Annotated in this window: 44 protein-coding genes; 12 read left to right on the forward strand and 32 right to left on the reverse strand. The window is 38.3% G+C overall.

Annotated features, from left to right (window positions below):
* Positions 1-399: 399 nt before the first annotated feature.
* Positions 400-1,278 carry a nucleotidyltransferase-like protein gene (locus ACIQZG_RS19905; RefSeq protein WP_402757212.1) on the reverse strand — a complete coding sequence of 293 codons (879 nt, stop codon included), beginning with the start codon at positions 1,276-1,278 and terminating at the stop codon, positions 400-402.
* A gap of 154 nt (positions 1,279-1,432) precedes the next feature.
* Between ACIQZG_RS19905 and ACIQZG_RS19910 the strand changes: the two genes are divergently transcribed.
* Positions 1,433-1,783 (forward strand): YgzB family protein, encoded by a 351-nt coding sequence (locus ACIQZG_RS19910; RefSeq protein WP_402757213.1) that lies wholly within the window; start codon positions 1,433-1,435, stop codon positions 1,781-1,783.
* 35 nt (positions 1,784-1,818) lie between these two features.
* Here ACIQZG_RS19910 and perR read toward each other — a convergent pair whose 3' ends face one another.
* The 3 genes from perR to bcp form a co-directional block, all read right to left on the reverse strand.
* Positions 1,819-2,262 (reverse strand): peroxide-responsive transcriptional repressor PerR, encoded by a 444-nt coding sequence (gene perR / locus ACIQZG_RS19915; RefSeq protein WP_402757214.1) that lies wholly within the window; start codon positions 2,260-2,262, stop codon positions 1,819-1,821.
* 113 nt (positions 2,263-2,375) lie between these two features.
* The gene (locus tag ACIQZG_RS19920) at positions 2,376-3,320 is read right to left on the reverse strand and encodes a D-2-hydroxyacid dehydrogenase (protein WP_402757215.1); all 945 of its coding nucleotides are present in this window, start codon (positions 3,318-3,320) and stop codon (positions 2,376-2,378) included.
* Entirely contained in the window at positions 3,317-3,793 is a 477-nt protein-coding gene (gene bcp, locus ACIQZG_RS19925; RefSeq protein ID WP_402757216.1) for a thioredoxin-dependent thiol peroxidase, read from the reverse strand. The genes ACIQZG_RS19920 and bcp overlap by 4 nt, the downstream gene beginning before the upstream one ends.
* 133 nt (positions 3,794-3,926) lie before the next feature.
* Here bcp and ACIQZG_RS19930 point away from each other — a divergent pair, with 133 nt between their 5' ends.
* The 3 genes from ACIQZG_RS19930 to ACIQZG_RS19940 all read left to right on the forward strand — a co-directional run bounded on the left by ACIQZG_RS19930 (position 3,927) and on the right by ACIQZG_RS19940 (position 7,197).
* Positions 3,927-5,213, forward strand: coding sequence for a glutamate-1-semialdehyde 2,1-aminomutase (locus tag ACIQZG_RS19930; protein WP_402757217.1), 1,287 nt, complete (start codon positions 3,927-3,929; stop codon positions 5,211-5,213).
* Positions 5,214-5,354: 141 nt separating this feature from the next.
* A complete protein-coding gene (locus ACIQZG_RS19935) occupies positions 5,355-6,443 on the forward strand; it encodes an FUSC family protein (protein WP_402757218.1) in 1,089 nt (362 codons plus the stop codon).
* A gap of 121 nt (positions 6,444-6,564) precedes the next feature.
* The gene (locus ACIQZG_RS19940) at positions 6,565-7,197 is read left to right on the forward strand and encodes a TerD family protein (RefSeq protein WP_402757219.1); all 633 of its coding nucleotides are present in this window, start codon (positions 6,565-6,567) and stop codon (positions 7,195-7,197) included.
* Positions 7,198-7,231: 34 nt separating this feature from the next.
* Here the strand turns inward: ACIQZG_RS19940 and ACIQZG_RS19945 are convergent, their stop codons facing one another.
* The 24 genes from ACIQZG_RS19945 to mutY form a co-directional block, all read right to left on the reverse strand.
* The gene (locus ACIQZG_RS19945; RefSeq protein WP_402757220.1) at positions 7,232-8,272 is read right to left on the reverse strand and encodes a toxic anion resistance protein; all 1,041 of its coding nucleotides are present in this window, start codon (positions 8,270-8,272) and stop codon (positions 7,232-7,234) included.
* A 22-nt stretch (positions 8,273-8,294) separates the two neighbouring features.
* Entirely contained in the window at positions 8,295-9,926 is a 1,632-nt protein-coding gene (locus ACIQZG_RS19950; protein WP_402757221.1) for a YceG family protein, read from the reverse strand.
* A gap of 26 nt (positions 9,927-9,952) precedes the next feature.
* Entirely contained in the window at positions 9,953-10,765 is an 813-nt protein-coding gene (locus ACIQZG_RS19955; RefSeq protein WP_402757222.1) for an HAD family hydrolase, read from the reverse strand.
* Between the two features lie 13 nt (positions 10,766-10,778).
* A complete protein-coding gene (locus ACIQZG_RS19960; protein ID WP_402757223.1) occupies positions 10,779-11,879 on the reverse strand; it encodes a cysteine protease StiP family protein in 1,101 nt (366 codons plus the stop codon).
* Positions 11,879-13,246 carry a phosphoribosyltransferase family protein gene (locus ACIQZG_RS19965; RefSeq protein ID WP_402757224.1) on the reverse strand — a complete coding sequence of 456 codons (1,368 nt, stop codon included), beginning with the start codon at positions 13,244-13,246 and terminating at the stop codon, positions 11,879-11,881. The genes ACIQZG_RS19960 and ACIQZG_RS19965 overlap by 1 nt, the downstream gene beginning before the upstream one ends.
* Positions 13,197-14,414, reverse strand: a complete 1,218-nt coding sequence (locus ACIQZG_RS19970) for an HpcH/HpaI aldolase/citrate lyase family protein (RefSeq protein WP_402757225.1) — start codon at positions 14,412-14,414, stop codon at positions 13,197-13,199. Before ACIQZG_RS19970 ends, ACIQZG_RS19965 begins: the two co-directional genes overlap by 50 nt.
* A gap of 86 nt (positions 14,415-14,500) precedes the next feature.
* Positions 14,501-15,247: a TerC family protein gene (locus ACIQZG_RS19975; RefSeq protein WP_402757226.1), complete on the reverse strand. Its 747-nt coding sequence runs from the start codon at positions 15,245-15,247 to the stop codon at positions 14,501-14,503.
* A 35-nt stretch (positions 15,248-15,282) separates the two neighbouring features.
* Complete coding sequence (locus tag ACIQZG_RS19980; protein WP_402757227.1) at positions 15,283-15,858, reverse strand: TerD family protein; 576 nt, start codon at positions 15,856-15,858, stop codon at positions 15,283-15,285.
* Positions 15,859-15,893: 35 nt separating this feature from the next.
* Complete coding sequence (locus ACIQZG_RS19985; protein WP_402757228.1) at positions 15,894-16,475, reverse strand: TerD family protein; 582 nt, start codon at positions 16,473-16,475, stop codon at positions 15,894-15,896.
* Positions 16,476-16,513: 38 nt separating this feature from the next.
* Positions 16,514-17,128, reverse strand: a complete 615-nt coding sequence (locus ACIQZG_RS19990; RefSeq protein ID WP_402757229.1) for a TerD family protein — start codon at positions 17,126-17,128, stop codon at positions 16,514-16,516.
* Positions 17,129-17,424: 296 nt separating this feature from the next.
* The gene (locus ACIQZG_RS19995) at positions 17,425-18,312 is read right to left on the reverse strand and encodes an ABC transporter permease (protein ID WP_402757230.1); all 888 of its coding nucleotides are present in this window, start codon (positions 18,310-18,312) and stop codon (positions 17,425-17,427) included.
* 13 nt (positions 18,313-18,325) lie between these two features.
* Positions 18,326-19,330, reverse strand: a complete 1,005-nt coding sequence (locus ACIQZG_RS20000; protein ID WP_402757231.1) for an ABC transporter permease — start codon at positions 19,328-19,330, stop codon at positions 18,326-18,328.
* A 285-nt stretch (positions 19,331-19,615) separates the two neighbouring features.
* Complete coding sequence (locus ACIQZG_RS20005) at positions 19,616-21,232, reverse strand: ABC transporter substrate-binding protein (protein ID WP_402757232.1); 1,617 nt, start codon at positions 21,230-21,232, stop codon at positions 19,616-19,618.
* Positions 21,233-21,261: 29 nt separating this feature from the next.
* The gene (locus ACIQZG_RS20010) at positions 21,262-22,242 is read right to left on the reverse strand and encodes an ABC transporter ATP-binding protein (RefSeq protein WP_402757233.1); all 981 of its coding nucleotides are present in this window, start codon (positions 22,240-22,242) and stop codon (positions 21,262-21,264) included.
* Positions 22,217-23,230, reverse strand: a complete 1,014-nt coding sequence (locus tag ACIQZG_RS20015; protein WP_402757234.1) for an ABC transporter ATP-binding protein — start codon at positions 23,228-23,230, stop codon at positions 22,217-22,219. The genes ACIQZG_RS20010 and ACIQZG_RS20015 overlap by 26 nt, the downstream gene beginning before the upstream one ends.
* Before the next feature lie 272 nt (positions 23,231-23,502).
* Positions 23,503-24,393, reverse strand: a complete 891-nt coding sequence (nikC, locus tag ACIQZG_RS20020) for a nickel transporter permease (RefSeq protein ID WP_402757235.1) — start codon at positions 24,391-24,393, stop codon at positions 23,503-23,505.
* 15 nt (positions 24,394-24,408) lie between these two features.
* A complete protein-coding gene (locus ACIQZG_RS20025) occupies positions 24,409-25,413 on the reverse strand; it encodes an ABC transporter permease (RefSeq protein ID WP_402757254.1) in 1,005 nt (334 codons plus the stop codon).
* A gap of 259 nt (positions 25,414-25,672) precedes the next feature.
* On the reverse strand, positions 25,673-27,271 hold the full coding sequence (locus ACIQZG_RS20030; protein WP_402757236.1) for an ABC transporter substrate-binding protein: 1,599 nt from the start codon (positions 27,269-27,271) through the stop codon (positions 25,673-25,675).
* A 35-nt stretch (positions 27,272-27,306) separates the two neighbouring features.
* Positions 27,307-28,281 carry an ABC transporter ATP-binding protein gene (locus ACIQZG_RS20035; protein ID WP_402757237.1) on the reverse strand — a complete coding sequence of 325 codons (975 nt, stop codon included), beginning with the start codon at positions 28,279-28,281 and terminating at the stop codon, positions 27,307-27,309.
* Entirely contained in the window at positions 28,278-29,276 is a 999-nt protein-coding gene (locus ACIQZG_RS20040) for an ABC transporter ATP-binding protein (protein ID WP_402757238.1), read from the reverse strand. The genes ACIQZG_RS20035 and ACIQZG_RS20040 overlap by 4 nt, the downstream gene beginning before the upstream one ends.
* Positions 29,277-29,671: 395 nt before the next feature.
* A complete protein-coding gene (locus ACIQZG_RS20045) occupies positions 29,672-31,417 on the reverse strand; it encodes an ABC transporter ATP-binding protein (RefSeq protein ID WP_402757239.1) in 1,746 nt (581 codons plus the stop codon).
* 173 nt (positions 31,418-31,590) lie between these two features.
* Complete coding sequence (gene ntdP, locus ACIQZG_RS20050; protein WP_402757240.1) at positions 31,591-32,142, reverse strand: nucleoside tri-diphosphate phosphatase; 552 nt, start codon at positions 32,140-32,142, stop codon at positions 31,591-31,593.
* 296 nt (positions 32,143-32,438) lie between these two features.
* The gene (locus ACIQZG_RS20055) at positions 32,439-32,624 is read right to left on the reverse strand and encodes a gamma-type small acid-soluble spore protein (RefSeq protein ID WP_402757241.1); all 186 of its coding nucleotides are present in this window, start codon (positions 32,622-32,624) and stop codon (positions 32,439-32,441) included.
* Between the two features lie 65 nt (positions 32,625-32,689).
* Positions 32,690-33,733 (reverse strand): A/G-specific adenine glycosylase, encoded by a 1,044-nt coding sequence (mutY, locus tag ACIQZG_RS20060; RefSeq protein ID WP_402757242.1) that lies wholly within the window; start codon positions 33,731-33,733, stop codon positions 32,690-32,692.
* 144 nt (positions 33,734-33,877) lie between these two features.
* Here mutY and ACIQZG_RS20065 point away from each other — a divergent pair, with 144 nt between their 5' ends.
* A complete protein-coding gene (locus tag ACIQZG_RS20065) occupies positions 33,878-34,864 on the forward strand; it encodes a metal-dependent hydrolase (RefSeq protein WP_402757243.1) in 987 nt (328 codons plus the stop codon).
* 66 nt (positions 34,865-34,930) lie between these two features.
* On the opposite strand, the gene ACIQZG_RS20070 is transcribed toward ACIQZG_RS20065, so the two are convergent.
* From ACIQZG_RS20070 to recX, 3 genes are read right to left on the reverse strand one after another with little or no spacing between them, the layout of a single operon-like run.
* Positions 34,931-35,200 (reverse strand): YfhJ family protein, encoded by a 270-nt coding sequence (locus ACIQZG_RS20070; RefSeq protein WP_402757244.1) that lies wholly within the window; start codon positions 35,198-35,200, stop codon positions 34,931-34,933.
* Positions 35,201-35,530 carry a YfhH family protein gene (locus ACIQZG_RS20075; protein WP_402757245.1) on the reverse strand — a complete coding sequence of 110 codons (330 nt, stop codon included), beginning with the start codon at positions 35,528-35,530 and terminating at the stop codon, positions 35,201-35,203.
* The gene (recX, locus tag ACIQZG_RS20080) at positions 35,527-36,330 is read right to left on the reverse strand and encodes a recombination regulator RecX (protein WP_402757246.1); all 804 of its coding nucleotides are present in this window, start codon (positions 36,328-36,330) and stop codon (positions 35,527-35,529) included. The genes ACIQZG_RS20075 and recX overlap by 4 nt, the downstream gene beginning before the upstream one ends.
* A gap of 101 nt (positions 36,331-36,431) precedes the next feature.
* Here recX and ACIQZG_RS20085 point away from each other — a divergent pair, with 101 nt between their 5' ends.
* From ACIQZG_RS20085 to ACIQZG_RS20100, 4 genes are all read left to right on the forward strand, one after another.
* Positions 36,432-37,328, forward strand: a complete 897-nt coding sequence (locus ACIQZG_RS20085) for a TIGR01777 family oxidoreductase (protein WP_402757247.1) — start codon at positions 36,432-36,434, stop codon at positions 37,326-37,328.
* Between the two features lie 145 nt (positions 37,329-37,473).
* Positions 37,474-38,292 carry a polysaccharide deacetylase family protein gene (locus ACIQZG_RS20090; RefSeq protein WP_402757248.1) on the forward strand — a complete coding sequence of 273 codons (819 nt, stop codon included), beginning with the start codon at positions 37,474-37,476 and terminating at the stop codon, positions 38,290-38,292.
* A gap of 215 nt (positions 38,293-38,507) precedes the next feature.
* A complete protein-coding gene (gene rlmD, locus ACIQZG_RS20095) occupies positions 38,508-39,884 on the forward strand; it encodes a 23S rRNA (uracil(1939)-C(5))-methyltransferase RlmD (RefSeq protein WP_402757249.1) in 1,377 nt (458 codons plus the stop codon).
* Between the two features lie 933 nt (positions 39,885-40,817).
* Entirely contained in the window at positions 40,818-41,003 is a 186-nt protein-coding gene (locus ACIQZG_RS20100) for an SE1561 family protein (RefSeq protein WP_010857232.1), read from the forward strand.
* Positions 41,004-41,042: 39 nt separating this feature from the next.
* Here the strand turns inward: ACIQZG_RS20100 and ACIQZG_RS20105 are convergent, their stop codons facing one another.
* Positions 41,043-41,843: a YwqG family protein gene (locus tag ACIQZG_RS20105; protein ID WP_402757250.1), complete on the reverse strand. Its 801-nt coding sequence runs from the start codon at positions 41,841-41,843 to the stop codon at positions 41,043-41,045.
* A 228-nt stretch (positions 41,844-42,071) separates the two neighbouring features.
* On the opposite strand from ACIQZG_RS20105, the gene ACIQZG_RS20110 reads away from it, so the two are divergent.
* The 3 genes from ACIQZG_RS20110 (at position 42,072) to ACIQZG_RS20120 (ending at position 47,030) form a co-directional block, all read left to right on the forward strand.
* On the forward strand, positions 42,072-43,610 hold the full coding sequence (locus ACIQZG_RS20110; RefSeq protein WP_402757251.1) for a fumarate hydratase: 1,539 nt from the start codon (positions 42,072-42,074) through the stop codon (positions 43,608-43,610).
* A 316-nt stretch (positions 43,611-43,926) separates the two neighbouring features.
* Entirely contained in the window at positions 43,927-44,907 is a 981-nt protein-coding gene (locus tag ACIQZG_RS20115; protein WP_402757252.1) for a papain-like cysteine protease family protein, read from the forward strand.
* 218 nt (positions 44,908-45,125) lie between these two features.
* Positions 45,126-47,030 carry a heavy metal translocating P-type ATPase gene (locus ACIQZG_RS20120; protein ID WP_402757253.1) on the forward strand — a complete coding sequence of 635 codons (1,905 nt, stop codon included), beginning with the start codon at positions 45,126-45,128 and terminating at the stop codon, positions 47,028-47,030.
* Positions 47,031-47,148: the final 118 nt, after the last annotated feature.

Raw genomic sequence — 47,148 nt, forward strand, 5'->3', positions numbered from 1 at the left:
AGCCAGGATCAAACTCTCCATAAAAGTAGTTTGAAAGCTCATTAGCTTTGCTAGCGTATCAACTAAAAGTTGATATCTATTTATTACTTATGTTTTGTTCACTAACTTAGTTGTTAGATACTTAAAACGTTATTGATTACGTTTTGCTTGTTCAGTTTTCAAGGTTCATTTTGAAGTTGTCGTTTTCAGCGACTTCTTCATATTAACACTTCATCAATTCTCTGTCAACAACTTTTTTAAAAGTTTTTTCGTTGAGTTTTCAAAGTGTTTTTTGTGATGTCTTAGCGACAATTAATATATTACAACACTAATATATTAATCGTCAACACTTTTTTAAAATAAAATTCGAGGTATTTTTCATACCTCGATTACAAGCATACTATAGACTTGATTTTGTTTCTATAGAAGAACATCTGTATTGACTTTATAGTGTCGATGAAAAATCATTTCGCTTTTTGCTATTATAGGATCAATAAGTATATAACCCTTATCCACTAGATACTCTACAAAGACTTCTAGGTCGACAGAGTAATTTACAAGTTCACTGTGATCGTGAAGTTCCTGAATTGTCCATGTTTCTTTTTTCTTCATAACATCCAATATATGGCAAGCACCGTCTTGTGTGCGTGAATGAATTAAAAACTCACTTGCTAAAAACAGTAGCTCTAAACGCTTTTCAATTGGTTCAGAACTCATCACTAGTTCCTCATACAATTTATAGATAGCTGGTTCAATATTCTTTACTTGTCCCCATACCGTTACTTCTGGATATAAACCACTATCAATAATTGATAACCGTCCTAAATGATGAAGAGAATCCACAACATGATTATAAGCATCTAGATAGCTGCCTTTATCGAAGTACTCTTTCCCTTCTAAGTAACGACGAATTAGCTTCGAAAATTGAATACCCGTTTTGATTTTGCGACCGTTGAACGGGAACTCCTGTAATTCAATTTTTAATTTATGAAGAAATTCATTGCGATCGAATAATACTTTGCCGAAGAAAATCCAATCTACAACCTTTTTGTTAGAGCCAATTAACAACCATTTTCGTAATAATTTCTCTGTTATTGTATGTAAGGCAACCTTATTCCCTTCATATAGATAGTGTTTCGTAAATACCGGCTTTTCCGCCTCCTTAACGATTATAAGTAGGACTGTATCAAATGTATCTGTTACATTACTTTGCTCTTCTCGTTTTTGAATTAAAATAACACCTAGTGTATTTGGCTGGCTAGCACGTTCTTGATAAATCGGACGTAAAACTTGCTCCATAATTCAGCCCTCCCAATATAGTTTTCGTTGCAATTTATTATGTTTTAAATTTCGACATACTATCATAAGAATCCTTCTTTTCATTTTTTTCTAATCTAAAATACTTTATCCATATATGTTATAGTATTCTTTAGATTGGGAGGCAAGATGATATATGAAACCTTATAAAAGTAAAATCAATAAAATCCGTTCATTTGCATTAGCCTTAATCTTTATCGGCTTTATCATCATGTACGGTGCAATTTTCTTCAGAAGCAATCAATGGCTTGTACTTATTTTTATGTCTCTTGGATTACTTTGTATTATTGGTAGTACAGCAGTGTATGGTTGGATTGGATTATTGTCGACGCGCGCTGTGCAAGTCGAATGTCCAAATTGCCACAAGCATACTAAAGTTTTAGGCCGTGTAGATATGTGTATGTATTGCAATGAACCACTTACACTTGACCCTACATTAGAAGGAAAAGAATTCGATCAATCCTACAATCAAAAACAACATAACTAAAAAATTCCTAGCCCTCATCCGAGAGCTAGGAATTTTTATTGCACTTTTGTAGCTACATCTTTACATGCCGAACATGTACCGTAAATTTCAAGGCGATGTGAGTGCACGTCAAATCCAGTTACTTGCGATGCGAAATGCTCAATTTCATCGAGACCAGGATAATGGAAGTCTACGATTTTCCCACAGCCTTCACAAATTATGTGATAATGATCATTTGTGACAAAATCAAAGCGACTCGAAGCATCACCATAAGTTAGCTCCTTTACTAAACCAACCTCGCGGAATACACGAAGATTATTGTAGACAGTCGCCACACTCATATTTGGGAATTTCCCTTCAAGTGCTTTATAAATGTCATCGGCAGTAGGATGTGCCATCGATTGAATCAAATATTCCAAAATAGCATGACGCTGGGGAGTTATACGTACACCAGTTGTTTTTAACGTGTCAAGTGCATCTTGTAAATGCGTTACAGACATCGCCATGCACCCCTTTTCATAAGTATTATTAATTTATAATTGTTATAAATAGTGTATCGAATGAAACCAACATCTGTCAACATTTGCTCATTCATCTTATGAAAAATTATAGCTTAATACCCTCTTGACAAGTTCATTACATTTTCTAAATCCTTTTCACCATTCAGCCATTTCTCAAGATTTGGCCTGAAAATGTCTAAACTACGCTCAACGTAGCGGGAAGAATGACTCGATACATGCGGTGACACGATGACATTTGGCAGTGTCCATAATGGATGATCTGCTACAAGAGGCTCTTCTTCAAATACATCAAGCACTGCGTAGCCAATCTCTCCATTTTCAATTGCATGAATCAGAACATTCTCATCTACTAAGTTTCCGCGACCAAAATTCATGAAAATCGCATTACTTTTCATCGCTTTAAAATGAGCTTCTTTCAATAGATGCGTTGTTTCTACCGTTTTTGGTAAAACGGAAATGACAATATCGGCTCTTGGTAAAGTGTCTAAAAGTCCATCGAAACTCACGATTTCATCCATATACGCCGCTTCTTTACCTGATCGGTTGCAACCAATAGTAGTAACACCAAAAGCTTGTAGTAAGCGACCAACCTCACTGCCAATTGTACCCGGCCCTAAAATAAGAGCCGTGCTATCACGTAATTCCGTTTGCTTCGCTTTTTTTGACCACTCACTTTTTTTCTGTTGCTCGTACATCCAAGGTATTGCACGTTTAATGGCTAATATATGAGCAAGAATTGACTCTGCCATCGGTGTTTTATGAATACCACGCACATTTGAAACCACAATACTTCTATCAATGATTGCTTGCGCTGGCATTTTTTCTACGCCTGCAGAGGCAACAAATATCCATTTAACATTTTCGGCATATTGAATGTTATTATCATCTAAATCCTCACCATATGTAACTAGTACGTCAGCCCTTTGTAGTTCCTTATTAGATAACCCATTTTCAAACACAAAGTCTATCTCAGGAAACTCCGCAACTAACGGGTCCTTTAAATCCGGTCTTGGTTCAAATGTAAAATAGATTCTCATTTTATCCCCTCCTGCTCCGCTAAAAATGCATACACTTCTTCAATATGGTTTTTCACACGCACCTTACGCCACTGCTTTACAAGATTACCTTCTCCGTCTATTAAAAACGTTGAACGTTCAATGCCCATATATTCACGACCATACATTTTCTTCAATACCCACACGCCATATGCTTCTGCCACCTCATGATCTTCATCTACTAGCAGAGAAAAAGGCAAGCCATGCTTATCAATAAACTTCGTATGTTTTTTTGCATCATCCGGACTAACACCTAATACAACAGCATTTAAATGACTGAAGTCATCATACTTATCACGAAAATCACAAGCCTCAGTTGTGCATCCTGGTGTCATATCTTTTGGATAAAAATATAGAATTACGTTTTTCCCTTGGTAATCTTTTAATTGCACTGTTTCACCCTTTTCATTGACTAACGAAAACTCGGGTGCTTTTTTTCCTTCTATTAAATCCATTAATAATCTCCTCCTTTGTTACCTCTTATTCTACTCGAAGTCGCAAATCAAGTCATATCCCCGATTTTCTTTGGATTTCTCACTTCGATAGGTCTACAATAGGAAGGGTAAAAATGAATTGGAGGCAATATTTATGAATCACTCAAAATCCAAAGCGGTACACGCAGAAGCACTCCAGCACATCGTTGGTGGTGTGAATAGCCCTTCTCGTTCTTATAAAGCAGTTGGTGGTGGATCACCTGTAGCTATGGCCCGTGGGAAAGGTGCTTATTTTTGGGATGTCGATGGCAATCGTTATATCGATTACTTAGCCGCATACGGACCTATCGTGACAGGTCACGGTCATCCACATATTACGAAAGCTATTACGCATGCAGCGGAAAACGGCACATTATTCGGTACACCAACTGAATATGAAGTGACTTTTGCCAAAATGCTAAAAGAAGCCATCCCTTCAATGGATAAAGTTCGCTTCAATAACTCAGGAACAGAAGCAGTTATGACAACAATCCGTGTCGCACGTGCTTACACTGGTCGCACTAAAATTATGAAATTTGCTGGCTGCTATCACGGTCATTTCGACTTAGTATTAGTCGCTGCAGGTTCAGGTCCTGCAACACTTGGAACACCAGACTCTGCAGGTGTAACAACAGCTACTGCCGAAGAAGTAATCACGGTACCATTCAACAACCCAGAAGCATTTATGGAAGCAATGGATAAATGGGGCGATGAACTTGCAGCGATTTTAATTGAACCAATCGTCGGGAACTTTGGTATCGTGGAACCAAAACCTGGTTTCTTAGAATTAGTTCATGCTACTGCAAAACAAAAAGGTGCATTAACAATTCACGATGAGGTCATCACAGCATTCCGCTTCCATTATGGTGCTGCTCAGGACCTACTTGGTTTAACTCCAGATTTAACGGCACTTGGTAAAGTTATCGGCGGTGGTCTACCAATCGGTGCTTACGGTGGCCGTAAAGAAATTATGGATACAGTTGCACCACTTGGTCCAGCTTACCAGGCTGGAACAATGGCTGGTAACCCCGCTTCAATGCAAGCCGGTATTGCTTGTTTAGAAGTACTTGCAAAGCCTGGCATATACGATGAAATGGATCGCCTTGGCGCTATTTTAGAAGAAGGTATTTTAACAGCAGCAAGAAAACATGATGTAACAATCACAGTAAATCGCTTAAAAGGCGCACTAACAATTTACTTTACAGACGTTAAAGTTGAAAACTACGAGCAGGCTGAAAACTCTGATGGCGAAATTTTCGGTCGTTTCTTTAAGGTAATGATTGAACAAGGCATTAACCTTGCCCCATCTAAATATGAAGCATGGTTCTTAACAACTGAGCATACAGAAGCTGATATTCACGAAACAATCAAAGCTATAGATTATGCATTCTCCCAACTTTAATATTCATCTATTGAACGACTTTCCTTGGAAAGTCGTTTTTTTATATATAGAATGCTAAATTCATGTATTTAATGGACACTTCCTTCTATACTGTATAGAATATAACTTTAAAATAACTGACAGAAAGGACATCCACTTTCTATGAAATTAGGTGCCCGTGTTTTTAAGACTGCTGTAGCAATTGTCTTTGCGCTTTTTATAGCCGAATTATTGAAATTGCCTTCTCCAGTATTCGCTGGGATTGCAGCCATTTTTGCGATTCAACCTTCCATTTACAGGTCATACCAAACGATTGTTGAACAAATACAGGCAAATGTAATTGGTGCTACCATTGCCGTTATATTTGGATTGCTGTTTGGTCATCATTTAGTGGCGATCGGAATAGCTGTCGTGGTAACGATTGGGCTAATGTTAAAATTCAAGCTGGAAAAATCCTTATCCATCGCACTTGTAACGGTCGTAGCGATTATGGAGATTCAAGGAGACGACTTTATTACATTTGGCTTTATACGTTTTTCAACAGTATTAGTCGGTGTACTCGCAGCTTTTGTCATTAACCTATTCTTCCTTCCTCCGAAATACGAAGTGAAATTATTCCGTAAAATTCATTTTTTACAGGATGATATTATTCGGTGGACACGACTGGCTGTACGGCAGGCTTCCGAACATACTTCTACAAAAGCAGCATTAGGTAAATTCCAATCTCGCATGTCACGTATAGATATGCTTTACGAATTTTACAAAGAAGAACGTAGCTATTTTAAAAATAAGAAGTTTGAAAAAGCGCGTAAGCTTGTTGTGTACCGTCAAATGATTACAACGTCGAAAAAAAGTCTAGAGCTACTTAATCGACTTCACAAGCATGAAAATGAACTGGCGGTCTTACCAACACAATTCCATTTACTAATTCAGGAGCGTTTAGATTTTCTACTAACATATCACGAACAACTCCTCTTGAAATACACAGGAAAATTAAAGCCTGAGCATTCTGAGTGGTCCAACCATATTGATTATATTCAACGCAATCAGCTAATGGATATTTTCATCAAACAAGTGAAATTCACACAAGAAGAAGGCGAAACAGAATTCTCAAGTTATCACTTGCTATATATTTTATCGCGTATTTTGGATTACGAGGAAAACTTGGAGCATCTAGATATGTTGATTGTTTCGTTCCAAAACTACCACGGTGAAGATATTAACTTGGAAATTGAAGAAGAGATTATTTAATGTAAAACGACAAATTGGTTTAAACCAGTTTGTCGTTTATTTCTCTCAACCTATTTATAAATATTTTCCAATTCGATATAATTAACTTAAAAATCGAAATAAATAGGGGTGTTCATATTCTATGGTGAATTTAAGTAAAATCGAATTAACAAAGAAAGGACAATCTATAAATTTATCAAAATCTCAAAATCAAGGTATAGGGGAAATTCTCGTCAACTTAAATTGGAATCAACAAACACCAAAACCATCAGGAGGATTTTTATCTTCCCTTTTTGGTACTAAATCGAAAGGTGGTATCGATTTAGATTTAGGTTGTTTATACGAATTAACTAATGGGGAGAAAAGTTGCGTGCAAGCTCTTGGCAATACATTCGGCAATTTACATTATCCACCCTTTATTGCATTAGACGGTGATGATCGTACAGGATTGATAAGTGGCGGAGAAAACTTACGTATTAACGGGGATAAGGTAAAAGAAATCAAACGTGTACTTGTGTATGCCTTTATTTATGAAGGCATAGCAAATTGGTCAGAGGCTGACGGAATCGTGACCATCAACTACGGAACAGGGCCTAGTATTGAAGTTCGTTTAAATGAACATCGTAATGGTAAAAACATGTGTGCCATCGCTATGATTGAAAATGTAAATAACGAAACCTTTAAAGTTGAGCGACTTGTTGAATACTTTAGCGGACATAAAGACATGGACAAAGCCTATAAATGGGGGCTCTCTTGGCGTACAGGGCAAAAATAAAAAATCCGACACCGTTTCGTACGGTGTTGGATTTTTATTTTTCACTACGAAGTGCCAAGAGTTGCTGTTCTGTTTTTTTACGTTGTGCAGTTTGTTCATCACGTAGCTGGCGATAATTCGTAATACCTGTAAGAATCGTATCCCACATTTCTTCAAGCGTTAGTGTTTTTTCTGGTTGCTGCGCCATTGCCATACTTAATTGCACAGCATCACCGTTTGCTCCACCGAATTGTTTCATGCGGTTTTCAAAAGCAGCAGCTGATTCATTATGTAGCTTTTGTCGCTTTTCATTGACTGCATTCATGATACTCATCTTAAAGACAGGAATCGTCTTGACGAATGCTCCATTAATTTGTTCGATTAATTCGCTATTACCACTACGAATCATTTCGATTTGCGGAGCTGCTAAAATCGCAACCATACGTGATTTCTCCAACTCATCTATTTTATGAGCAAGTGTTTCAGTGATCGCTTGCAAACTATTTAGTTCCATTCGAGCGATTTGATTGCCTGCTTCACTCTGTTTTTCATACATCGGTATTAACGTCGATGTGACTTCATCCAATTTCATTTCTGCTGCTACAATGTATTTTTCAAGCTCCATATAATACATCAAATCTTCATGATATAACCGTGCTAGCATTCGATTATCATTCGCTAATGCCTCTTCCATTAGCACAAATTGATAGTGAATTTTCTCAATATCTCTGCCGAGAACATTGTACTTATCAAATAAGTCTTCCTTCTTTTTCGGTGCACGTTTAAACAACTTCCCTAAAAAGCTTTGCTGCTCAATAAGTTCTTTCTTATCAAATTTCATCATTAATTCTTCAAGTTGTTTTAATAATTCGCCTGATTCATTCACTGTCGATTTAGACATCATACTTAAAATTTGGTCCGAAAAGCGTGATAATTTCGTCGCTGGTCCTTGACCCAGTGCCATTAAATCCATTTGATTTTTCACATTGATACGATTCACGATTTGCTGAACTTCCGAACTTTGACGAAGTTGTAATTTAGTCGCCTCTGCTGTTTCTGGAGTTAGCTGTTCAAGTATTATCGGTAAGTTGGACATAATGCACCTCCTTTCCTAGTCGTTAGAAAAAGCGGTTAAATAATTTTTTTATAATTTTATCTGGCGCTGACTTTTGCGGTTTTGGCTCTTCATATTGCAAATCAAACACCATATGCTCTAATCGATGACTATCGAAGGTATCCTCTTGCAAGTATTTTTCTAAATCAAGCTTACCTGTAGGATTATAGAAGACAATATCGACACCGAAACGATTTAAAAATACTAATAATGCAATATCTTCGCGTGATAAAGCTGGTTGCTGTGGACTTTGGTATAGTACAAGTTTTGGTACCTCTTGCGAATAATCAAAGCTTTGCAATAAACGTAAAATCTCTTTTGGAATCATCGTCATTTGCTTAAATAAGAATAGCTGTAAATCATATAACGATTCGTTGGGCTGTTGTTTCAACAATGGTTTTTCACATGAAGATTTTATCGTGTGTGCAATTGCCTGCTGTAACTCCAAAGTTAATTCTCCGTACTGCCACCAATCACTTTGAACAATGCGTTCCTCTGATAACTCACCATTCACTAAGCAATGCTTGTAGTGGAAATGAAAATTCGCTTTACTTGTTTTAGCATAAGGGAACTCTTGCACAAATACCGTTTGTGGGCTAGCTTGTAGCTTATGCATGAATTGCCAATATTCTTCACGTCGACTCGACACACCACTAATTTTCGCAAAAATCACTGGTATTACCACTTCATGACCTACCACTTCAAAGTTTGGTCGGACCATGGCCTTTTCATTTGCATAAATAAAAATATCATCATAGGTCATACGTAACGTCAATGAACGGGGCATAAAATCTTTAAATTGCCATGGACGATAAACACCTGACTGTTGGTCATGCATTAACTGCTCAAAATGCTGACTCGAACGATAGCCAACAGTGGCCTGACGATCACGTAATTTATCGGGGAAAGGCTGTAGTGTAGTTTGGCTTGCATAAGAATGCGTAATAGAAAATATATTCGTTGGATCTACTTCAGCAAACTCATCAACTGCAACTGGGTGAAAAATTAGCACATCGCAACCAAGCTCCATTAATAAAAGTAAGAAATACCTCTGACTAATCGTCGTTTCGCCATACCAAACAACTTTCGGAAAATCGTCCGTTGATTTCATTGTTTTTGTCCATTGAATCCAGTGGTTTTTTAGCCACTTCACCATATCAATTAAAAAGCGTCGAAAATCATTTGCCATTAATCCAAGTGATTGCTGATCACGAAAACGTTCCACAACTCGAATAGTTGCAAGCTGCAAATGTCGATTCATCGATGCATCATCATGCTTCGGTATAAGCTGATGACCATACATCATCGCAATCAAGCGGTTAATTGACAAGCCTTTTGGCGAATTTTGATGTTGCGCTAAAATACCTTGTAACGCCTGAAAGTCACTTTGTTCAATATGTTTATTTAATTCTTCACTTAAAATATGGATATTTTGATGTTGTGCCAATGTAAATAATGAATTGAAATAATCATCTTCTTCTATTGGTACACCCAATACACGAACGGCGATGCGACTAAAACGTACATGTTTATCTGTCGCCTCATATAACGCCCGCATCTTCGGTGAATCTTGGAACGCTTGTAGCCAATCAATAGGATCACGTTCCAAAACCGATTCAATTGTGATTGTTTGCATACAAACGCCACCTCCTTACATCTTACTTACACTATTGGTTGTTTTGCAGCAAGTTGCAAAACTTCTTCCAGTAAATTTTTCGTAAAGGCTTCACCACTGTGAGCCGAGTAAATAGTATTACCCAGTACTTTCGATTGCTTATCTTTCAAATCCCCATGATCAGGTGTATAGCCAATATCTGCTGTTGCAAGCATACCGTAGTCCATAATGGAATCACCTGCAGCCACGTGCACATCATATGTACAATGCTCTTTCATGTAAGCAATCGCCGCTTCCTTCGTTAACACCTTCGGGAGAAAATATAATTTCCTTCCTTGCAAAAGGACATGCCAACCGAGCGCATCGAATTCTTGAATCATTGCCTGTACTTCCTCTAGGCTTATGATTTCCAAATCTACATAATAAACATAAAATAAATCATCAACATAAAATGTCCTTTGCAGCCAAGCATCCGACTTCATTGCATCAAAACGACGTAACATATCAGCTTCTGGTATGGCGGAATCTTCAATACGTTTACGTAAAACTTTCGTCCACTTTTCGCTTGGACGCCCCTTTTCTAATATTGTACCTCCATTACTCGTAATTGCAAAAGTCGGAGATAAATCTTTTATTAAATGAATGCGTTCATATTGATGGAGAGCGCGTGTAGTGACAGGTACAAATAACGTTTGCTCATGTACCTGATGAAGCAATTTTGTTGTTGCTTCTGTCATCATGCTCATCGCTTCTCCGTCCAACCGTTCTGCAATAACAGGCGATGTTGCAGGTGGAAAACTATCCATCATACGTTTTGAATAAATAAGCGTACGGTCCAAATCAGATGTAAATAGTAGCATGTATTCTCTCCTTCTATACTTCTTTTATTAAGCCGCAGCATGCGTACGACATATTCAAATATTCTTCAACAAGTACATTTTTTTCTTTAGCTAATAATAATATGTGCTCAAGTTCATTCACATATTTAGGATTAATTAAAATTTTCCATGGTACACGGCGTAGTAATACACGCGTCGTTTCGCCAACCCCAGGCTTTACGAAATTAATATTTGATATCCCTAACTCTCGTTGGATTACTTGCACCGATTTCATGCCTTGCCATGTGACAGGTGCCGTTTGTTGCTCACCTCTTTGCCGTTCGACTGCCTTTTGCACTTGTTCGAAATAAGCACTTACCCGATCAATGTACAAGTTTGATACATCTACGTCCTCTAGCTCTTTATAATATTTCGCCCCATGGAAGTCATCTTCCTTCATAAACTGTAAATTCAATACAGTGCGACTTACTAACCCAGACACTGTTGAATTTAAACAAGCAGAGGGAATTAAAAAATCTTCGCGTGTACCATAAATAGACGTACAGTGTCCTGGATCGGCTAATACAGCTAATGTTGCATCTAATTGTTCCTCATTGTTTGCATTAAAATGCTCACATGCTTGTTGCAACTCTTTCGTAATGGCACCTTTTCCTGTCCAACCATCAATAAATTGAATGCATGCTGATGGATGTTCTGCAAATATATAATGAATAGCAGTTTCATCCATTCCACGTCCACGAAGTATTGAAATTGTGTAATGTGCTACTTCGACGTTGTAACGCATTTTAATATAACGCTTTATCAAAACTCCAATTGGCGTACCAGCTCTCGCTAAACTCACAAGCACTAAATTATCTAATCCTTGGCGTGCTACAATTTGCTCTGCCACAATCCCAACGGCTAGTGCAATACGTTCTGCAGAGGCATCTAACGTTTTATAGAAAAGTGACATGTATGCATCTGAAGGCTGGTACTCGACGGGTAGCATTTCAGAATAATGTGTACCAGACTGGATTAGACGCTCACGCTTTTCATTGTTTAATTCAAGCGATACATTACTAATATCACGCAGTAAAAAGACAACATCCTCTGGTGCATAACTCCCCATTTTATCGGGTTGCATTAGTGCGCGCATTATTCACCCTCCATTTCATGCATACAAATTACATATATTTTTGCAGTACTTACTGATTGCAAAGCTTGCACAACTCTCGCTACGACGTCTTTATCTGCTATACGTTCCACAACTAAAAAAAGTTCCGAATATGGATAACTTTGAATATTATATAGGTAGTTTTCAACACCATTATTTTCAGGACTTTCAAACGCTATTTTCTCAGTAATTGTATAGCCCTTCTCCCCTGAACAATAAATTGGACTACGCGTTGTCGATTGTACATAAACATCCTCACCTAAATAAGTAGCTATTTGCATTGGTATATACATAAACTCACCCGTGCCAATCACAAGTGCAGGACCACCTGATCTCAGCTTTTTTAACTGCTCAGCGGTACTCTTTATTGTATTCTTTTGTTCCGCATGCTGTTCAACTGTCAGCACAAATCTTCCCGTCGCTAGCATGTATGGTGCGGTATTTTCAACTCCATTTTCTGCAATGGAGCGATATCGCTTTTGTTCGATCGGCTCCTTTACGGACAGTAACGTCATTTCTTGAGCTTCTTGCGTAGTTATTTCTACTTGTTTGCTTGATAAAGTCGGTTCCCCAATACTAGTAAATTGTCCGCCGATAATTGATATAAAATCAATCGTTAGATCCCACTCATCTTCTAATCGCTTAAATACTGTTTGCTGTTGTTCCGATCGCCAGTCTAAAATCGACAGCACTGTATAATGCTTTACGAAGGGAAATTTCTTTCTCAACGTTTCAATAATGTTCACTACAGTATTGCCTGTAGTAATCTCATCATCTACTAACACAATACGCTTCGCCTGTAGCAATCTTTCAGGTTGCTCACTATAAACTCGATGACTCGTCGCGTGTGAATGTTCCTCTTCAAATGTTACAAATGGTTCAATGTCTGGCAGTTGTTCACGTGTCGTATGAATATAGGTCGCCTTCGATTGAAAGGCATTGAAAACTGCATGACCCAGCGCTGTCGCCGTTTCTGCAAAACCAATTAACAATGTCTCCTCAGGTAAATCTATCCCCTTTTCCTCCACTTGTTGTAAAACTGCCGGCGCATTTTCATGTTGCTTTAGGGCCTGTACAACATTAGGCAGTAACTCAGTCGCAACACCAGTACGCTTATGATGATACATCATCGCTAACAGTGTTCCGGTTAATATCGGTACTTGTGGACGTACCGCTAAATGCTTACCTAGAACTGTACTGACAAATAGAAACCGCCTTTTTTTATTAATACGCGTTGCCATCTTAAATAAATCTGTTAACGCAAAATCATACGGATTGTCCGTTATCTTAAGATCTATTTCATAGTTTTGAATAATTTTCAGCCTGCTCTTTAGTTGTTTCAAACTCATTTCCTCCTACATCTGTGTGCAATAAAAGAGACGCGAAATCCATGGATTCATTGTATACACCATATAAGTGCGCTTGGCGTAATATTTGTTGCGCCCATCTCGAATGCGGCTTCATTTCATTCATTTTATTGGCATAATGACTTTTCACTACACCTTTTTTGCCGTCATTATTTTCTATTATGCTCACCGCATCTAAGTATTCCTCATAAGAAACCACATATAACGCGTGCACAACACGAATATGGCTAGGATGGATAATCGTTTTACCTAAAATTCCATTTTGCCTGTCCATTAATACTTCTTTCATCAAACCATCTAGACAGTCATCTAGCAAAGCCTTACGCGCATTTAACGCTCCTTTTTCACTAAAAGGTGTTGCTCGTAAAGCTGGTTTTAATATTCGCTGATTGTTGAAATATTCCCATACTGGTCCTGAAATGACAAAGCCATCTTCTTCACGGCCTAGCACATTTATAATGTCTGCAATGCAATCTCGAATAACAGCAATATCGTAAATCGTCGAATCCACACGACGACGAATGCCATATATTCCACAAAAATCTGTTGCTCCAATACGCACATTTAATACGCGTGAACGATATTGATTGAGGATTTCCTTAATGGCAAATAATGCGTTCATTCGAGACTCCTTATATAGAATGTCACGACTTTCTAAAATCGGCATCCCGTATAAAGTTAGCTGATGCTGCTGTATAGTTTTCTCTAACAATTCAAAATAAGTAGCACCTTGTGTTGTCGCAAATTTAGGAAATACATAGCCAGTTAATACTTCTTGATGTTTCCCTAAGGCATCCGTTAAAAATGCAAATTGCTCTACACTACGTACACGAATAAAAATTAGCGGTAGATCTTGTCGCTCAATTTGTTTGTTTTCATACAGCGTAAATAATGCACCAATATCTTCTACTAATTTCGCTTCACACATTCCTAACTCGGCATCTCCAACAGCATCTTCTAAATCTATGACAAATGACGTCAACTCTTTATATTTATGCGATTGCACCATATTAATAATATTAGGCATCGACGCAGGCATATACAAAGTCGCACCTAGCGCATACGCTAAAATTTCTGGTGCATCCCATTTTGTAAAAGGCTGTGGTTTTTTATAAAAAACCTTCTCTGCTTCAGCTGAAAAATGTTGCATCTGATTCCCTCCTTATCAAAAGAATGATTGTTGTAAAAAAGGCACTGCATCAGCCTGTTTTTCCCAGACCAATACAGTGCCTTCTGTTACGCTGCTTTTACCTTATTCATCTTATGCATAACAAATGTTAGCATGAATGCTATGATTAAAATGACGAAGAAAATCTCGTGTGAAATATGGAAACCAAAAACACCTGCAAACATTTTAAACGCAATAATACCGATTAAAATAAATGCTGTAGTCTCAAGCTCTGGCACTCTCTCAATCAACGTTAGAAATACACCAGCGATTGTACGCATCATGATAATTCCTAACACCCCGCCTAATAACAGCACCCATACTTGGTCTGATATCGCAAATGCAGCAAGTATTGAATCTACCGAAAAGGCTATATCCATTAATTCAACTGAGATAACCGTTGCCCAGAAAGTACCGAATACTCGGACCATCCAGCCATTTTTCTTAAACTCTTTCGCCTCGTCCTCACTATCGCCACTATTTTTAAAGTGCAAGATAACAAGCCAAGCTAGATAGATGGCCCCTATAATTTTCACCATCGAGAACTTTACCAAATATACACCGATACCTATAAAGATAAATCGGAAGAAATAAGCACCAAACATACCATACATCAAAGCTCTTTTTCGCTGTTTTGGAGGAAGATGTTTAACAAGTACCGCCAATACTAATGCATTGTCAGCAGATAAAAGTCCTTCCATAATCACTAACGAAAGAATTAGTCCCCATGATACTGGATCCGTTAAAACTTCACCCCACATTTGCCAGTTAAAAAACTGCGCATATGTATTAAGTATCTCATTTACTACGTCCAAACGAGTTCCCCCATCAATTACATAATGCCTTTAACTTATTGCAAGCCGTATGCATTTACCAGTGCAGCAAGGCCACCTTGATAGCCTGATCCTACTGCGGCAAATTTCCACTCGCCATTATGACGGTACAACTCACAAAATACAACAGCTGTTTCAATGCTAAAATCTTCGCCAAGATCATATCGAAGGACTTCGGAGCCAGTATCTTCGTTCGTTAAACGAACATAAGCATTCAATACTTGCCCGAAGTTTTGATGGCGACCTTCAGCATCATAAATCGTCACGGTCACAACAATCTTTTCAATTTGAGGAGACACTTGCTTTAGATTCACAAGAATTTTTTCATCATCCCCATCTCCCTCACCGGTACGGTTATCCCCCGTATGTACGACAGATTGGTCTGAACTTGTTAAATTATTGTAGAAGATAAAGTCTTGCTCATTACGGCATTTTCCAGATGCATCTAGTAAAAATACAGATGCATCTAAGTCAAAGTCATTTCCGCCATCGAATTGTTTTACATCCCAGCCTAAACCAATACCTACATTAGTTAATCCTGGATCTTGCTTCGTTAAATCAATTCGTTGCCCTTTACTTAACTGAATACCCATTTGAAAATCTCCCTTCCCTATAAAAAGTTGCAGTATTAGTTTACGTTTAAGCCATAATCATTACAAAGAGCAGCTAATCCACCTTGATAGCCTGCACCGATTGCATTGAATTTCCATTCGCCATTATGACGGTATAACTCACCAACAACTACTGCTGTTTCAATGCTGAAATCTTCACCTAAGTCATAACGAATTACTTCTTCATTTGTCGCTGCATTCACAATGCGGATAAATGCATTTGTTACCATACCGAAGTTTTGGTTACGTGCTTCTGCATCGTGAATTGTTACTGTGAATGCTAGTCGTTGTACGTGTGCTGGCACTTGTGTTAACGCTACTTTCACAACTTCGTCATCGCCATCGCCAACACCTGTTAAGTTATCACCTGAGTGTTCAATTGAGCCATTGCCGCCAACTGTATTGTTATAGAAGACAAAATCATTTTGATCTGCTACTTTGCCTGTATCAGCAAGTAAAAATACAGATGAATCTAAATCGAAATCATGTCCACCATCATATTTGTTTGTGTCCCATCCTAAACCTACAATTACGTTTGTTAACCCCGGATTCGTTTTTGTTAAATCTACTTTTTGACCTTTTTGTAATGAAATACCCATTATTATATTCCTCCTAATGATTTATAATTATTTTTTATTTATTGATATCTTCGAGCTACATCGCCAAGTTTCACATCGTTCGTACCGTTACCAACAGCCGCGAACTTCCATTCATTACCATTGCGGTAAATTTCGCCACAAACTAGCGTCGTTAAGTCCGAATAGTTATCAGTTAAATTATAGCGAATCAGTTCGTTGCCTGTCGTGCCATCATACACACGAATGTATGCATTTTGAATCATACCGAAGTGTTGTTTACGTCCAGCTGCATCGTAAATGTTAACGACGAATACAAGTTTATTGTATTGAGCTGGTACTGAGCCTAATTCAATTGTAATTACTTCATCGTCACCATCGCCATCACCAGTTAAATTATCACCAGAATGCTGAATAGAATTACATTTACTCACTAATTTTCCGAAATAAACAATGTCATCTCCTGCTCGAAGCTTGTCCTCTTGTAGCATTAGAACAGACGCATCACAGTCAACGTCTCTGCCACCTCCGCCGCCTCCAGAAAATAGACCACCTAAAAATCCGCCACTTTTTCCTTGGCTTACAGGGTCCCATCCCAATCCGACTTTAATTTTATTTAAACCAGCATTGCCTTTTGTCAAATCGACGCGTTGCCCTTTTTGCAAATTAATACCCACGATAAACATCCTCCTAAAAATTGAATACGCTTTCAGCTGAATAATACGAATACATCGTTATTAATTAGAAAAAACGAATCTAGACAAAATCATTGATTCCCATAATTAGCAAAATTGACACTACTTGCTACTCAATTACAAATAGGAAACTTTTAATATATCGAAACAAAGGTAATTATTTCAGCCTTATCTTAAGTCTAAAATAATATTACATAAAATTCAAATATTGGCTCCATAAAGATTACTAAATAGTACCCCAATATAAAAAACTTTTCGCAATATGAATTAGAAGCTTATTAACTTTTCATTTTCGGATCGAGTGCATCCCGCAACCCATCTCCCATTAAGTTAAAGCCGAGTACTGTTAGCATAATTGCTAACCCTGGAAAAATCATCGTCCACGGTGCCTTCATTAAGTAAATACGTGCATCCGCAAGCATTTTTCCCCATTCTGGTGCTGGCGCTTCAGCTCCAAGTCCTAAGAAGCCAAGTGCTGCTGCTTCAATAATGGCTGTCGCAATCGCAAGTGTACCTTGCACAATAATTGGCGTCATTGAGTTTGGCAAAATATGCGAGAACAAAATACGAATATCACTCATTCCAATAGCTTTCGCAGCTACAATATACTCTTCTTCTTTTACACTCAGAACTTTTGAGCGAATCAGTCGTCCGAAATTTGGTACATTAATGATCGCAATCGCAATTAATGCATTTTGTAGAGATGGGCCAAGTACAGCTACTACTGCAATAGCTAGTAAAATACTTGGAAATGCCAACATAATATCGAATATCCGCGAAATAATAGTATCAATCCATTTGCCGTAGTAACCAGCTACAACACCTAATACACTTCCAACTATTACAGATAGAATAACTGAGAAGAGACCCACCCAAAGTGAAATACGAGCGCCATGCACAATACGAGAAAAAATATCTCGACCAAAATCATCGGTGCCAAACCAATGCTGGCCTGAAGGTGCTAAAAGCTTCTTCGTAAAATCTTGTTCATTTATTCCTTGCGGTGCAATCAACGGACCAAACACTGCAAGTACAATGAAAAACAATACAATACCTGCACCAATTAGGGAGATTTTGCTCTTTTTAAAGCTACGCCAGCCTTCTCTCCAAGGACCTGCCGCACGATTTTGTGTTGCATCTTTTTTTATATCCATTACTCCAACCATAATCGCATCTCCCCTATTTGTATTTAATCCGCGGATCAATCACTGTATACAATAAATCCACAAATAAGTTAATCATGATAAAAATAAAGGCGATGACTAAAATACCTGACTGAATAACCGGATAATCCCGGAAGCCAATCGCTTCATAAATATAACGACCAATACCTGGCCAACTAAAAATCGTTTCAGTTAAAATTGCACCACCCAGTAGTAAACCTGTTTGTAAGCCGACAATCGTTATCACAGGAATAACTGCATTTTTCAGTGCATGCTTATATACAACGATAAACATTTTTTGCCCTTTAGCACGAGCCGTACGCACATAATCTGAACGCATTACTTCAAGCATAGATGAACGCGTCATTCGTGCGATAATAGCCATTGGAATTGTAGCAAGTGCCATTCCTGGTAACACTAATCGTTTTATCACTTCAGTAAATTGATCGAAGCGTCCTTGGATCAGCGTATCAATCAAATAAAAATGGGTAATGGCGGTTATCGGATCTCGCACATTTTCCCTTCCGGACGTTGGGAACCAACCAAGGTTGATACTAAACGCCCACTGTTCCATTAAACCTAACCAAAAAACTGGCACCGACACACCAATCAAAGCAATAATCATCGCCGTATAATCAAACCAAGAATTTTGGAACCATGCTGAAATAATTCCTGCGTTAACACCTATAATCACTGCAATAATCATTGCAAATAATGCAAGCTCCGCAGTTGCAGCTAAATACGGGAAAATTTCCTCTGATACAGGAAGTTTCGTCCGTAACGACTCACCTAAATCCCCCTGTAGAAGACCACCTAAGTAGCTAAAATATTGGGTATACCATGGCTGATCTAATCCTAAACTTGCGTTCAATGCTTCGACCGCTTCTTTCGTTGCCTGTTGTCCTAAAATAACTTGTGCCGGATTACCAGGAATCGCACGTATAAGCATGAAGACGATGAAAGACATTCCAAGCAAAACTGGGATTAATTGTAGTAAACGTCTTCCCATATAGTGAAGCATATTCTCCACCTCTCTATTATTTTCATATTGTACTTTTGCTAAGGAAATCAAAAAAATCTATACATTTACTGCAGAAAGGTTAGCTGGTCACTAAACGACATCCGTTTTCGCAAATGTTCTTTCATACAGAAAAACGGGTTGTGACAATCATAGTTGCCACAGCCCGTTTTTGCAGTGATGAGCAAAGTCGCCCACTGCATAAGCTTGTTATATCACTATGAAGTAAGCGACACTTACCAAATTCTTTTTGGAATTAGCGTTCAAAAGCTTTATCTTCATTTGAATTTACTTAAAATAAACTGCATCTAAACGGTCAGAACCTGTTGGATGTGCAATATAATTTTGTACATCTGCACCTGCTGCTAAGATTGGAATTGAATGTGCAAGAGGAACCCATGGTGCATCAGCAAAGATAATTTCTTGTGCTTGTTTGTAAAGTGCAATACGTTTTTCTTCATCTATTTCAGTTTGTGCAGCTACAAGCAGTTTGTGTAATTCTTGGTTGTCATAGTACGTATAGTTATTAGAACCGATATTATCTCCGTCTAATAATGTGTAAATGAAGTTATCTGCATCTCCATTATCACCTGTCCAACCAAGCAAGAACGCATCTGCTTCCCCATTTTCAGCCTTTTCTAAATAAGTAGCCCACTCGAACGATACAATTTTCGATGGCATACCGACATCTGCTAAATTCTTTTGAATTGCTTCGGCTACTTTTTGACCATCTGGCATGTATGGACGTGGTACAGGCATAGCCCATAGCTCTATTTCTTTACCGTCATAACCCGCTTCAGCTAGGAGAGCTTTTGCTTTTTCAGGATCGTATGCATAACCCGAGATGTCATCATTGTAACCAGTAATTACTGGAGGCATTGGATTTTTCGCTATCTCAGCTAACCCCTCGTAGAATGCATCTACTAAAGCTTGTTTATCAATTGCATAGTTTACAGCTTGACGTACTTTTACATTATCAAACGGTGCACGAGTCGTTGTTAAACCTAGGTAACCAACGTTCATAGATGGACGTTCGATTAATTGTAATTTATCATTTGATTCGATTGACGCTTTGTCGGACGGGCTAATGCCATCCGCTACATCAATTTCACCTGTATTCAGTGAATTTAAGCGAGTTGCGTTTTCTGGAATAGAACGATAGATTACTTTCTCTAATTTCGGTAAACCATCGATATAATAATCTGGATTTTTCTCGATTGTAATAGAATCATTACGCTTCCAATCAACAAACTTGAATGGACCTGTCCCTACTGGATTAGTAGATAACCCTTCTTCATTTGCTTCAAATGCTGTTGGTGAAGCAATTGCAAATGGCGACATTGCTAAGTTCTTCAGGAATGGTGCTTGTGGTTGGCTTAGTTTGAAGACAACCGTGTAATCTCCTTCAGCTGTTACGGATTCGATGACTTGCTTATCCCCCACTACAAATTGAGAACTATAGTAAGGATGTTTCTCTCCCCCAGCCTTCCAACGCTCAACATTTTTTACAACTGCTTCAGCATTGAAATCAGTACCATCATGGAATTTTACACCTTCTTGTAGTTGGAAAGTGTATGTTAAACCATCTTCAGACGCCTCCCATGTTTTCGCTAATCCTGGTTGAATAGTTACGTCTTGCTCACCGAAGTTAACAATAGTTTCATATAAATTAGCTGTTACTGTGAATGATTCACCATCAGTTACTACAGCTGGGTCAAGTGCTACTGAATCACCGCCACGGCCATATACTAATTCTGTTTTTCCACTACTAGTAGCCGTGTCGTCATCTGTAGAAGTATCTTTAGAACCTGTTTCCTTGTTATCAGAGACACCACATGCAGCTAAGATTACTGAAAGAACAAGGATAAGCATTATGCCTAATGACCAAAACTTCTTTTTCTTCATTCATTTTCCCCCTAAATGTTTTCTATCACTTAATGCTGCAATTCATCGTAGAGATGGCAAGCAACATAATGACCCGGTTTTACTTCTTGCATATTTGGTACAACAGTTGAACACTCTTCCTTTTTAAAGGGACACCTTGTGTGGAATGCACAACCGCTTGGCGGATTTGATGCACTTGGAATGTCTCCAGATATAATGAACTGCTCGCGTTCAAACGCTGGGTCTGGTACAGGAACAGCAGATAATAATGCTTGTGTGTATGGATGTAGTGGCTCCGCATACAAATCTTCACTTGCGGTTAACTCTACTAACCTACCTAAATACATGACGCCAACTCGATTACTAATATGACGGACAACCCCTAAATCATGCGAGATAAAAATATATGTCAGTTTTAAATCTTTCTGCAGCTTTTGCATTAAGTTTAAAACTTGTGCTTGAATAGATACGTCAAGAGCCGATACTGGTTCATCTGCTATGATTAAACGCGGGTTAGTCATAAGCGCTCTAGCAATGCCGATGCGCTGTCTTTGCCCACCACTGAATTGATGCGGATAGCGTTTAATGTGATATTCGTTTAACCCAACAATCTGAAGTAGTTCTAACACCTTTTTCTTCCGTTCTGCTGCCTTCCCCATTCCATGTACAATTAGTGGTTCTTCTAAAATTTTGCCAATGTTATGTCGGGGATTTAATGATGCATATGGGTCTTGAAAAATCATTTGAATATCACGGCGAGCTTTGCGCATCTCTTTGTTTGATAATTCAGATATTTCTTTTCCTGCAAATTCTATGTTTCCAGATGTCGGCTCTAGTAAACGCATAAGCAAGCGGCCTGCTGTAGACTTTCCACAGCCTGACTCCCCTACAATACCGAGTGTTTCTCCCTCAAAAACATCAAAGGAAATGTTATCGACGGCTTTCACATCCCCTACTTGCTTATTAAAAATGCCTTTTCTGATTGGAAAATATTTTTTTAAGCCTTCAACTCTCAATAGCACATTCGTCACGCTTACCTACCTCCTGTTCGGCTAATAAAAAGCATCTGGATTTGTGGTACTCAGATGCATTATAAAGAGGCGGAGTTTCTTGTGTACAACGCTCCATCGCAAATTCACAGCGCTCTGCAAAACGACAACCTACTCTTATAGTTCCTGGCTTCGGCACTGTACCTGGTATTGAATACAACGACTCCTTTTTAAAACGCATATCTGGTACTGATTTTATGAGCCCTTGCGTATAAGGATGCAAGGGTTTATTAAAAATCTCATGGACCGGCGCTTCTTCAACAATCTGTCCAGCATACATAACAATGACACGCTCACAAGTTTCTGCTACGACTCCTAAGTCATGCGTTATCAGTAAAACAGCAGTGTTCAGACGTTTATTTACATCTTTCATGAGTTGTAAAATTTGTGCCTGAATCGTGACATCAAGCGCAGTTGTGGGTTCATCAGCAATTAAAACTTTCGGTTCACAAACTAGAGCCATGGCTATCATGACTCGTTGACGCATTCCACCAGATAATTGATGAGGATAATCTTTCAATAATTCTTCTGCACGTGGCAAACCTACTAATTTCATCATCTCTACTGCACGAGCAAGAGCCCTTTTTTTCGGCCATTTTGGATGATGAATTAAAATTGCCTCTTTTAGTTGATTGCCAATGGTAAACAGCGGATTCAAAGATGTCATAGGCTCTTGGAAAATCATCGCCACATCTTTCCCTCGAATTTTTTGCATTTGTTTATCTGTTAATTTCGCCAAATTCTTTTCGCCTAATAAAATTTGTCCACCAGTAATTTTTCCAGGAGGTGATGGGATTAATCCCATAATTGATAAGGACGTTACACTTTTACCACTACCCGACTCTCCTACTATTCCTAAGATCTCTCCTTCATGAACCGAAAAATCAATATGATCAACGGCAGGAATTTGTCCATCATCTGTGAAAAAAGTTGTCTCTAAACCTATTATTTCTAACAGCTTGTTTCGCATGCGCAACCGCTCCATCCTACCTTATTTTATATTTTATTCAGTATAATACATCAAACATTATCATTTTCCCTATTTTCAGATAATTCTAACTATTTTTTATCTCTCTTTCAACCTTTATTTTTCTATAATATACGCATTATTTCTACACCTTACTCACTCTGGACTATCTCAGTATAATTGGATTTTCCTGTCGAATAGACTAAACTTAAATAAAAAAATAGCCTTCTATTCAAATGATGAACAGAAGGCTTTTTTACATATATCGAATGCTATTAATTTTTCATTTTTGGATCAAGTGCATCACGAAGACCGTCACCCATTAGGTTAAAGCCCAGTACTGTTAGCATAATCGCTAGACCTGGGAATATCATTGTCCACGGAGCATTCAATAAATAAATACGCGCATCCGCTAACATTTTGCCCCATTCCGGTGCCGGAGCTTGAGCGCCAAGTCCTAGAAAACCTAGTGCTGCAGCCTCGATAATAGCTGTTGCAATTGCAAGTGTCCCTTGCACGACTACCGGCGTCATTGAGTTCGGTAAAATATGAGAAAATAATATCCGCATATCCTTCATACCAATCGCTTTTGCTGCCGTTATATATTCCTCTTCTTTAATACTCAACACTTTCGAACGAATGAGTCGGCCAAAGTTCGGTACGTTAATAATAGCGATAGCAATTAACGCATTTTGTAGTGATGGGCCAAGCACCGCTACTACAGCAATTGCTAGTAAAATACTTGGGAATGCTAGCATAATATCAAAAATACGTGAAATAATCGTATCCACCCATTTTCCATAATAACCAGCTACGATACCTAGTATACTACCAACGATTACAGATAAGATAACTGAGAAGAACCCTACCCAAAGTGAAATACGTGCACCATGTACGACACGTGAGAAAATATCTCGACCGAAGTCATCTGTCCCAAACCAATGATCTACTGAAGGAGCTAGTAAGCGCATCGATAAATTCTGCTCATTAATTCCTTGTGGTGCAAGTTTCGGACCAAATATAGCAAGAATAATAAAAAAAATAACAATCCCTGTACCAAGAAGGGCAACTTTACTTTTCTTAAAGCTACGCCACCCCTCCATCCAAGGGCCGGCTGCACGATCTTGTTGAACTTTTTCTGTATTTGTTCGTGTTGCTTCAGACATAATGAATCATCCCTCCTACTTATATTTAATCCTTGGGTCAATCACTGTATACAGTAGGTCGACGATTAAGTTAATCATGATGAAGATAAAGGCAACCACTAGTATTCCAGATTGAATTACTGGATAGTCACGGTAACCAATAGCTTCGTAGATGTATCGACCAATTCCTGGCCAACTGAAGATTGTCTCCGTAAGAATTGCACCGCCAAGTAATAACCCTAATTGTAATCCGATAATTGTTAATACAGGAATAATTGCATTTTTCAGTGCGTGTTTGTACACAACGACAAACATTTTTTGTCCTTTTGCACGAGCTGTACGCACATAGTCAGAACGCATTACTTCTAACATGGATGATCGAGTCATACGTGCAATAATAGCCATCGGAATAGTTGCAAGTGCTAGTCCTGGTAATACTAAACGTCGTAACACTTCAATAAATTGATCGAAGCGTCCTTGAATCAATGTATCTATTAAATAGAAATGGGTGATAGCTGTAACTGGATCACGCACATCTTCACGGCCTGATGTCGGGAACCAGCCTAAGTTAATACTGAATGCCCACTGCTCCATTAATCCTAACCAAAACACTGGAACAGATACACCAATTAAAGCAATCACCATCGCTGTATAGTCAAACCAAGAATTTTGGAACCACGCTGAGATAATTCCGGCATTAACACCGATAACAACCGCAATAATCATCGCAAAAATTGCAAGCTCTGCCGTTGCTGCTAAATAAGGGAAGATTTCAGTAGATACAGGCACTTTCGTACGAAGCGAAACGCCTAAATCCCCCTGCAAAACCCCACCTAAATAGCTGAAATACTGTGTATACCATGGGTTATCTAATCCTAAACTTGCGCGCAATGCTTCAACCGCTTCTTTCGTCGCCTGTTGTCCTAGAATAACTTGAGCAGGATCACCAGGAATCGCACGAATTAACATGAATACGATAAAAGACATTCCGAGCAAAACTGGGATTAATTGTAGTAAACGTTTCCCGATATAGTGAAGCATTTTCTTCACCTCTCCATTAATTTCATGTTGCCTTACTTTAGTCTTCAAACACCATTCGGAAAATACATTCTTCAAATACGTCTCAGTGTATTTGATTTAGTAACGTAGCTTGCTACTAAATGAAGATAAAATTGCTGTATAAAGGTTCAGCCTTCACTAAACGGTTACCTTACTTTAATACAGGAAAAAAAGGGAGGCAGAGTTCCCTCCCCCTCTTCTTTAACAATAGTGAGCTAGCATTTTTATGCTTGCTTCAGCATTATTTTATTTCTACATTTGCTAACTTATCGGTACCTGTTGGGTGAGCAATATAGTTTTTAACTTTTGCACTAGCACCAATGATTGAATTTGAGTGAGCAATATTTACCCAAGGAGCATCATTATTAATGATCACTTGTGCTTGTTTGTAAAGGTCATTACGCTTACCCTCATCAACTTCAGTTTGTGCTGCTACTAATAATTTGTGTAATTCTTGATTGTCATAGAAAGAATAGTTGTTAGAGCCAATGTTATCGCCATCTAAAAGTGTGTAAAGGAAGTTATCTGCATCACCGTTATCACCTGTCCAACCAAGTAAAAACGCATCCGCTTCACCGTTTTCAGCTTTATCGATGTATGTTGCCCATTCAAAAGTAACGATTTTCGATGGCATACCAACGTCAGCTAGGTTCTTTTGAATAGCTTCTGCGATTTTTTGACCATCTGGCATATATGGACGAGATACTGGCATAGCCCATAACTCAATTTCCTTACCGTCATAACCAGCTTCAGCTAGTAATGCTTTTGCTTTTTCTGGATCGTAGTTATAACCTTCGATTTCATCATTGTAACCATTAATGATTGGAGGCATTGGATTTTTCGCTACTTCCGCATATCCTTCGAAAAATGCATCTACGATTGTTTGTTTATCAATTGCATAGTTTACAGCTTGACGTACTTTTACGTTATCGAATGGAGCACGAGTTGCAGTTAAACCAAGATAACCAACGTTCATAGATGGACGTTCTACTAATTGTAAATCTGCATTCCCTTTAATGCTAGCACCATCGGCTGGACTTAAACCTTCAGCAATATCGATTTCACCATTATTTAAAGTGAGTAGACGAGCAGAATTATCAGGAATTGAACGATAAACCACTTTGTCTAATTTTGGTAGACCATCGATACGGTAATCAGGATTTTTTTCAAGTGTTACTGAGTCATTACGTTTCCATTCAACAAATTTAAATGCACCTGTACCTACTGGGTTGTCAGAAAGTGCATCGTCATTTGCTTCAAATGCTGCTGGTGAAGCAATTGCAAATGCAGCCATTGCTATGTTTTGAAGGAATGGAGCTTGTGGTTGGCTAAGTTTAAAAACTAATGCATAATCACCTTCAGCTGTTACTGAATCGATTACTTGCTTATCACCAACTACAAATTGTGAGTTATAGTATGAAAATTTGTCGCCGCCATTTTTCCAACGCTCAAAGTTTTTTACGACTGCTTCAGCATTGAAGTCAGTACCATCATGGAATTTCACGCCTTCTTCAAGTTGGAACGTGTATGTTAATCCATCTTCAGAAGGTTCCCATGATTTTGCTAAACCTGGTTGAATTGTTACATCACTCTTACCGAAGTTTACAAGTGTTTCGTATACGTTTGTTGTTACTTTAATTGATTCACCATCAGTTGCTTGGGCTGGATCAAGTGTCACTGAGTCACCACCACGCCCGTAAACTAAACTGTTTGAACTGTTAGTACCTTTACTATCTGATCCTGAACTTTCTTTTTTATCTCCAGCGCCACAAGCTGCTAAGACAGTAGAAAGAACAAGTACGAGCATTAGCCCTAATGACCAGAATTTTTTGTTCTTCATAAAAATTCCCCCAACTACTTTTTTTATCATAAACGTTACTTATCATCATATAAATGACATGCAACAGAATGACCTGATTTAATTTCTCTTAGGATCGGAGTCTCTTGTGTACACCTCTCCGTTTTAAATGGACATCTCGTATGGAATGCGCAACCACTTGGTGGATTAGAGGCACTCGGGATATCGCCTGTTAATAAAATTTGTTCACGCTCAAACGCTGGGTCTGGCACAGGAACTGAAGATAATAACGCTTGGGTATAAGGGTGCAACGGCTCTGCATATAAATCCTCACTGACAGAAAGCTCAACCATTTTCCCTAAATACATAACACCTACGCGATCACTAATATGTCTAACAACACCAAGGTCATGCGCGATAAAAATATACGTAAGTTTTAAATCTTCTTGCAATTTTTGCATCAAGTTTAATACTTGTGCTTGAATAGATACGTCTAATGCTGAAACAGGTTCATCTGCAATAACGAGACGTGGATTTGTCATGAGTGCTCGAGCAATTCCAACACGTTGACGTTGACCACCACTAAATTGATGCGGATAACGACTTGCATGATAATCACTTAAGCCGACAATGTTTAAGTATTCGAGCACTTTTTTACGGCGTTCCTGCTTATTGCCTATCCCGTGTACGATCAATGGCTCTTCTAAAATTTTGCCGATCGTATGTCGCGGATTTAGTGAAGCGTATGGATCTTGGAACACCATTTGTATATCACGACGCGCTTTACGCATTTCACTCTTAGATAACTCAGAAATAACTTTACCCTCAAATTCGATATGACCTTCAGTCGGTTCCAATAAACGCATAAGTAAACGTCCTGTAGTAGATTTACCACAACCTGATTCCCCTACAATCCCTAACGTTTCCCCTTCATATACATTAAAAGAAACGTCATCAACCGCTTTAACATCACCTACATGTTTATTAAACATACCTTGTCGAATTGGGAAATATTTTTTTAATCCTTCGACTTTCAATATCACTTTACTCATTGTGACATGCCCTCCTTACCATCCATCAGGAAGCAACGTGTTTTATGTGTCTCAGATGTTTGATAAAGTGGTGGGTTCTCTTTGCGACAACGATCAGTTGCAAATTCACAACGTGCAGCAAAACGGCACCCTACTTTAATAGAACCTGGTTTTGGTACATTTCCTTGAATAGAGTACAGTGAATCCTTTTTGTAGCGCATATCCGGTACAGACTTTATAAGCCCTTGTGTATACGGATGTTGAGGATTATTGAAAATATCCGCAACTGTTGCTTCTTCCACAACTTTTCCTGCGTACATTACAATTACTCGTTGGCATGTTTCTGCAACAACACCTAAGTCATGGGTAATCAAAAGAACTGCTGTATTTAGGCGTTTGTTTAAATCTCGCATCAAATGTAAGATTTGTGCTTGGATTGTTACGTCTAGTGCTGTTGTCGGTTCGTCCGCAATTAACACTTTAGGGTCACAAACAAGTGCCATTGCAATCATGACACGTTGGCGCATTCCACCTGATAATTGATGAGGGTAATCATTTATCAACTCTTCAGCTCGTGGTAATCCAACAAGCTTTACAATTTCAACGGCACGTTCACGCGCTTGCCTTTTCGTCCATTTTTTATTATGTATAAGAATTGCTTCCACTAATTGATTGCCAATAGTGAATAAAGGATTTAAAGAAGTCATCGGCTCTTGGAAAATCATCGCAACATCTTTACCACGTATAGCGCGCATCTCTTTATCTGATAATTTCACTAAATCTTTACCTTCCAATAGAATTTGACCACCTGTGATTTTCCCTGGTGGGCTTGGTACTAATCCCATAATAGACAATGACGTTACACTTTTACCGCATCCTGACTCACCAACAATGCCAAGAATTTCACCTTCATGCACTGTAAAATCAATATTATCAACGGCAGGAATTTGTCCATCATCTGTAAAAAAGGTCGTTTCCAAACCTTCTATCCTTAATAGCTCCTTACGCTCGTTCAAATCATTTCACTCCTACCAAAATCTTAATCGTTTATAGTTCAATTTCACTTTCGTACAAAAATACCTGCGATAATGAATTGAGGCTTTAACATTATTCAAATAAGTGTAGAAGCACCATTGAGTAATGGTAAAAAACAATATGAATACCATCTCCTACAAAAGTAGGGACCTCTACTAACAAATTTGTATTATCATAATATACTAACAATTCTATAAAATCAATTTTCTGAATATTCTTTTTTTATTTCTGTATACTTTTTTTCAACAATATCGTGTTTTGCGTTTATTTTTCACTCGTTTTCCCATGTTTTACTTTCAGTTTTTCGGTTATTTTCCAAAACAACTTTCACCCCATAAAAAAAAGCACCCACATTATTAGTGAGTGCTTCCTACTATTATTCTAAATGCTGAACTTGGAATAAATTGTAGTAAGTTCCTTGCTGCTTCATTAACTGATCGTGCGTCCCTTCTTCTATTAATTGCCCATGATCAATAACAATAATTTTATCCGCATGTGTAATAGTAGAAAGTCGGTGCGCAATAATTATTGTTGTACGTTCATGTGCCAATTTTTCAAGTGATTCTTGAATTAGTGCTTCACTTTCCAAGTCTAGTGCAGATGTCGCTTCATCTAATACTAATATCGGTGGATTTTTCAGGAACACGCGCGCAATCGCAACACGTTGCTTTTGACCTCCTGATAGCTTCACACCACGTTCGCCTACTTTTGTGTTATAACCATCTGGCAATCCCATGATGAATTCATGTGCATTGGCTGCTTTTGCCGCAGCAATTACTTCTTCATCTGAGGCATCTGGTTTCCCCATTAAAATATTTTCTTTTACTGAATCGCTAAACAAAATATTATCCTGTAACACAATACCTATTTGAGAACGTAATGAGTGGATTGTCACATCTCGTACATCATGCCCGTCGATTAACACAGTTCCATTTGTCGCGTCATAAAAGCGTGGAATTAAACTTATTATCGTCGATTTTCCGCCGCCGCTCATCCCGACAAATGCTACAGTCTCTCCTGGCTTGATGGTAAAATTAATATCTTTTAAAATTTCTGAGCCATCTTCTTCATATTGGAATCCAACATTTTGAAAGTTAACTTCTCCATTAACACGTTGTAACTCCATCGCACCTTGTTTATTTTGTACCTCGTACGGCTCATCTATCAACTCAAACATACGGTCCATTGAGGCAATCGATTGCGTCAATGTCGTAGAAGAACTTACTAATCGGCGAAGTGGTCCATAAAGTCGCTCAATATAAGCAATAAAAGCGACCATCGTTCCGACAGATAAATCATCATTTATCACTTGGTAACCTGCATAAGCAATAACTAGTAACGGCGCAACATCTGTGATTGTATTAACTACTGCAAAAGATTTAGCATTCCACTTCGTTTGATCGAGTGCCTTTTCTAAAAACTCACCATTTGCTTCATCAAATATTTTTTGCTCATGCTTTTCAAGTGTAAAGCTTTTAATAATACTCATGCCCGCTACACGCTCATGCAAATAACTTTGTACACCAGCAAGTGCCTGTGAACGTTTTCGTGTTAGATCACGTAACTTACCAAAGAAAAATTTCACACTAAACGCATAGAACGGAAATGCTATTAAAGCCACTAATGTGAGCTTGACATCCATCACTAACATAATACCAATTGCGATAACAATCGTTGCAAGGTCTAGCCAGACATTCATTAAACCAGTCATCACAAAGTTTTTCGTCTGTTCAACATCATTAATGACACGCGAAATGACTTCGCCGGCTCTCGTATTTGCATAGTACTTTAAACTAAGACGCTGCAAATGTGCGTAAATTTCTTTCCGAATATCAAACAGCACCTTGTTACTCACATGCTGTGCAAAGTATTGGCGGTAATACTCAATTGGTGGACGAATGATAAAGAATACGAAGATCGTACCACCTAGCCAGTAAAACAGCTGTTTTGTTTTTTCCACGTCCGTTAAATCGTTTGCCCCAATAATATCATCCAAAACGATTTTGATTAACAACGGAATAAATAATGGAATTGCGAATTTCACAATCCCTATCAACACAGTTAAAATAATTTCCCAAGTATATGGTTTTACAAAGCGCATATAACGTTTTATACTACCCAACTTTTCATCACATCCTCTAAAAAAAGAAACAGGCATTCTTATTTGAATGCCTTTACGTATTATAGCAATATTTCGTATACAGTACAGTAACCGAATCCTAAAAGCTAACTATTTCAACCTTTAACTAATGTCAACGTTGTTTTCCGCAAAAAAACACCTGCAAATAACAGGTGCTACTCACTATCGTCAGCTTGCATATCTAGCTGGAATTTATAACGATTCGTCCACGCATCGATAAAATCTGGTGCGAATGGTCCTCTTTTTTGTTGAATCCAGCTAATCAACTTTTCGACATTACGTTTTAAAATTTTATCAATAACTTCAGGATAAGACATTTCTCTACGATGCTGTTCATATTCATCTTCATCAAGAAGTGAGTACGACATATCGGGAAAAACCTTGATGTCTAAATCATAGTCAATGTATTTAATCGCATTATTATCGAAAACAAATGGTGAGCTTAGATTGCAATAATAATACACACCGTCTTCTCGCAGCATGCAAATGATGTTAAACCAGTGCTCCGCATGGAAATAGCAAATAGAAGGCTCTCTCGTTAGCCAGGTACGACCATCGGATTCTGTCACAAGTGTTCGTTCATTTGCACCAATAACGATATTTTTCGTTCCCTTTAATACCATCGTTTCTTGCCATACTCGGTGGATACGGCCATTGTGCTTGTAACTATGTATTTGTATCGTTTCTCCTTCTACTGGTATTGCCATTTTGAAGCCCACCTTTTCCTCTATGCTACCTAAAATCTAGCAGTCTCATGTATATTATAGCAACCCGTCCATGAAACGTGTAGTTAGAAAACCATAAATTTCATTTAGTTATTTCATTTAGGTGCAAATATACGTGGAATGGTAGCAATTTTCATCATAAAAGCATTTTATCGGTAATAATTTCACGTTCATAATAAAAAAAACTGTCACATGCTATCATATAGATTTCATGGACAGTCTTTTCTTAGGTAAACTTAATGGGTTCGCATCAAAATGCGATCATTTACAAATTAAAATCAATTATTATTGTTTTGATTTTTCTTTGCAAATTGACCTGAAGCTTGAGATTTATTCGTCTCAGCTTTCTGATTTTGTTTTTGAACTTCAGCAAAATCTGTTTCTGAACCAAATTCCTCAACTTGACGTTGTTGATTGTTTTGTTTTTGGAAACCTTGGTTGTTGTTGTTTTGATTTCGTTTCATATTAAATTCACCTCCACGCTCATTATTGTGTACCGAGGTGATTGTTTTTATGCGAACGATTTTTTTTATTTTAATTTCTCCCAAATTTTCAGCATTGGAACTGGCATCGGTAACAGTTCAATTTGCTCACGAGTAAACCATTGTCCACTTTTTGAAGGCTCACTTTGTATATAATAGCTATTAAGTTGCCAAGTAAGATGTGAAAACACATGCTTAAATGCTACTAATTCTTGTTGTTTGTTTACATGTACATTGTAATTCGCTTCAAATATAGCCTGTGTAGACAATGTCCCCTTAGCTTCTTGTTCAATCATTGGGAATTGCCACATATCCGCAAGCAAGCCCTCTTTTGGACGTTGCTCCATTAATATGCGCCCTTCTGTATCTTCACAAACAAATACATCATACGTTAAATGCTTCATCTTTACTTTTTTTGATTTCACCGGTAATTTTTCTGGCTCACCTTCATTGAATGCCATGCAGTAGTCACGTACTGGGCATAATAAACACTTAGGTGATGTTGGTGTACAAATGAGTGCACCCAGTTCCATCAACCCTTGATTGAAAGAAGATGTATGCTCTGGATCTATCAGTTTCTCTACAGCCGCTTCAAAGATTTTCTTCGTCTTTGGCACAGCAATATCCTCATGAATTTCTAGCACACGGCTTAAAACACGCATGACATTGCCGTCGACTGCATGCTCCGGCTTATTATAGGCAATACTTAAAATAGCACCTGCTGTATATGGACCAACACCTTTTAATTTAGATATTTCATGGCGATTATCTGGCACTATTCCGCCGTAGTTTTCTAGTACCTCACGTACCCCAGCTTGTAGGTTGCGTGCACGAGAATAATAGCCAAGTCCTTCCCAATGCTTTAATAAATACTCCTGCGGTGCTTCTGCTAACAACTCAAGCGTAGGAAAGCTTTCCATAAAACGATTGTAATATGGAATAACTGTATCAACACGCGTTTGTTGTAGCATCACTTCTGACACCCAAATTTTATAAGGGTCTTTCGTGTGCCGCCAAGGTAAATCTCTTTTTTCACGTTCAAACCATTCGACTAATGTTTGTCGAAATTCTGTTACATATGGATAATTCACAGCTACCTCCAGGATTTTTCAGATTTAATTAATGCTAAAAAGGGTATACAATAAAGATATAGAAATGTAATCACATCACCATTATTGAAATATGCATGTATGCAATGTGCGCTCTATTAACTTGCATATTAGGAGTGGATACTTTTGGATTCAGGCACACATTTCGTTATGGGCATTGCCCTTGGAGGTCTTGCACTTGCTGATCCTGTTGTCGCAAGTCAACCTATGACGTTCACCGCCGTTATGGCTGGTACCATTATTGGCTCACAAGCCCCAGACATCGATACTGTTTTAAAGTTTCGCAATAACGCAGTATATATTCGTAATCATCGTGGGATAACACACTCTTTACCCGCAGTTGCCTTATGGCCAATACTAATTACTGCTGCTTTATCTTTTATTATTCAAGACGCAAATATCCTTCATTTGTGGCTCTGGACATTTTTAGCTGTTGCCCTTCATGTCTTTGTTGATATTTTTAATGCTTATGGCACGCAAGCCATACGTCCTTTTTCGAGAAAATGGGTCGCACTCGGTGTCATTAACACCTTTGATCCAATTATCTTTACTCTACACTGCCTTGGAATACTATTATGGGCATTTGGCGCAAATCCAGTGTGGACATTCAGCATCATGTATATAGTTATTGTCGGCTATTATATTTTACGCTTTGCCGTACAAAGAGCCGTTAAACAGGCTGTACATCATACAATTCAAGATGAGGATTATGTCATTGTAGCACCTACAATGCGCTTCTTCCATTGGCGCATCGCCGCAAAATCAAAAACACATTATTATGTCGGCCGTGCGTACGGTCGTACCGTTAATATTTACGATAAATTCGAAATTAAACCAATGCCAAAAACACCGATCATAGAAGCCGCGCTGAAAGATCCGAATCTAGATGCATTTGTGTCCTTCTCACCGTTATATCGTTGGGAAATTTCCGAACTTGATAATGGTTTAACTGAAGTCCGTTTAATCGACCTTCGATACCGTAGTGACAATCGCTACCCATTCGTTGCCGTTGCTCAATTAAATGATGACAACGAAATTGTTACTTCTTACACAGGCTGGATTTTCACCGAAGATAAACTCCAGAAGAAGTTACAGATTGGGGCTAGTAATTAAGTCTGTTCAACCATACCTAACTAATAAAACCGGTATGTCTCATATAAACGAGACATACCGGCTTTTTTATTGCATCATGTCTTCGCTCGCATCAAGTAAATGTGCGTATTTCGGGTTACGTCCTGCGAATTCGTGAAGCTTATCGCCATAGCTATTAATTAATTGGCGTACTAAGTTTTCTGTATAGTCTACACCGCGGTAGTTATAACCAGCTTTGGCTGATGTCGACTCAAAATCGCTCCATAAAAGCTCGATCCAAACTTGTGCTCGTCCAGTAGACATTTGTGGATTCTTTGCTAATAACTCGGTTGTTAATTTTTCTATTTTTTCTTGCATTTATTTCCCCGCCTTTATTGGTGATAATATTGAGACTGGTAATGCCTCTTGATATTTATCGCCACCTAAACGATGCCCCCATGCAAAACGGCCTTTTAAATAATCGACTTGGAAATATTGATTGTCAGAACCATCAATGCGATACATCTCTCCTTGTACAATCGTATCCAAGTCTACTAAATAAGCTGCTGCCATTAAAGCTTTACGTTCATATACTGCAAACTCATTAATGATTCCTAGCTGTTCTGCTTTACGTGCTTTCTCTTTTAACATTGCCACTTCTTCGCGTAACTCGTGCTCTGACATAGCGGCATAATTTTTTTCGTTCATTGTTCATTCCCCTTCTCTTCAATAAAACGATCTATCACTTCAACAGGAAACCCCTTTTGATAAAGGGCCTGCTTCGTTTTCATTTTCAACTCATAACCAGTATACTTCGCTGAATACTTTTTCCAAACTTTCTCGCCTTGTACATCGAGCATTTGTTGCCAGTCATCCTCGTCTTGCTCAAACGTGATGTCTTGAAGTACCTCATCCACTATACCGAAAGAATAGCCTTTTCGCATTAGAAAGTCTTGAATTTTTTGCTTTACTTGCGCAGGTGTTTTTTTCTTCTCTGAGCGGACTACTTTTTCTGCAAGTTGTGTAGCAAGCTTCACTTGTTCTTCATGACTAAACGTTTCAAGTACTTCATCTTGCAAAGTTTTATCGATTCCTTTTTTGATGAGATCTTGACGAATTGCACGAGGTCCTTTTTTCATCGTTGCCTTTTTCGTATCAAGAAGTGCCTTCGAATATACTTCATCATTTAAAAAGCCATAAGATTTTAACTTCTGAATAGCTTCTAATATAACCGCTTCCCCAAATTCCAAATCGAGGAGCTTTTTCTTGACCTCATGCTCACTACGCATTTGATAAGAAAGGAAATTAAGTGCCTTGTTGAAGGCTTTTCTAATTTCATCTTCATAAGCAATTTCTTCTATATCATATGCTTCTAGGGCTTTCCCTTTTGTTAACCCAAATTGAAGTAAAATTGCTTCGTCAACTGGGAAAGCATACTCTTCGTTCAAATATATATTATAACGCTCTGGATTGTTTTTTTGACGCGCAATTTTTGTAATAATACGCATATAGAAACACCTCTTTACTTACATCATTATAACATCTTTTTCTTTTCGCTCATCTTTATGTATAGTGTAATTATATCGATTGGAAAAAGGAGGGATTTCTAATGAAAATCGTTATTGCTGGAGGCACTGGTTTCGTCGGCAAAATGCTTACTAAATACTTACAAACTGATGGGCACGAAATCGCTATTTTAACACGTTCCACTTCAAAACACGAAAATGGTATCAACTATGTACAATGGTTACAAGACGGTTCTCGTCCTGAAACAGAGCTTGGCGAGGTAGATGCATTTGTTAATTTAGCTGGGGTTTCACTAAATGATGGCCGTTGGACGAAAAAACAGAAAAAGGCCATTTATACAAGTCGAATGGAAGCTACTCTTGAAATTGTGCGTATAATAGAAAGACTTCAGAAGAAACCTAAAGTACTCGTAAACGCTAGCGCTGTAGGTATTTATCCAACTTCTACAATCAACACATATACCGAAAACTGCACGGATTTTGCCACAGACTTTTTAGGTTGGACGGTTCATGATTGGGAACGCCATGCAAAACGCGCTGAAAACTTAGGTGTACGTGTAGCACTTGCTCGTTTTGGTGTGATTTTAGGAAGTGAAAGTGGCGCTCTTCCATCGATGTTACTTCCATATAAAATGTATGTCGGCGGTACAGTTGGTTCTGGTGAACAGTGGCTCTCTTGGATTCATGTGAATGACGCAGCGCGTGCGCTTTACTTTGCAATCATGAATGAGTCGATAAATGGTGCTTTTAATGTCACAGCACCAAACCCAAAACGCATGAAAGAATTTGGCCAAACAATTGCTGGGGTCATGAAGCGTCCACACTGGATGCCTATCCCAAGCCTTGCAATGCAACTAGCACTTGGTGAACAAAGTATGCTCGTATTAGAAGGTCAGTATGTATTGCCACAAGTATTAGAAAATCTAAATTTTGAATTTCATTTTCCTCAACTAAAAGAAGCGCTTGAGGATTTATTATAAAGATACTTTCCAATGGCAACTGTGCCGTTGCTATCGGTGATATTAAAAGTGCTATTAGCAATTCTGAAAATAACTGATGATTAATTCAGTTGGGATAATTTTTAGTAACCTACGCATCCTAATGAAAAAGAGAGGATGCGTTTTTATGTGGAAACAACATATAGTAGGTGCAGTACTTGCTACTTTTATCATTGCAGCTGCAGTGAGCATCAATCCTTATTTTGCTTCGAGCTCCGGCGAATACAATTGGGGCTTTAAACGAGCGAAAGATGGCGTCCCAGCAGAAGCTGGTGCACCACTCGATCAATTGCTTGAAAAGTATGGCGCTATTTATAAAGGGAAACCCGATAAAAAAGTGGCTTACTTAACATTCGATAATGGCTATGAGAATGGCTTTACCGAAAGTATTTTAGACACTTTAGAAAAAGAAAAAGTGCCAGCAACCTTTTTCTTAACAGGTCATTACTTAGTAAGTGCCAGTGACCTTGTTAAACGCATGGTTCAGGATGGCCATACAATCGGCAACCACTCGTATGGGCATCCAAATATGGCTAGACTATCTCGAGATGGCATGCGTGCAGAATGGCGGAAATTTGATGGGAAGTTACGTGAATTAACAGGAATAGAACGCACGACATATGCTCGTCCACCTGAAGGTACCTTCAATGCTAAAGTATTAGAGGTCGGCAACGCTGAAGGTTATCGCCATATTTTTTGGTCTGTAGCCTTTAAAGATTGGATGAAAGATGAACGACGTGGTGCCGATTATGCCTACAATGCGCTTATGGAGCAACTTCACCCAGGTGCCGTAATTTTAATGCACACTGTTGCACAAGATAATGCAGAGGCTCTTCCACTCTTCATCGCAGATGCTAAAAAACAAGGCTACACGTTTTTATCGCTTGATGATTTAGTATTAGAATATGAAGACTTCCCTGTCACTTTGCAATCGTCCACTCCTTAGTTATAATGGGGAGATGAAATTCGATCAAATACGCCTTGGCGTATTTGCGTCCAGATTTTGAATCGTGTAAGTACGATTCAAAATCTGTGACATCCGCCGGAGGCTTAACTTTATTCAGCAGCCCTTACCGGTGTTGAATTGAATTCTTTATGCATTTATCTCTCTAAATACAAAAGAGAGACTTTTGCTGAATAAAGTTAAAGGACGTGGATAGTTTGACACAACAAACAACGATGGAAGTGGGACAAAAATTCCCACTTTCAATTAAACGATTAGGGATTAACGGCGAAGGAGTTGGCTTTTACAAACGCAATGTTGTATTCGTCAAAGGCGCAATCCCTGGTGAAGAAATTACTGCACAAGTAACTAAAACACAACGTAATTTTGCAGAGGCTGAAATTGTAACAATACGTAAACCCTCAAAGTATCGACAAGAAGCACCTTGCCCTGTTTACAATGAATGCGGTGGCTGTCAACTTCAACATATGACATACGAAAAACAACTTATTGAAAAACGTGATATTGTAATGCAAGCATTAGAACGCTATGCAAAGTCTTTAGCTGAGACAGTGGAAGTCCGTCAAACGCTTGGCATGGATAATCCATGGAACTACCGCAATAAAAGCCAGTTCCAAGTACGTAAGGAAGGCAAGCGTGTGTATGCTGGTTTATTTGCAGAAGGCAGTAATAAGCTCTTAAACATAAACGACTGCCTCGTACAACATCCAATAACATCAAAAATCACTGTCGCAACTCGCAAAATCCTGCAAAAGCTAAATATTACAATTTACGATGGCCGTACACTCGACGGTTTAGTGCGTACTATTGTTGTGCGTACAGGTATCCATACAGGTGAAACACAAGTTGTATTAGTGACAACACGCAAGGAGATTCCGCATCTTGCTGAGCTCATTACACGTATTAAAAAAATCGACCCAAGTATCGTGTCGATTTCACAAAATATTAATCGCGACAAATCATCCCTAATTTTTGGCGATGAAACAATTGTCCTCGACGGCAAAGAAACAATTCATGAAGAGCTTGGCGAATTAGCATTCGACCTTTCCGCTCGCGCATTCTTCCAATTGAACCCAACGCAAACTGTTCATTTATATGATGAAATTAAAAAAGCAGCAGCATTAACAGGCAAAGAAACTGTTGTAGATGCATACTGTGGTGTAGGTACAATCGGTTTATGGCTAGCAGCTCAAGCAAAAGAAGTACGCGGAATGGACGTTATTCCAGAGAGTATTCAAGATGCACGAAAAAATGCACGAAACCATGGTTTCAAACATGCAAAATACGCAATTGGTACTGCAGAGTCGGTACTAGCAAATTGGCGCAAAGAGGGCTTCACACCTGATGTAATTGTAGTCGATCCACCACGTACAGGCCTTGCACCAGACTTCATTCGTACTGTGCTTAAACTGAAACCGAAACGCTTTGTATATACCTCTTGTAACCCATCAACATTAGCAAAGGATTTACAAGAGTTATCGAAATTATATGATGTCGAGTATATTCAGCCAATAGATATGTTTGCACAGACAGCACAAGTGGAATGTGTGGCGAAGCTTGTATTGAAAAAATAAAGCATTATTTCTATATTAACTATTTTATGACGACACTCAAAATTCGAGTGTCGTTTTTTTGTGATTTTCTTAAATTAAACCAAAACGACATACAACTTAATCGCAAATAAGTCGTACCGTAAATCCTTTAATTTCTCAAATTCCATTACAATTACAATAAATTTCTTCCTATTTTTCACTATGTTATTTAGATTCATTTGCTCAATCTCCCTACATAAAAATGAAGTTTTCTTGAATTTAAAGTTATTTAGATTTAATAAATCAATGCACGCTTTAATTTGAGCATCGTAATCTTTCTTTTGGAAATTATTTAATCTAACATTCTATTTGCATTTTGTACAATAACCTGTATAATCAGAGACTAGGTGCCAAACCTACGTGGCATGGACGTAACATCTGTGTCACACCAAAATACGCCATAACAGCACGGATTTGCTGGGCGTTTTTTGTTTTTTGAGCGGGAGATGAGCCCCGCTCTTTTTTATTGCCCTCAACTTACCTTGCGGGTATTGGTCTGTGCTTCATAGGTATCTCGCTTAATTCCTCATGTAATTACGATTCTTTTATAATCTTCAAAATACATATCAAAAAGCCTTAGCGCTCACCATATGTGAATTGACGCTAAGGCTTTAACTAATACTTATATTCATTTTTTCTTGTATAAACACGAATGTCGGCTTTTTACATGGGCCGAGTACTTGTTTAAACTCCCTCCTTTTCGAGTTAGAGTTCATCGTTTTTTCTTCATCAACTCCTTTACTATTTCTTAATACAACATTAACACACGCCCTCAATATTGTAAATATTCAGATTATTTAAATCCACAAAATGATTACTAAGGCCCAATCATTTTCCAACTACTTGCATTTACCATAGACGTTGAAATTCACGTGGAAATCCGCTACTATGAAAGGGATGAAATGAGGTGTACTTATGTCAAAGCCAATTACTGATAAAGAACAACAAGTAACTTACTTAAAAGAACGTCTTGAAATCTTTTTAGAAGTCCTAGATGCCATTGATCCTGAAACAACTGAGTTAGAAGACATCGATCGCTTAATACAAATGATGGATGATTTAGAAGACAAAATGGAGCAATTTAACGCTCGTGAAAAATAATAGCAAAAGCAAGCGAGGCTCATTGCCCGCTTGCTTTTTTCAATGACAATCCCAGTTATACAAAACTTTACTAAAATCACGTTGCTTTAGAGCCTCTTCCGTTATGAAAAAGTTACCTACTCCACTATCTCCCCACATAATGTGATCTCCTTCAGTATCAACCTGTAAAAGTAAAATCGTCGCATCTGTATAATCTCCGTAAGCTCGAGGGTCTTCTTGTGTAAAAAATGGATAACCACCGATCTTATGCCCTGTACTATCTAATGATTCATAAATAGCATCTACTAAATCATCATCATGTTCTATTTCCGTCATTAGATCAGCATAGTGCGTCTTACTTCTAAAATCATTCATAGATAATGGTTTATAACTAGTTTTAAACGATAATGCCATCTCCTTTTCAACTGGGAAATACATTTCTTCATCATTATCTCTGATAAAAGAAAAATCCTGGATTAATTTTGATTCATCATGTTCAATTTGTTCATGGAAAATAACACGAAAACCTTCCTGATTTTGACCGTTTTCAAAATCTAACCCCAAAACATCATCATTTGCGTCAATATAAAACTGTAGAATGCCTTTTTCCGGAACATCCAATACATGTCTAGGCACATCAGCAAAGTTAATTTGTGCTAATAATTTTAAAGGCTGTCCTTCGGCATTTTTGGGATACTCCATTGAGAGCGGAAAGTATGGATTCCCTTCAAACTTACTTTCAAAAAGAGTTGTATTTCGCCCTTCAGTTACTATATTAATAAACGGCTGCATCGTTCCTTCGATTTTTTCTCTATATTTTTCAAATGCTTCAGGTAATTCAAGTTGTTTGTTTCCAGTCATACACTTACCCCCTAAAGTTAATTTACAGCAAGTTTAGAACAAACGTTCCCTGCCGTCAACCGTTTCCAACAATAAATACTCTATGTATAACGGAGATCCATTACAACTCACGGTAGATAAACCAGTACCTTAATTTCATAGGAAAATGTATACACCCTTTTTTTCATTAGTTGAAAAGAGTATAATGTAGTGTGGAAATAGTCAATTTATTTATGGGGGGCAATACTAATGAATTTACAAGCTTTGGAGAAAAGTCTTTACGATTTAGTAACTGAAACATCTACAAATCTACCAAAAGACGTACGACGTGCCATTAAAAAGGCGAAAGAAGCTGAAAACGCTGGCACTCGTGCTGCAATGAGCTTAGACACAATCTCTAATAATATCGTAATGGCGGAAGAAAATGTATCACCTATCTGTCAAGATACTGGTTTACCAACATTTAAGATTTATACTCCAGTTGGCGTAAACCAATTAGAAATTAAAGCAGCTATCAAAAAAGCGATTATCGACACATCAGCTGATGCAAAATTACGTCCAAATGCTGTTGATTCATTAACGGGGGAGAATAGCGGGAACAACATTGGTGACGGTCTTCCTGTTATGAAATTTGAACAATGGGAAAACGATTACATTACAATTAAATTAATTCTTAAAGGTGGCGGCTGTGAAAATAAAAATATCCAGTACAGCCTTCCAACAGAACTAGAGGGTCTTGGCCGTGCAGGTCGTGACTTAGATGGTATCCGTAAATGTATCCTTCACTCTGTATACCAAGCCCAAGGTCAAGGCTGTTCAGCAGGCTTCATCGGTGTAGGTATCGGTGGTGACCGTTCTTCTGGCTATGATTTAGCTAAAGAACAGTTATTCCGTCACGTAGAAGATACAAATCCAAATCCAGAACTTGCACAATTAGAAGACTATGTCGTAAAAACTTCAAATACGTTCGGTATCGGAACAATGGGCTTCGGCGGTGAAGCAACTTTACTTGGTTGTAAAATCGGCGTTATGCACCGTATCCCTGCTTCATTCTACGTATCTGTAGCGTATAACTGTTGGGCATACCGCCGTATGGCAATCGACATCAACCCTGAGACTGGTGAAATCATCAAGTGGCACTACCAAGATGGCGAAAAAATCACGTTCAAAGACGATCAAGTTGCTGCAACGACAGAAGAAACTTCAACAAATGTTGTAGAACTTACTGCACCAATTACAGAAGAACAAATTCGTGCATTAAAAGTTGGTGACGTTGTTTCGATCACAGGTCGTATGTTCACTGGCCGTGACGCAATCCACCATCACTTAATGAGCCATGACGCTCCAGTAGACCTTAATGGACAAGTTATCTATCACTGTGGTCCAGTAATGGCAAAAGACGCAGAAGGTAACTGGACAGTTAAAGCTGCTGGCCCAACAACTTCAATTCGTGAAGAGCCTTACCAAGGCGATATCATGAAAAAATTCGGTATCCGTGCTGTAATTGGTAAAGGCGGTATGGGACCAAAAACACTAAAAGCACTAGGAGAACACGGTGGTGTTTACTTAAACGCTATCGGTGGTGCAGCTCAGTACTACGCAGACTGCATTAAAGGCGTAGACGGCGTTGACCTAATGGAATTCGGTATTCCTGAAGCAATGTGGCACTTAAACGTAGAAGGTTTCACAGCAGTAGTAACAATGGACTCTCACGGGAACTCATTACACGCTGATGTAGACAAATCTTCATTAGATAAACTATCTAAACATGCTGAAAGAGTATTCTAATTAATGCTTCCTCTTAGGCTCTTCACCAAAATCTGTTCTTAAATCATTATATATACGGGTTTAAAGCACATGGAATAGAGAGCGATGAGGAGACTCAGTGACCGCATGTAGTGGAAAGTGCGGTTAAGTCCATGTTTTGATAACGAAATAATAATACGAGCGTAATCATTCTAATTAGTACTTTTGAATGAATTGCGCTCTTTTTTTTATGAAATTTCAAAAAAAACAAAATAGGAAAAATTCATTATGTATTATTTTTAATATTTCGCTATAATCAATTCTTGTGTTTCAAAAAAGATGAAAAGGATGGGGATAAATGAAAAGAACCCTTACAGCAGTTTTAATTTCCGCGATTGCTCTATTAGCTGCATGCTCACAAGATACTAGGGAAGCGGAGGTTAACAAGGAAGTAGACACAAAAGCGTCAGCCGAAACTACTGTGGCAGTTAAACCAACAACTATTAAAGGCGAAGATTACGACGAAGCAGCTGGCGCAGATGCTTATGCATTTGCTGGTGATAATGCTGAATCTCGCTTCTACAAAGCACCTGATTTTTATAACTTGAAATCAGATGACCAATTATTACTCATCGAAAAATTCGAAACGATGCAACAAACAACGGAATGGTCTTGCGGACCTGCAACGTCTCTAATGGTAGCTAACCACTTCGGTATTACAGATTTGACTGAAATGGATATTGCGAAGCAAATGAAGGCAATGACTGATTTAGATGTTGAAGGTGCCCTACCTGGCTCAGCAAATAACTTCCCTGAATATGGTTCGGATGTTGGCCAATTATATGATTTCTTCTCAAGTGTCGAAGGCTTAGAAGTTGTCGATACGAGCTATCTAAAATCCTATAAAGATACTGATTTACTTCAAGCAGACGCCGGTGTTACAGAAAATAACGTAGGTAACCTACCTGCCACATTCACTTGGAATAGCTTGTATGCTTCAGAAAAAAGTGACACAACTGAAGCATGGGTTGAAGATGCAAAAGATAGCTTCTTCGTCAAATGGCTAACAAACCACCTTTCAAATGATCGCCCAATTATGGTGGAATGGGGCGACTGGGATGGTCACTGGCAAGCAATCATCGGTTACGATAATAACGGCACACCAGGTATCGGTGATGATACGATTATTTTCGCAGATCCATACGATACATCCGATCACTGGCAAGATGGCTATTACTTCTACCCATTAGAACGATGGTTTGCACAATGGAATGACCGTAATATCGCACCTAAACCTTTCCAATTACAACCGTACATCGTTGTTGACTATAAAAAATAAAACATTTCTATTTATTGCAAGGAATAAGCGTTCAAAATACGCTTATTCCTTTTTTTGTCGATTATACTAACTTCCCACTTCCATTTTCCAAAACCCTTTGTTATAATAATTCTAAATTATAATACTAACTATAAAAGTACTGGCCATTCATCAATATATGCCAGTATTACTATTTATAAGGTTTGTGATATTGATTTTCATTATCAGGAGGGATATGAATGGAATACTCTAATCGAGAAAATTATCATTTAATTGAGAAAATAAAAGAGCATGCAGAACTAATTGCCGCATTAATAGCCGGTTTGTTTATCTTGCTTGCATGGAGATTAGATACGAGCGGCCAAACGACCGCTTCTGTTCTTTTATACATTACAGCCTTTTGTGTAGGCGGTTTTGCAAAAGCAAAAGAAGGTATCGAAGAAACAATTGCCGACAAAAAATTAAATGTGGAATTGCTAATGGTTTTAGCTGCAATCGGTTCTGCAGCAATTGGCTACTGGACTGAAGGCGCAATCCTCATCTTTATCTTTGCAATTAGCGGCGCTTTAGAGACATACGCAATGAATAAAAGCCATCGTGAAATTTCTGCACTCATGAATTTACAACCAGAAGAAGCTTGGCTTGTACGCGGTGGTTTTGAACCAATGAAAGTGGCTGTTTCAACATTAAAGATTGGTGATCATCTACTGATTAAACCAGGTGAACGTGTACCTGCAGACGGGATTATCTTTAAAGGTCAATCTTCTATTGATGAATCCGCCATTAGTGGTGAGCCATTACCTGTTGCGAAGCGTGAAGGCGATGAAGTTTTCGCAGGGACAGTAAACTTAAACGGTGCCATCACGATGGAAATGACAAAACCTAACTCGGAAACATTGTTCCAAAAAATCATTACCCTTGTACAAAGTGCACAAAGTGAAAAATCACCTTCTCAGCAATTTATCGAAAAATTTGAAGGTACTTACGTAAAATTTGTCTTACTCGCTGTAATACTCATGATGTTCCTTCCCCACTTTTTACTCGGATGGGATTGGACAACGACACTTTACCGTGCAATGGTGCTATTAGTTGTTGCATCACCCTGTGCACTGGTTGCTTCAATTATGCCTGCAACTCTTGCTGCTATCTCAAATGGCGCAAAAAACGGTATCCTTTTTAAAGGTGGCTTACATTTAGAACACCTAAGTGTATTAAAAGCATTAGCAGTCGATAAAACTGGGACATTGACACAAGGAAAGCCAGTAGTAACAGATTTTATCGTACGTGATGGACTAGAAACACAGCAAACTCTTGCATTACTAGCTGGCATTGAAGCACAATCGAATCACCCTCTCGCACAGGCCATTACGATGTATGCAAAAGCTGAGGGTACCGCACAATTTCCATCGGCAAGTATTGAAGACATTCCTGGTTGGGGGATAAAAGGCTCTATAGATGGGATAGAATATTTAGTCGGTAAGCCGGACTTCGTTGGTGAGGACGAAGCAAATGCCTTTGCAAACGGAGCAGCAGCAACCCTTGCTGCTCAAGGTAAAACCGTAATCTTCATTCGTAATCATATGGGCATTATTGCACTCGCCGCCTTAAAAGATACTGTCCGTAATGAAGCAAAAAAGGCAATTGCTCTACTAAAAGAACTTCATATTGATGTAATTATGCTGACAGGTGACAATGAAAAAACAGCAAAAGTTATTGCGAAAGAATCAGGGGTTTCTGAATACGTAGCAGAGTGCTTACCAGAAACAAAAGTTACTGAAATGAAACGTTTACTTGGTCAATACAACTATGTCGGAATGGTTGGCGATGGCATTAACGATGCACCTGCTCTTGCTACAGCAACAACTGGCATTGCCATGGGAGAAGGAACAGATGTAGCACTCGAAACCGCTGATGTTGTGTTAATGAAAAATGATTTATCCAAAATTGCCTATGCAGTACGCCTTTCACGCAAAATGCAACGTATTGTAAAACAAAATATATTCTTCTCTATTGGCGTTATTACACTGTTAATTGCCTCTAACTTTTTACAAGTTGTCGATCTACCTTTAGGTGTTATCGGTCATGAAGGCAGTACAATCCTCGTCATCTTAAACAGCTTACGCATGCTCAATAAAAACGTATAACAATAAAGCCTTGTTATCACATAATGAACTGAACCCCGAATAGTGGACACTTTAAAAAGTGACCCTATTCGGGGTTTTTTGTTCATTTCACAAAAAAATCTCGTTATACTAAATATAC

Origin of the sequence: Lysinibacillus sp. NPDC096418, assembly GCF_044762775.1 — a bacterium.
In the GTDB taxonomy this organism is placed as follows: domain Bacteria; phylum Bacillota; class Bacilli; order Bacillales_A; family Planococcaceae; genus Lysinibacillus.

Coding starts and splice junctions, on each gene's coding strand:
- ACIQZG_RS19905 (WP_402757212.1), bottom strand. CDS start 1,278: ATGGAGCAAGTTTTACGTCCGATTTATCAAGAACGTGCTAGCCAGCCA.
- ACIQZG_RS19910 (WP_402757213.1), top strand. CDS start 1,433: ATGAAACCTTATAAAAGTAAAATCAATAAAATCCGTTCATTTGCATTA.
- perR (WP_402757214.1), bottom strand. CDS start 2,262: ATGTCTGTAACGCATTTACAAGATGCACTTGACACGTTAAAAACAACT.
- ACIQZG_RS19920 (WP_402757215.1), bottom strand. CDS start 3,320: ATGAGAATCTATTTTACATTTGAACCAAGACCGGATTTAAAGGACCCG.
- bcp (WP_402757216.1), bottom strand. CDS start 3,793: ATGGATTTAATAGAAGGAAAAAAAGCACCCGAGTTTTCGTTAGTCAAT.
- ACIQZG_RS19930 (WP_402757217.1), top strand. CDS start 3,927: ATGAATCACTCAAAATCCAAAGCGGTACACGCAGAAGCACTCCAGCAC.
- ACIQZG_RS19935 (WP_402757218.1), top strand. CDS start 5,355: ATGAAATTAGGTGCCCGTGTTTTTAAGACTGCTGTAGCAATTGTCTTT.
- ACIQZG_RS19940 (WP_402757219.1), top strand. CDS start 6,565: ATGGTGAATTTAAGTAAAATCGAATTAACAAAGAAAGGACAATCTATA.
- ACIQZG_RS19945 (WP_402757220.1), bottom strand. CDS start 8,272: ATGTCCAACTTACCGATAATACTTGAACAGCTAACTCCAGAAACAGCA.
- ACIQZG_RS19950 (WP_402757221.1), bottom strand. CDS start 9,926: ATGCAAACAATCACAATTGAATCGGTTTTGGAACGTGATCCTATTGAT.
- ACIQZG_RS19955 (WP_402757222.1), bottom strand. CDS start 10,765: ATGCTACTATTTACATCTGATTTGGACCGTACGCTTATTTATTCAAAA.
- ACIQZG_RS19960 (WP_402757223.1), bottom strand. CDS start 11,879: ATGCGCGCACTAATGCAACCCGATAAAATGGGGAGTTATGCACCAGAG.
- ACIQZG_RS19965 (WP_402757224.1), bottom strand. CDS start 13,246: ATGAGTTTGAAACAACTAAAGAGCAGGCTGAAAATTATTCAAAACTAT.
- ACIQZG_RS19970 (WP_402757225.1), bottom strand. CDS start 14,414: ATGCAACATTTTTCAGCTGAAGCAGAGAAGGTTTTTTATAAAAAACCA.
- ACIQZG_RS19980 (WP_402757227.1), bottom strand. CDS start 15,858: ATGGGTATTCAGTTAAGTAAAGGGCAACGAATTGATTTAACGAAGCAA.
- ACIQZG_RS19985 (WP_402757228.1), bottom strand. CDS start 16,475: ATGGGTATTTCATTACAAAAAGGTCAAAAAGTAGATTTAACAAAAACG.
- ACIQZG_RS19995 (WP_402757230.1), bottom strand. CDS start 18,312: ATGGTTGGAGTAATGGATATAAAAAAAGATGCAACACAAAATCGTGCG.
- ACIQZG_RS20000 (WP_402757231.1), bottom strand. CDS start 19,330: ATGCTTCACTATATGGGAAGACGTTTACTACAATTAATCCCAGTTTTG.
- ACIQZG_RS20005 (WP_402757232.1), bottom strand. CDS start 21,232: ATGAAGAAAAAGAAGTTTTGGTCATTAGGCATAATGCTTATCCTTGTT.
- ACIQZG_RS20015 (WP_402757234.1), bottom strand. CDS start 23,230: ATGCGAAACAAGCTGTTAGAAATAATAGGTTTAGAGACAACTTTTTTC.
- nikC (WP_402757235.1), bottom strand. CDS start 24,393: ATGTCTGAAGCAACACGAACAAATACAGAAAAAGTTCAACAAGATCGT.
- ACIQZG_RS20025 (WP_402757254.1), bottom strand. CDS start 25,413: ATGCTTCACTATATCGGGAAACGTTTACTACAATTAATCCCAGTTTTG.
- ACIQZG_RS20030 (WP_402757236.1), bottom strand. CDS start 27,271: ATGAAGAACAAAAAATTCTGGTCATTAGGGCTAATGCTCGTACTTGTT.
- ACIQZG_RS20035 (WP_402757237.1), bottom strand. CDS start 28,281: ATGAGTAAAGTGATATTGAAAGTCGAAGGATTAAAAAAATATTTCCCA.
- ntdP (WP_402757240.1), bottom strand. CDS start 32,142: ATGGCAATACCAGTAGAAGGAGAAACGATACAAATACATAGTTACAAG.
- ACIQZG_RS20055 (WP_402757241.1), bottom strand. CDS start 32,624: ATGAAACGAAATCAAAACAACAACAACCAAGGTTTCCAAAAACAAAAC.
- ACIQZG_RS20070 (WP_402757244.1), bottom strand. CDS start 35,200: ATGCAAGAAAAAATAGAAAAATTAACAACCGAGTTATTAGCAAAGAAT.
- ACIQZG_RS20075 (WP_402757245.1), bottom strand. CDS start 35,530: ATGAACGAAAAAAATTATGCCGCTATGTCAGAGCACGAGTTACGCGAA.
- recX (WP_402757246.1), bottom strand. CDS start 36,330: ATGCGTATTATTACAAAAATTGCGCGTCAAAAAAACAATCCAGAGCGT.
- ACIQZG_RS20085 (WP_402757247.1), top strand. CDS start 36,432: ATGAAAATCGTTATTGCTGGAGGCACTGGTTTCGTCGGCAAAATGCTT.
- ACIQZG_RS20090 (WP_402757248.1), top strand. CDS start 37,474: ATGTGGAAACAACATATAGTAGGTGCAGTACTTGCTACTTTTATCATT.
- ACIQZG_RS20100 (WP_010857232.1), top strand. CDS start 40,818: ATGTCAAAGCCAATTACTGATAAAGAACAACAAGTAACTTACTTAAAA.
- ACIQZG_RS20105 (WP_402757250.1), bottom strand. CDS start 41,843: ATGACTGGAAACAAACAACTTGAATTACCTGAAGCATTTGAAAAATAT.
- ACIQZG_RS20110 (WP_402757251.1), top strand. CDS start 42,072: ATGAATTTACAAGCTTTGGAGAAAAGTCTTTACGATTTAGTAACTGAA.
- ACIQZG_RS20115 (WP_402757252.1), top strand. CDS start 43,927: ATGAAAAGAACCCTTACAGCAGTTTTAATTTCCGCGATTGCTCTATTA.
- ACIQZG_RS20120 (WP_402757253.1), top strand. CDS start 45,126: ATGGAATACTCTAATCGAGAAAATTATCATTTAATTGAGAAAATAAAA.